Below are 56914 nucleotides of genomic sequence, written 5' to 3'. Positions count from 1 at the left end.
AAGTCATCCAGAAACCGGCTGTAGAGCTCGGAGAAGCGGGCAACGTCTTCCTCGGGCCAGTCCTCGGTGATCTTGGCAATCAGGTGAAGCTTGATCTCGACCTTGTCGCGCAGGATTTTCTTGCCTTTGTCGGTCAGAAGAACGACCGAGCGCCGGGCGTCTTCCTGAGAAACACCGCGCTGGAAATGCCCCTGATCGACAAGCTGAGCTACGGCCCGGCTGGCCCTTGAAGGGTCGATCCGCATCAGGTCCGCCACCGTACCCACGGTCACTTCCTGACCGTTTCGGATACAGCGGCCAACGCTCTCGATCAGGTCTAGATAACCGATGTCCAGGTCCGCGGCATTGCTGCCGAGGGTCAGGCGCGTGATCAGCCGGCTCTTGGCCAGCACCCGGTAGCGGGACATGGTCCGCGCGATCCGCTCGATCACTGTTTTCGGTCCTTGATCAGTCATCGCACCTTCATTCTCCCGGCATCGGGCTCATTGCCGGAACAGGCCGCTCATCTGCCTTGCAAGGACCACAGGGGCCGCAGGCTCACATGCTTGCATGCATATTACATTTTAATGACTTTGACAAATATATGCGTCAAGCATATATAAGTCTGCCTTAGCTTTCTGTCAGGTTCCCCGATGAGCTCCCAAACCACCACAGCAGATACCGCACCGGTCCCCGACCTGACCTCAGGCTCCACGGCCGGTCCCGCCTTCGGGACAGCCCAGGAAGGCCCCCTCATCACCGACAAGCGGCTGAGACTGTTCGTCTATCTGATCATGATGTGCGCCGTGTTCATGTCGATGATGGATGTGCAGATCGTCTCGACCGCCCTGCCGACAATCGTGGGAGATTTCGGCACCCTTGAAGGCTTCAGCTGGATCACATCCGCCTATCTTCTGACCTCAAGCGCCGTGATGCCGCTCTACGGCAAGCTGGGCGACCTCTTCGGCCGCAAATATGTGCTTCTGGCGGTGATTGCCCTGTTCGTCGGCGGCTCCATTGCCTGCGCGGCCGCAACCACAATGGAAACGCTGATTGCCGCCCGTGTCCTGCAGGCGCTTGGCGGTGGCGGCGTCATGGTCACGGTCTTCTCGGTCAACGCGGATATCTTCTCGCCCCGGGAGCGGGCTAAATATCAGAGCTATACCAGCCTCGTGCTGATGCTCGCAGGCACCACCGGCCCCACCGCTGGCGGCTTCATGACCGAACATTTCGGCTGGCGCTCGATCTTCCTGATCAACGTGCCGATTGGTGTTCTCGTGATCATCGGCCTGGCACTTCTGCTGCCTTACCGCCGCCCTTCCCGTGTTCCCAAGATCGACATTGCCGGATCCATCACCCTGGCAGCGACCATCGCCTGCCTGGTGCTCTGGGCCGACAGCCCAAGCCTCTTCGGCAGTATCACGGCGCCAGAAAGCCTGACGGTCATCGGCATCGGCATCCTCTGCCTGCTGCTCTGGATCCTGGCGGAAAAGCGTGCCGTCGAGCCGGTTATTCCGCTGTCCCTGTTTCAGAACCGCACCATCGTGCTGCTTCTGATCGTCTCCATGGCAGGCGGCTCCATGGGCATCGGCTTGGGAAATTACTATGCGCTCTACCTGCAATCCGGACTGGGCCTGTCCCCGTCCCTCGCCGGCCTGTTCTTCATTCCACTAACCGCCGGTATCGCGGCAGGCTCGTTAAGCGCAGGACGCCTGATCTTCCGCACCGGCCACTACAAGTACTTCGCTGTCGCAAGCACATCGGTATCGGCCCTAGCCCTGCTGGCACTTGCCTTCTTCAGCGAGGTCGTCAGCCTGCCGGTGATCGCCCTTTTCATGTTCCTGCAAGGCATGGGAACCGGCATTGGCCAGCAGGTGCCGATCCTGGGCATCCAGAACGCCGCCCCGCGCAAGGATGTGGGCGCGGCCACGGGTCTCACCACCCTCTCCCGCATCGGAGCCGCCTCTGTTGCCATCTCGCTCTATGGCACGCTGATCACCTATGTAGTGACCATGGCAGCCGGCTCCGTGCCGGGCATTTCCAATCTGGCAAGCCTGACGCCTGAACAGATTGCCGCGCTACCAGAAACAAGCCGGCACCTGGTGAACACGGTCTATGTCGACGCCCTTCACCCGGTGTTCCTGGTGGCGGCCGGCATCGGCATCTGCGGCTGCATCGCCGGCCTCTGTGTCCAGAACCGGCGGCTGGACTCCCTCTCCAATTGAACGTGAAAAGGCCGGGCAAATGCCCGGCCTTTTAATATGCAGGCTATCAGGATGCGTTGCCGGTCAGGATGAAGCGCTTTACCGCTTCGATCACCTGTTCATGGATCTTTGCCCGGTTCGCGCCCTTGGGATCGTCACAGACCGGATCGTCCTTTTCTTCCTTCAAAAGCGCAGCCCCTTCCGGCTTGCACTCAGCGAGGAATGTGAAGTGATCGGCAGGAGAGATCTGGACATATTGCGTATTGGCCATGCGCCCCACCAGGTTGGAGCCGGCAGGCCCGACGTTGATTTCATTCCAGAGCGTGTCATCAGAGCCGAGATTGATGAACAGCACCGGCTTCTTCTGGGCCGCAATGCTGTCCGGGGTCATGGCGAAATGCAGACCCGGATCAACAGCAATTGCCCCCGCCAGACGCGGCTCCTCGTAGGAAGCATCGATCTTCGCCGCATCCACGGTCTTCCAGTCCACTCCACCCTTGGCGAAGAAGACACAGCCTGGAGATTTCGGCTCCTTCTCGCAGAACTCATCAAAGAGACTGATGTCGGTTCGAAGGCCAATGTTCTGAAGCGTGTTGACCCCGCCAAGCGAGAAGCCGAGCAGATAGATCCGGCTCTGGTCGATATGCGGCGCATAGGCCGGATCTGCCAGGATCGCATCGAGCGCTGCACCCGTGTCCTGGGCCCGGTCCCAGAACTGGGCAGAACGGCGCGGAGAGCTGTCCCTTGAAGTGCTGCCCGGATGGTTCATCCCAAGCACCATGATGCCCGACTTGGCCAATGCTGACGAAAGCCAGGCAAGCCCGTCCATGTTGCCGCCAGAGCCGTGGGAGAGGACCAGCAGCGGATATTTGCCCTCCTTGACGGTCGCTCCAAGCATGACCGACGCGCCCTTAAAGACAATATTGTCGCCAACCAGGCTGCGATAGGTCTGCGAGCCGGCCGGGTACCAGACCGAACCTGGTACGAGAACGCTGCGGTGCTTGGCCTGAATATCGATACGGTCATAGCCGGGCATCTCGTCTGCCTTGGACGCAGTTTGGGAATGGGCAAGAGCCGCGACAGAAAGGCCAGCAACCAGTACGGCCGGCTTCAGTCTGCGCCAGGTCTTGATCATCTTGTCGAAAGTGAAAGTGGAATTGGTCATGTCAGTGCCTCAAGTGGTGGATCACGAGGCAGACACTGGTTGATCAATGAGGTTCGGGCGTCCTAAATCCGGTTCGAGGTCGTCCCAAATCCGGTTTCAGGACATTGATGATCCTCCAGGTTCAGTGAAGGTTCCATGTTTGCAATTCCCATCCCCCTCGTCACCGCAGCGATCCTTGCCTATCTGGGGCTGCGCGCCGCCATCGAAGGGGAAACGCCGAAGATGGTTCTTGGGCTGATTGCGGTTTGCGCCGGACAGTCGCTGATCACCAGCCTCAATCAATATTATGGCCTGCACGGTCTGGCACCTGTGCAGCCGGTCACGGCAATGGCGATCCCTATCCTCGCCTATCTGTCCTTCGTCAGCACCTCGATCCGCCCCCTACGCCTCGTGCCCGATATCTTTCACTTGCTGACGCCGCTGCTGGTGATTGCCGCGACCTTTGCCTTCAGGGATGCGGTCGACTGGATCCTGGTCCTGTCCTTCGTAGCCTATGGCGGGTTGATCCTGCTTGGTCTTGGGCGCAATGCAGAAGAACTGCCGCTAATCCGTCTGGAGCACGGCAACCGCGCTGCCGTGCTGTGGCGCTGGGTGGCGGCGGCCCTGATTGCCTCGGCCTTTAGTGACGGGGCAATTTTCATGGCCATGGCACTTGGCCATGACTGGCTGCGCCCCTGGATCATCTCGGTGTTCTCCAGCACGTTCCTTCTGGTGATCGGCGCCCTGAATCTTTCAGACACATTGAAACCCGTTCCGGGGGAGACAGGTGATCCGGAAGACAGTGATCCGGAAGACAGCGCTCCGGACCAGCCGGCGCAAACCGCTCGGCAAGCCTCAGACACCACCGGCGCCGAGGACGAAGCCGCCCGGCAGACCTCCCTGTTTGTGGAACTTGAAAAGCTGATGTCGGAAGGGCAGCTCTATCTTGACCCGGACCTGACCCTCGGCCGCATCGCGCGAAGGCTCAAGGCGCCCGAGAAACAGCTTTCGGCAATGATCAACCAGGCCACCGGCGCCAATGTTTCCCGCTATATCAACGGCTACCGGATCCGCCACGCCTGCGGGCTTCTGTCGGATGGCGCCAGCGTGACCACTGCGATGTATGCCAGCGGCTTCAACACCAAGTCGAACTTCAACCGCGAATTCCTGCGGGTCATGGGCTGTCCGCCCAGCCAGTGGCTGGATAGGACCATTCCTTCCCCCGGATACCCAGGCGGCGGCCATTCCTCTAGGGTCCCAGGATCCCACATCTGAACCGGTCCGCAGGCGTTCGGCAGCGGCTCTTTCCCAAAACAAACAAAACCCGGCCGCACAGGGGCACGGCCGGGCCAAATGACGCTGTTTGTTAGCCTGGGGCCAAAAGTTAGCCGACCTTGGTGGCGACCAGAAGGAAGTCGCGCATTTCTCCGCGCAAGGCCTTCAGGCTTTCTTCCTGACGGCTCAGCTCCCTGGAAGCAACGATGACGCGGCTGCTGGCTTCTGCCGTTTCGGCAGTGGCCCGGCGCACATCGACGATCGAACTGGTGACCTCAGAGGCCCCGGAGGCAGCGATCTCGATGCTGCGGGCAATCTCGCTGGTGGCAGCGGTCTGCTCTTCAACGGAGGCAGCGATGGAGGCCGAGATCTGATTGACCTGCAGGATCGCCTCACTGATTTCCTTGTTGGCGCTCACGGCCTTGGAAGTGACGTCCTGCAACTCGGTGATCTGGGAGTTGATCTCTTCGGTTGCCCGAGCCGTTTCTCCCGCCAGTTCCTTCACCTCCTGGGCGACGATGGCAAAGCCACGGCCCTGTTCCCCTGCCCGGGCCGCCTCGATGGTGGCATTGAGGGCCAGAAGATTGGTCTGGGAGGCAATGTCGTTGATGAGCTTCACCACCTGGCCGATCCTGGCGGACATTTCGGACAGGCTTTCGATTTCCTGGTCCATCGCCTGCGCCTTGCGCACGGCGGAAGCGGCAACTTCAGCCGCAGAGCTGACCTGGCGGTTGATTTCTCCGATCGAGCTGGTCAGCTCATCGGTGGAAGCAGCCACTTGCTGCATGTTGGAGGAAGCTTCCTCCGCGCCGCTGGCAACCACGACGGATTGCTCGCTGGCCTGGGTACAGGCGGCGGCAACATCGGTGGAGACGGAATTCAGCGTATCGACAGACTCGGTAACGGAATTGACCACCGTCAGCATCCGGTCCTCGAAATCATTGCCGAGACGGCACAGGCCCTCGTGGCGCTCCTTTATCACCTGAACGGCGTCATTGATCGTGCGGGAGGCATCCTTGAAGCTCCCGGACATGCCGGTTTCTTCAATCAGCCGGAAATGCTGGTTGCGGCTGACATATTCCATGCAGGCCTTGGATTCCCGCAGATATCCGTCCGCCCGGTCAATCAGCAGGTTGATGGAATGCATCAGCTCCCCGGCTTCACCTGTTTCCGTGATGTTGAGAATACGGGCTTCAAAGTCACCATTTGCGACGGCCTTGCAAACTGCGGCAGCCTTGCGCAGCGACGCTTTGCTTAGTCGTGAGAACATGTCTTAAATCATCCAGAAAGTTATCGGGCCGGGAACCAAGCGCAGCAGTCAGGCTGCGCCTGGGTCAGGCATGTTTCAGCGTCGCGATGAATTCGTCGTAGCGGCAACCCTTGCTGGCCAGCAGGTCGGCGACGGCCTTGCTGGAGACCACGAGACCGTCTTTCCGGTTGTCCGCCCCGTCCTCAAGCGCCTTCAGCGACTTGTAGAGCGGAAGGATCTTTTCCTCGACCACCCGCCGGTCGGGGACGCGCCGGTTCGAGTGATAGCCAACGAGTTCGCCCTTGGTGTTGCGGCTCGGCGTAACATGGGCGTTCACCCAATAGTGATCGCCATTCTTACAACGGTTGATCACATAGGCGAAGATTTCCTCACCTGCGCCCAGGGTATCCCACATCAGCTTGAAGACCGCGCGCGGCATGGCCGGGTGCCTCAGGATGCTATGGGGTTCGCCCATGACTTCCTTTTCCGTGTAGCCCGCAACCTCGAGAAAGGTACGGTTTGCGTAAGTGATGCGCCCCTTCAGATCTGTCTTGCTGACGATGATCTCGTTTTCCTGGAAGGTCCGCTCACGTCCGGTCAGATGCACCGGTTTTGCCATGGTCAATTCTCCGGAACGCAGAACGGCCGCCGTCTACGGCCGAATTCAAATGGGCTCCAATTGTTTCTCAAGAACCACAACCGGAGTTAAGTCCCACTTAATTCAATGGCTAAGAATGTTGCCGCGGCAGACTGCCCCTAAGGTATTTTTTCCCATTGAAATCAGCAACCGCGGCGGACGCCCGATCACCCCGGCAATTTCATCAACAGCAAATAAAACATAAATTTGAATTACTTATTCCACACCCATACGGAAACCTCTCCCTTGAACGCTGCGATTGAGTGCCGGCGCGCGCCCTGTCAATTGCGGCAAGGGCTGCGAATTGTGACCACAACCTGTCGGTGTCCCGGCAGAACTGCGGGCGGCTGTGAGCCATTTCAAGATTCCGATCACAAACCCTGTAACATTTTGAAATATGCATGGTCGCGCCACGTTTCCCGCCCCAACTCCTTCTCGTCGGAAGCCGCAACCCAGTCTGGTCCCATCCCGGTCTGAGTGCGGCGTCTGATGAAGACCAGATTGCCATGAGTTGATTGAAGGAGTTCCGATATGAACGCTCTGGACAAGACCACCGCAGTCCGTACCGGCCTGTTCCCGAAGGTCGCTGCGGGCCTGATGTGCGCAACCATGTTCGCCGCTACGCCGGTTCTGGCAGACAGCCTGGACCTTAACACAGGCTCTTCCACGAAAACCGGAGCATATACAGGAGCTGCGCCTGCGGCCGGCACGGCAATCGAAGCCGAAACGAGTACCCAGATACAGACCCAGATGGATGCCGCCTCCCCGAGCGTGCCGTCCGCCAAGACGGATGACCTGACCCAGGCACCGGCAAGCGGTGCCCAGGCCTCCGGCCAGATCCAGACCGATGGCCAGATAAGCGGCCAGGCAAGTGGTCAGACAGCTGCCGTCACCGCAACACCTGAAGAGCTTGTAGGCCTTCCGGTCGTGACCCTTGATGGCACCAGTGTCGGCGAAGTGACCGCGGTTCAGACCCAGTCCAATGGCCAGCTTTCCGCAGTCGAGACCAAGGTCGGCGGCATTCTGGGCTTTGGTGCCAAGAAGGTTGTCCTTCCTGCCAGCGAGATCAACATCGATGCGGATGCGGTGATCGTTGCCATGACGGATACCCAGCTCAAGACCATGACCGAGTAAGGCCAGCCCTCTCGTCTGGACTTAAAAGAAAAGGCCGCCCCCGCGCGATGCGGAGGCGGCCTTTCTCTTGTTCAGCCGTCACGCGAGCGTGACAAGTACCGGATCAGTCGACGATACGAACCGCGCCCTTGGCAGCGGAGCTCGTCAGAGCCGCATAGGCGCGCAGCGCCGTGCTGACCTTGCGCTTGCGCTTTTCGACCGGCTTCCAGGCGTCAGCGCCCTTGGCTTCCATCGCCTTGCGGCGTTCTGCCAGAACCTCGTCGGACAAATCGACCTTCATCACCCGGTTCGGGATATCGATGACGATCATGTCCCCTTCCTCGACCAGACCGATCGCGCCGCCTTCTGCCGCTTCCGGCGAGATGTGGCCGATGGAAAGCCCCGAGGAGCCGCCGGAGAAGCGGCCATCGGTGATCAGCGCGCAAGCCTTGCCCAGGCCCTTGGACTTCAGATAGCTCGTCGGATAGAGCATTTCCTGCATGCCCGGACCGCCGCGTGGACCTTCGTAGCGGATCAGCACCACGTCGCCTTCGGTGATCTTGCCGGTCAGGATCGCGGAAACCGCGCTGTCCTGACTTTCAAAGATCCGGGCCGGACCGTTGAACTTCAGGATGCTGTCGTCCACGCCTGCCGTCTTCACGATGCAGCCATCAAGCGCGATGTTGCCGAAGAGAACTGCCAGACCGCCATCCTTGGAATAGGCATTGTCCTTGGAGCGGATGACGCCCTTGGTGCGGTCGAGATCCAGATCGTCCCAGCGGCGGGACTGGGAGAAAGCCACCTGCGTCGGCACGCCGCCCGGTGCAGCCTTGAAGAAATTATGCACGCTTTCCGAATTGGTCTGGGTGATATCCCAGCGGGACAGCGCTTCCTTCATCGAGGCGGAGTGAACGGTCGGGCCATCGGTGTGCAGCAGGCCTGCGCGGTCCAGCTCACCCAGGATGCCGAAGATGCCGCCTGCGCGATGAACGTCTTCCATGTGGATGTTCTCGACAGCCGGAGCGACCTTGCACAGAACCGGAACCTTGCGGGAAAGACGGTCGATGTCGTCCATGGTGAAGCCGACTTCGCCTTCATAGGAGGCTGCCAGCAGGTGCAGGACCGTGTTGGTGGAGCCGCCCATGGAGATGTCGAGCGTCATGGCGTTCTCGAACGCCTGAAACGTTGCGATGTTGCGCGGCAGAACGCTCTCGTCATCCTGCTCGTAATAGCGCTTGGCCAGATCGACGATCAGGTGACCGGCTTCCACGAACAGGCGCTCACGGTCGGCATGGGTTGCCAGCGTGGAACCATTGCCCGGCAGCGCGAGGCCCAGGGCCTCGGTCAGGCAGTTCATGGAGTTGGCCGTGAACATGCCCGAGCAGGACCCGCAGGTCGGGCAGGCATTCTGTTCCATGGTCAGCACGTCCGCATCCGACACCTTGTCGTTTGCAGCAGCGATCATGGCATCGATCAGATCGATGGACTTGGATTCACCGTTCTCCAGGACCACCTTGCCTGCTTCCATCGGACCGCCGGACACGAAGACCACCGGGATATTCAGGCGCATGGCAGCGTTGAGCATGCCCGGGGTGATCTTGTCGCAGTTGGAAATGCAGACCAGCGCGTCGGCGCAGTGGCCGTTGACCATGTATTCCACCGCATCAGCGATGACTTCACGGCTCGGCAGGGAATAGAGCATCCCGTCGTGGCCCATGGCGATGCCATCATCCACGGCGATGGTGTTGAATTCCTTGGCGACGCCGCCGGCCTTTTCCACTTCCCGCGCCACAAGCTGGCCGAGGTCCTTGAGGTGCACGTGGCCCGGCACGAACTGGGTGAAGGAGTTGGCAATGGCGATGATCGGCTTGCCGAAATCTCCGTCCTTCATGCCCGTGGCGCGCCAAAGGCCGCGCGCACCGGCCATGTTGCGGCCGTGGGTGGATGTCCGTGAACGATAGGGGGGCATTTCTTACGTCCTCTTGGCGTCTGTCCACGCATGCAGCTTCGCATGCGCTCATCTCTTCCCGGCCGCACTCCCTCGGGGCATCCCCGTACGGCCTGTCGTATCCAAGTGTTGTGTCAGGTTTTACGCCCTGTGAAAAGACCGCTTCGGACCAAAACCGTACGCTCGGGTACGATTATCATCTGACATTTCGGCGGCAGGATCTCGAATTGCACACCCTTTAAGCAACCAAAACGCGAATTTCGGTATTATTGCGCTCGTCAAATTATACAATATCAAGGGGACGTTTACGAAAGGGCCTTACGATCCTTGGCAAGCAAGGTTATTATTTTTCTTGCAGGATGCTTTTCAAATGACATTAGACACCCCTACCCTTTTCACGAGCGTGACGATTGCGTGCTTCAGTGGCGCCTGTGTGCTCGGCCTTTTCACTGTCTCCATCTCCGGTCAGACCCGCGCTGTAAGGTACAGCAGCCTGTGCTGGTCCGCGGCTCTGCTTTTGCTCGGGATCGGCTGCACGCTTGTCGGGCTTCGCGGCCAGATCCCGGACAGCATCAGCATCGTGACCGCCAACGCCCTTCTCCTGATCGGTCACAACCTGCGCCCGGCAGCCTTGCGGATCTTCTTCGAGGAAAAGCACAAGCTGCTGTGGATCGGCTTTGCCGCATCGCTCGGCTGGATCGTCCTGTGCCAAGTCCCAGCGTTCCGGGATTCCTTTGCGGCCAGGACCCTCTATTGCCAGTTCCTGCTGATCGCCAATTCCCTGCATATCGTCTGGCTTTGCCTGAAGAAGGCTCCCGCCGGGATGACCACACCAAAGCTGCTGGCGGGCATTACAGCCCTGGAACTTGGCGCCTATGGTCTGCATTCGGCCAATCAGATACTCCATCCCTCGGCTGCCTTCATAGAGATCTTCTCTCTGCCGGTCACCACGATCTATCTGATTTCGCTGATCACCTGCACGGTTCTGTCCAGCGTCCTGATTGCCGCCATTTCTCTGGAACGGGCCCAGCTCATGTTCCAGGAACAGGCCACACGGGACCATCTGACGGGCTTGCGCAATCGCCGGTCCTTCTTTGATGAAGCGGAAAAATGGCGGGAAGCCCGCAGGAGGAGCAGTGCGACCTATGGATTGCTGGTCATCGACATCGACAAGCTATCCTCAGTCAACGAGCAGTTCGGGCATGCTCTGGGCGATGCCATGCTGCAGCTTCTCAGCAGAATTTGCCTGGACACAGTTGAAAAGCCTTGCCTTGTCGGCCGTATCGGCAACGAGAAATTCGCCCTGTTCCTGCCGGAAAAGGACAATGAGGCCGCCAGCGCCATTGCCACCCGGATCTCCCGGCTGATGACCACCAAGGCGGCAAAGGCCTCCGGAGACCGGCTCAAGATCACGATCAGCAGCGGATTGTTCATCGGCACATCTGAAACATCGCTGGAGCGCGCCTTCGAGATCGCCACCTGCTGCATGGGCAAAGCCAAGGCCAATGGCCGGAACAAGACCATCGCCAGCTCCGGCGAAATGACCACGAACGGCCTTCAGACCACGCAGATCCTGTCGCCTTTCTCGCTGACCCAGCGCTCCGTCGCCTGAGCCCGCGCCCATTGCCGGACTGGACATGAAAACAGCCAGTGCGGAGAGAGGGCCACACTGGCTGTCTTTTGTACCGGCCCCGTGAGACCGGTACAGGTTCGAATATCCTCAGCGCCGATCAGGCCGCCGGCGCATCCTCAAGGGACGGATAGTCGGTATAGCCCTTCTCGCCGCCGCCATAGAGCGTGTCCGGGTCCAGCTGGTTGAGCGGCGCATTCTTGCGCAGGCGTTCCACCAGATCCGGATTGGAGATGAACGGACGGCCAAAGGCCACCATGTCCACCGCTCCGCTTTCGACCGCCTTGATGGCAAGATCACGGTCATAGCCGTTGTTGCCGATCTTCACGCCGCTGAACCGGTCATAGAGCGCCTTGAGGCTGAGACCTTCGGCAAGCTCGCGCGGGCCGCCCGTCTGGCCTTCCACAAGATGCAGATAGGCAAGGCCATAGCCGTTCAGAAGATCAACCACATGGGTGAAAAGCCCCATCGGATCGCTGTCGGAAATGTCATTGGCCGCCGAGAACGGGCTGAGACGGATACCAACACGGTCCGCCCCGATTTCCGCGGTGACCGCGTCCATCACTTCCTTCAGCAGCCGGCTGCGGTTCTCAAAGGAACCGCCATAGGCATCCGTGCGCTTGTTGGAGCTGTCGCGCAGGAACTGGTCCAGCAGATAGCCATTGGCCGCATGAACCTCGATGCCATCAAAGCCTGCCTTGATCGCATTGGCGGCTGCCTTGCGGTAGTCCTCGACGATGCCTGGCAGTTCGGAAAGCTCCAGCGCCCGCGGGGTCGGGGTCGGAACAAATTTCTCGCCGTCGAAGGTCTTGGAGTTGGCAGCAATTGCTGACGGGGCGACCGGGTCGACGCCGCCCGGCTGCAGCACGTTGTGGGAAATCCGGCCCACATGCCAGAGCTGGATGACGATCTTGCCGCCCTTGGCGTGGACCGCATCGGTGACCTTCTTCCAGCCTTCGATCTGGGCATCGGAATAGATGCCTGGCGTCCAGGCATAGCCCTTGCCCTGCGGCGAGATCTGGGAGGCTTCGGTGATGATCAGCCCAGCGCCTGCCCGCTGCTCGTAATAGGTCACGTGGATGCCATAGGGGGCATCGTCTTCCGGACGGGCGCGGTTCCGCGTCAGCGGGGCCATGGCAATCCGGTTCCGGACATCGATGGCCCCGACCTTGAGGGGCGAAAACAGCTTGGCGTCAGTCATGGTCTAGTCCTCGGGTTCAACGTAATTTTGGAATGATCGTTCCAGAAATCGACACACCATGGGATCCTGCAGGTGCCTTGATGTCTGGAACGCATGAGACCGCTTAAGACGTCAATATGCCTTCAGCGGCCTCGAGAGCCTTTGAGATCTGCTCCGGCGGAAGGCCGGATTTGCGCAATGTCAGCGTGCCGATGGCAAGTGCCGACAGGGCGCGGGCCTTGTCGCGGGCCGCGTCCGGATCGTCCCGGTTGAGCGCGGCCGCGAAGAGGTCTTCCACCCCTTGAAGATGCTTGCGGCCAATTGCGGCCACCTCCTCTTCATGGGGGGCAAGTTCGGTGATGCAATTGACCAGCAGGCACCCTCTCGGGCCACCTTGCGGGTCCGCGAGCGCCGCCAGCATGGCGCGGACCGATGTGCCTTCTGGCCCATTGGCAGGTCCATCCGACAGGTCGCGCAGGGCCGACAGAGCCGCCTGCGAGTAACTCTTCAGCGCTGCGATCAGCACGCCCTGCTTGGAGCCGAAGGCCGCATAGAAGCTCGACCTGGAAAGCCCCATGGCCCCGGTCAGATCATCCAGCGACGTCGCTTCATAACCCTGGCGCCAGAACACCTGCAGCGCGGCAGAGAGCACTTCATGCTCATCATATCCACGCGGACGGCCCGGGCCGCATTGCGCCTTTGCATGGGCCTTGCCGCAACCGCTCCCGGCGGCAGGTTTCTGGGTGGGTCTCGTTGTCATGGAGCGGATATTGGACCGGGCGGACCAGATTTCAAGAGGCCCGGTTTCAGGAAGGGGTTTTATTTTGGACCAAGCGTTCCTATTTAGCCCTTACACAGTTCGAAGAACGCAAATCCAGGCGGCCAAGATAGTCATGATACCCTATTCCCTCCTCGACCTTTCTCCGGTTCCTGAAGGCTCCACCGTGCGGCAGGCCCTTGCCAACACTGGCGCTCTGGCCAAGGCCGCCGAGGCGGCAGGCTACAATCGTTACTGGCTGGCCGAGCACCACAACATGACGGGCATCGCGTCGGCGGCAACCTCCGTGCTGATCGGCCATGTGGCGGGACTGACGCACAAGATGCGCATCGGCTCCGGCGGCATCATGCTGCCGAACCATTCCCCGCTCGTGATAGCCGAACAGTTCGGCACCCTGGCCGAACTTTATCCGGACCGGATCGATCTGGGGCTGGGCCGTGCGCCGGGCACCGACATGATGACCATGCGCGCCCTGCGCCGGAAGGCCGATGCGTCCGACAGCTTCCCCGAAGACGTTGTGGAACTGATGGGCTATCTGGATGATCCGCAAGAGGGCGAAAGGATCCGCGCGGTTCCGGGCACCGGCACCAAGGTTCCGGTCTGGATCCTGGGCTCCAGCACCTATGGTGCACAGATGGCCGCCTATTATGGACTGCCCTATGCGTTTGCCTCTCATTTTGCGCCGGCGGAACTCGGCAATGCCCTGCGCATCTACCGGCACAGCTTCCGCCCCTCGAAATATCTCGACAAGCCGCATTTCATGATGGCGATCAACACGTTTGCCGGGGACACGGATGAGGAAGGCGCCTATCTGCGTTCTTCCATGCAGCAGGCCTTCATCAACCTGCGCACGGGACGCCCCGGCCCCCTGCCCCGCCCGGTCGAAGATCTGGAAGCCCTCGTCGGACCGGCCGCCCTCTCCATTGCCGAGGAGGCCTTGAGCGTCTCCGCCTATGGCTCACGTGACAGTGTCATGCGGAAACTGGCAGGGTTTGTCGCCAGGTATCAGCCCGATGAGGTGATCCTCACCGGCCATATCCACGACCCCGCCGCCCGCATCCGGTCCTTCCAGATCGCCGCCGACATCATGACCGAACTGAACGGCGGTCAGCTGGCTGCGGAATAGGTGTGAAGTGCTGCCTTGGGGCAGAGCTTGCCCCCTCTCCCTCAGGGAGAGGGCTGGGGTGAGGGTTTCCTCGCCTGCAACTTGCACCTGCCTTACGGCATAGCCCCCCTCACCCGGACCTCCGGTCCGACCTCTCCCACAGGGAGAGGTGCCTGTACGGCAACGCTCAAGTCTTCTCTGCAGCCCCTGACAGTCAGGATGGGCCAGCCCGCTCCTCAATTCATCCGGCACGACCCCGCATAGGAATCACCGACGTCGTCAAAGACCTTGGTCTTCATTTCCGTAACGTATTTGTCCGAGCCGCGGCGGATGGCTTCGACGAGATAGAAGTCGTGGACGGGGAACTGATTGGAATTGAACCGGAAGTCGCCACGCACGCTCTGGAAGGGGGCCGCACGGAGGGAGGAGAGCAGCACTTTCTTTTCCGCGACGCTGCCGGTCATGCCCACGGCCCCGTTGATCAGCATGGCCGCATCATAGCCTTGAGCGGCATAGGCGGACGGCTCGTAGCCGTATTCATCCTCAAAAGCGCGGACGAAACGGTTGTTTTCTTCCGTGTTCAGGTCCGGTGACCAATCGGAGACAGAAAGCAGCCCTTCCGCGGCATCCTTCATCACCGGCAAGGTGGTCTCGTCCAGCGTATAGGCGGAGAGGAAGGCGATATCCGCCTTCAGGCCCGCCTTGGCGAACTGCTCCACCAGGCTGACGCCCATCTGGCCCGGCATGAAGGTGAAGACGGCATCCGGCTCCATCTTGCCGATCATCGCAATGTCGGCGCTGAAATCGGTCTGACCAAGCTTGCTGTAGAACTCGCCGACAATCTCGCCGCTGTAATGGCGCTTGAAAGCGGCAATGGCCTCCTTTGCGCCCCGGTAATCGGGAGCCAGCAGCATCACCCGGCCATAGCCGCGCTCACGCGCGTAGCGGCCCATGGCCTCATTGTTCTGATCGGACTGGGAAGCGGTGGAGAAGAAGTAGCGGCTGCAGCCCTTGCCGGCGATATAGCCTGGACCTGCCCCTGCCCCAATGAAGATCGTCTCGGACTTCACCACCTCCGGATAGACCGCCAGCATGATGTTGTTGAAGGTGATGCCTGCGAGGAAATCCACCTTCTCCTCATTGATCAGATTGGCAACCGACTGGCGCGCGACCTCAATGTCGAGCTTGTCGTCGACGACGACCACCTTGGTCTGAAGGCCGCCCAGGCGGTCATTCTTCTGCTTGACCGCCAGCAGAAATCCGTCGCGCATGTGGCGTCCAGGCAGGCTCGCCGGACCGGACAGGGTTGCGACAAACCCGATTTTCATGCCTTCGGCCTGGGCAGTCCCCATCGCTCCGGCACTTCCCGCAAGGGCCGCGGTTCCCAGGCACACAGCAGCAGCCAGAGAAGAAAATAGCCGGTTCATGCGAGGTCTCCAGACGAAAGGGATGTCCGTGGGCGACAGGGCCACTGGACATTTTACAGAGGAATTATTTCACAGCCAAAGTGGACACCCGGTTAAGGGCGGCCAGCCGCAGGCAAGACAGGACGGGAAACAATGAGGCCCGAAATGTCACTCAAATTCCCGCAGTCCGCCCAATTCTGATCCGCGTGATGCCACAAATGCCCCTGCTAATGGCAGGAGTGGAGAGCCGGGCCTTGGTCCTGAAGCGCTCCTTAAGCGGAAAACCGGAGCAGTCCCATGCACCAGACCCTTGATGCCTCCAAGCCGATGACGCCCCGCCGCCCCTCGGGATCCGTCGCCTGGGGCCCTCAATCGCCCTCAAATTCCGGCTTTCCGCGCCGCGTATTCAATTCCACTGCGGCCGCAGGCAATGCCCCCAAGCGGCCCCGCATCTTGTGGACCGAAGATGGCAGCGATCTGGACCTGCCGGATCTGCTTGCCGCAGGCCCTGCATTTGGCGAACCCTTTTCCGGGGCGCCCGCTGGTGAAGTTTCCCCCCACTCCCCCGCTTTGGAAGAGGCTGCCAACCTTGACGCGATGGTTGACGTTCACACGAGCGCGGCAGCTGCTTCCAAGGCGAGCACCCCGGCAAAAGGATTTGGGCCGCTCCCCCGCCCGGCCTTTTCCCTGCCAGTCTGGCCTGTGTCCTTCACGCCAAAGCGCGTGGCAGGCATTGTTGCCGGGGTGAGCCTTGCCGCCCTGACCGGGCTTCTTCTCCTGCCCCCGTCAGAGCCCGGCACAGGCGACAAAATGGTCACCACGGCGGCCATTTCCGTTCAGCCGGACGAGATGACCGCCGCGCAATCGATCCAGAAGGACCGCGTCACCGGATCCCGGTTTGCCCAGAGCTTCTCCGAGGCTGAGCGCGAGCAGGACGGAGCCCTGGCGCAGAAAATCCAGGACCGTGTGCCGGCGGTCGTGGCCAATTCCGCCAAGGACCCCATGGCATCTCTGGTCAGCCAGACGGCAGAGGCAGGCGATACGGTCCGCATGGCCAGCGCAGCCGGTCTGCCCGGTGAGGAAGTTTCGTCTTCCCTCGCCCAAAGCCCTGAAGCTCATGGCGCAAGCACCGCCTTGCCGCAGGACGCCGTCTCAGTTGACCCGGCCTCAGACAGCGCCATTCCGGAAGCGGAAGCTGCGGTTGGCCTGACCCCGCAGGCAACCAGCCTGTCCCTTGGCGACAATCCGGCAGCAGGCACGGCCAATGCCAGCGTGAACATGCGCGAGGGCGCGGATATGGGAACAGACGTCATCGGCGTTGTGCCAGCCGGAGCAAAGCTTTCGGTGGGCGCTTGCAACAGCTGGTGGTGCGCGGTCTCCCACGACGGCAAGACCGGCTATATCGGCCGCAAATACATCGACACGACGGTCGCACAGGCTGGCTGAGGCCTTCTGCAGCAAGCCCCAGCTCCAGTCCTTGCTCCGGCGTCCGGACCTCAGGTCATCAGCTTACGGTTTGCGCCTGCGGAACCCTCGCAATCACCTTGATCTCGAAGTCGAACCCGGCAAGCCATGTCACCCCGACTGCAGTCCAGTTCGGATAGGGTTTCGAGGTGAAGATGCTGTCCTTGACCTTCAGAACCGCCGCCAGCTGGTTTTCCGGATCGGTGTGGAAGGTCGTGACATCGATGATGTCGTCCCAGCCGCAGCCTGCGGCCTTCAAGGTTGCCTGAAGATTGGCAAAAGCCTGACGCACCTGCGCCTCGAACCCGGCTGCCGGTGACCCGTCCTCCCGACTGCCGACCTGTCCAGACACGAACAGCAGGTCGCCCGAGCGGATCGCTGCGGTATAGCCATGGATGTCGTAAAGGGCATGACGCCCTTCGGGGAAGATTGCTTCACGCTGTGTCATTGCGAATACTCGCCTTTCCAAATCAATCCCGGTCCGCGTTCAAGCAGGACCAAACCGGCAAGCCCTCCGGCTGGAAGGCTTCCCAAACACGCCCCGAAACTGATATACGGGACGTATCTGAAATAGAAACATACGCACCGTATGTCAATTGACATGCGCGGCGTATTTTTATGATGGAGCCCCAATGGCCAGAAGCCGGGCAGAAATGATGCAGGAAACACGGGCCAAGCTGATCGCCGCGGCCCGGAAGGCCTTTGCGGAAAAAGGCTATGCGGACGCCTCGATGGATGAGCTGACGGCTGCAGCGGGGCTGACGCGCGGCGCGCTCTATCACAATTTCGGCGACAAGCGCGGGCTGCTCGCTGCCGTCGTCAATCAGATCGATGAAGAAATGGCGGCAAAGGCCACCGCCATCGCCTCCCATATCGAAGGCGAGTGGCAAGCCCTGCTGGTTCAGGGCAGCGCCTATATCGAAATGGCGCTCGATCCGGAGGTGCAACGCATCGTCCTGCGTGATGGTCCGGCAGTTCTGGGCGATCCCCAGCAATGGCCCAGCCAGAGCGGCTGCCTGCACACGACGCAGGAAACCGTCGAGAGGCTGATTGCCGAGGGTTTCCTGAAACCTGTCGATCCGGAAGCCGCTGCGCGGCTGCTGAACGGAGCCGCGCTGAATGCGGCCCTCTGGATCGCGGCCAGTGACGATCCCGGCGAGGCCTTGCCCAAAGCCCTCGACGCCTTCCAGCTGCTGGCATCGGGCCTCTTGAAATAGCGCCCTTTACCACGCTCCTGCCCTTTGCTGGCGACAGGCCCGCATTCCCGCTAGAATGGCAAGCATGATCAAGAGACCAGCTTTCTTGCCTTCAAAGTCTCAGGAGACCGACATGTCCCGCGGATCTGCCCGCCAGGCCTCTTTCCGGTTTGCCACTGTTCTTCTGGCGATCGCCGCTGGGGCGGCCCTGCAAACCAGCGCGGCGGCAGACGGCATTGCCGACCCGTGTGATGCCTATGCCCGCTCCTATGCGGATCAGCATCTGGGCAGCGGCAATGCAACCGGGGAAATTGTCTCCGGCGCCATGGGCGGAGCGGTTGCCGGTGGCGCGTGGGCGGGGCCAGGCGGCGCCCGCCGGGGAGCCGCTGTTGGCGGAGCCTCTGCCGTTCTCGATAATCTGGCGTCCTATCCGGGCGGATGGCAGGCGCTCTATGACATGGGCTACCAGATCTGCCAGACAGAGACCGCCAACGCCAACCGCGCAGCAAGCCAGAGCAACTGCCGCTCGAGGGCCAGTGTCGACAGCGGGATCTCCCGCCACACGCTTTCCTCCCGCTCCGGAGCGATTTCCGCCTCAAGCTGCCGTTGACCTTGCGGCAAAGGGCTCCATAACCTCACCACACTGTGTGGTTGACGCTGCCCTGCCGGTTGGGCACCCTCTGCGCCAGTGATTTGCGGTGACCGGAGGAAAAATGTCCGGCCCATCATTCCTTCAGACACGAGGCCTTTTATGACCTTCCGCCCTTCCCGTCTTGTTGCTCCCGCCCTTGCCCTGTTGGCGCTTTCGGCAACCGCCTCCTCAGCCCTGGCAGCCGGCCAGTGCGGCGGTGATCTGCGCCAGTTTCTCGCAGGCGTGAAGCAGGAAGCCGTGGCCTCCGGACTGTCAGCCCAGGCGGCCGACGCTGCTCTGGCGAATGCACAGATCGACCGCAAGGTGCTGTCCATGGACCGCGGCCAGGGCGTCTTCAAGCAGGACTTCCTGACCTTCTCCCAGCGGTCTATTTCCGGCTACCGGATGAAGAACGGCATCGCCAATATCCAGAAATACGCCTCGGTCTTTGACCGGGCAGAGAAAGAATACGGCGTGCCAGCTGCGGTCATCACCGCCTTCTGGGCGCTTGAAACCGACTTTGGCGCTGTTCAGGGCGACTTCAACACGATCAATGCCCTCGTGACCCTTGCCCATGACTGCCGCCGGCCGGAACTCTTCCGTCCGCAGCTGATCGCAGCCATCCACATGGTCCAGAATGGCGACCTTGACCCGGCCTCGACCACCGGTGCCTGGGCCGGGGAAATCGGCCAGGTGCAGATGCTGCCGGAAGACATCGTCAAATGGGGCCGGGATGGTGATGGCGATGGCCATGTGAAGCTGAAGACCAGCTCTCCGGACGCCATCCTGACGGCTGCCGCCTTCATCCAGCACCTCGGCTGGCAACCCGGTCAGCCCTGGCTGCAGGAAGTGAGCGTGCCCTCCAATATCGACTTCTCGCTCAGCGGCCTTGGACGGGAGCGGCCGGTATCCGACTGGGCAGCCATGGGCGTCACGCCCCGCAACGGCAGCCTGTCCCAGAACCTGAAGGCAGCGCTCGTCCTGCCGCAGGGCCGCAAAGGACCGGCCTTCCTCGCCTATCCGAATTTCAGCATCTATCTGGAATGGAACCAGTCCTTCGTCTACACGACCTCGGCCGCCTATTTCGCGACCCGCCTTGCCGGTGCACCGGTCTATGACAAGGGCAATCCGGATCCGGGCCTTAACGACCCGCAGATGAAGCAGCTCCAGACCAAGTTGCAGGCCCTCGGTCATGACGTCGGCAAGATTGACGGCATTCTCGGCGGCGGCACCCGCGTGGCCACCCAGGCGGTCCAGAAGCAGCTTGGCATGCCCGCCGACGGCTGGCCAACCCAGGAATTGCTTAACAAGCTTTGAGCCACGTAGACGACTGCCAGACATGAAAACGGCCCCTCAACTTGCTCCTGTCTCCCCCCTTGAGGGGGAGATGCCCCCGAATGGGGGCAGAGGGGGGTATTCCCTCTCGGAACATTGCAGTTCTGCTGAGTATGCCGAGGCCTTCCACCCCTCTGTCAGCTGTCGCTGACATCTCCCCCGCAAGTGGGGAGACGGGCGTAGGCCGCGCCGTTATCGTGCCTAATCCAGCTTTGCGACGGAAGTCCGCTCTGACCATTCATCTTGGATGAAAGGACAACATTTGAACCGGACGATAATTGACCTCTACCGGTCACGACGAATAAGACCGAAGCCTTCATGTTCATAGATTTAACGGCCCGCCTGTTTCCAGACGGGCCGGGGTTGATGGCAAAGGGGGCTCTTTCCCTGTTCGTCATGGTCGGGCTTGACCCGACCATCTGCAAGCCATTGACTTGTTTAGGTCCTCGGCTCAAGGCCGAGGATGACGGTGGAGAGGTAGCAGCTTTGTCAGCAGTCTGGGCCCGCCTGATTTCAGGCGGGCCGTTTCTGTTTCTGCCGATTTGATCAGTGATCGCCGCTCAGCACCAGGGTGCGGAGTGGCATCAAGAGGGACTGACTGCGCAGCAGGATGGCGTGGACGAGACCCACCGTGTCCACCACATGCAGGAACACATAGGTGCCAAGGCCGAGGTCCTTGTCATTCTCCAGGCGGTCATAGTTGTTGGTGTAGAGGTTCGCCGCGCAGCGGCTGCCCGGGGGCAGCCTGTCGAAGCCCCCCTCATAGACCGGCTCCAGCATGGTGGTGATGGACCCCTGGGTCATGGTCGGGTTGGCCGCATCGATCAAGCGTTCCGTTGCCGAGATCTGACCGGAGGCCAGATAGAACTGCACACCGGTCACCACCACCGGAATGATGGTGAAGGGCAGCGACGGACAGGTAATTTCCCCTGCCATGCCCGGCTGGATGACCTGAGCCTCGATCTGGTTGAAGCCGGCAAAGACCCGCTGGCGGCCTGCATCATCCGGGATCAGGATCCCGCCCGGGCGCATGACCGGACTGACCACATCCCCCTTGCGGATGGTGAACTGGGTGACGGTGCCATCGACGCCTGCGTAGATCGTCTTCTTCGCGAGACTGGCCTGGGCCTGCTCCAGCTTGGCAACAGCCGTCTGCCGGTTTGCCGGCAAGGCGACATTGATCTTGGTCTCCGCCAGCTTCTGCTGGGCGATGGCTGCATCCACAACGCTCTGGCGGGCATCAACCGCAGTCTGCAGCTTTTCCACCTCACGGCGGGTTACCACATCGGCATTGCGCTGCTGCAGCTCGACCTTGGTGTTCAGTTCATCGGTTGCCTGTTTCAACGAGGCTTCCGCCTGACCGACCTGGGCATTGGCAACCAGCAGTTCATTCGTCGCCAGGGCGATGTCCGCATCGATTTCGCTGACCTGGCGTTCTGCGGCAAGAACAGCGGCCTTTTCCACGCTGTCATCGAGGCGCACGATCGGATCGCCCGCCTTGACCCGGGCTTCCAGTCCCGGCGGAACCATGATCTCGACAACCCGGCCGGCCGTTTCCGGCAGGATCGGAACCGTGCGGAAATAAAGCGTGGCACTGGTGGTGGCCGGGTGGAAATAGAAGATCAGCGTGATCAGGGAAAGGGTCAGCATCACGCAGGTCACGATGCCGTAGCGCAGCTCGTACCAGACCGAATAGATGGTGATTTCACGGCCGATCCGCTTGCCCTGAACAAAACGGCGGAAGAGGTAGTCCGGGAAAATCGTGAACAGGGAACAGAAGAGGACTTCAAGCATTGCCGTCCCTCCCCGGTTCCTTTGCGCCCTGGGCGGCAGGCATTTCGGTTTTCACATGCGCCTCATGAGCCGCCTCGCGGCGCTCGGTTGCAGCGGTCGCGACCATGTCGACCGGCAGGTCACTTTCATGCGCGTCCTTATGCGCGGTGCTCTCGTCGCCATGGATGGGAGCAGAGGTGGCAGCTCCTGCAGCCTGCACAGCGCTTTCCTGCGCCGCCAGACGCCGCAGGGACCGGGACATGGAGACAAGCGGCGTCAGCAGATCCGGCATGGGCAGGAACACCAGGATCAAGGCCGCGAACCAGAAGAAATTATTATGCGTGAACAGAGCCAGAAGGCAGAGGACGGCCACCAGCTCCATGATCTTGCTGTTTCGGCCATGAGCCATACGCTCCGGCAGGGAATGCAGATGCAGGTAAAAGCTGCCAGCCGCAACGAGCAGCAGGATCAGGCCGACCAGAACCGACGTCATCATCGGATCACTGCCGTCCGGCCCTGGCAAGAAGGACGGTAAATGAGCCGGCGCCATCGGATTTATTCCGACGGCTGCAGCGGCCCCCTGAGTTAGCGTTTCAGCCATATGGCCCCCTGGAAGAATGGAAAACAAAAAAGAATATCAGTCACATCCCGGCTGGAATATTGCACAAGGGTGTGACTGGAAATTTAAACTCACGCTGCGGTCAAAGCCCGTTTTCTCCCGCTCTCCTTCCTTGCAAAACATTTGGCACCGGAGGGTCTGGTGCCCTGCCGGTCACGACGGCCACTCGGCAATCACCGCGTCGGCCTCGATCTCGACCAGCCACTCCGGATTGACGAAACGATTGACCGCCATGATCGTGTCCACCGGCCGCACGTCCCGGCAGAAGGCCTTTCTGGCCTCGATTGCCTGTTTCCAATTGTCGATATCGGTCAGGATCACGCGGGTGCGCACAAGGTCCTGCAGCCCTGACCCTGCCTGCTTCAGCGCGGCTTCGATGATCCTGAAACATTGGGTTGTCTGCTGAAAGACGTCGCCGATGCCGACGGTCTTGCCGTCAGGCCCGACCGGGGCAGTGCCGCCAATCGAAATATAGGGACCGACCCTGACAGCGCGGCTAAAACCGACAATGTCCTCCATCGGATTGCCATTGGATATCAACTGTCGTTCGTAGGTCATCTGCCGCCTCCCAAACAACTTTCCTGGAGGCGATGCTAGCACAGTTTTGTTCAGCTCAGAGTTGGAATGCTCTTGCGGCGAACATGCAGAGGTTCAGACCACCGGATCAGCCGGCGTTGCTTACCTCCCTCTCCGTCGAGGACAAAAGAAAAGCGCTCCGGTTTCCCGGAGCGCCCAGACTGCAGACAAAGCTGCTACCTCTCCACCGTCATCCTCGGCCTTGAGCCGAGGACCTCAACAAGTCAATGGCTTGCAGATGGTCGGGTCAAGCCCGACCATGACGAACAGGGAAAAAGCCCCCTTTGCCATCAACCTCGGCACTTCGAATTACCGGGGCGCCATGCGGATGGCGCCGTCGAGGCGGATGGTCTCGCCGTTGAGCATTTCGTTTTCGCAGATCGCCTTGACGAGCTGGGCGTATTCGGTGGCGCGGCCAAGGCGCGAGGGGAACGGCACCTGCTGACCAAGACTGTCCTGCACCTCCTGAGAAAGACCAAGCAGCATCGGCGTCTCGAAAATGCCTGGCGCGATGGTGCAGACGCGGATGCCCGACTTGGAGAGGTCACGGGCGACCGGCAGGGTCATGCCTGCAATCCCGGCCTTGGAAGCCGCATAGGCGACCTGCCCGATCTGGCCATCGAAGGCAGCAACGGACGCCGTGGAGATGATCACGCCGCGCGCGCCATCGCCGTTCAGCGCATCCGTCCCGGACATGCCGGTGGCTGCATGGGTGATGCAGCGGAAGGAACCGGCGAGATTGACCGCGATCACCTTCTCGAACATGTCCATCGGATGGGGTTCACCGCGCGACGTGGTCTTGGCCACGGGCGCAATGCCTGCGCAATTGACGAGAATGCGTTCCTGGCCATGGGCCGCGCGGGCGGTGGCAAAGCCGGCAAGAACACTGTCCTGGCTGGTCACATCGACCTCGACAAAAAGTCCGCCGATCTCGGCAGCGACAGCCTCGCCATTGGACCGGTCACGGTCAAACAGGGCCACCTTCACCCCTTCGGCTGCCAGCATGCGGGCCGTTGCCGCCCCCAGACCCGATGCTCCTCCGGTTACAACCGCTGCGCCAAAGTCCTTTACCTGCATTCCATCCTCCTCAGACAGAGCTCTATGCCATGAATATCTCTGGCATCTATTCCGTCTTTTGACTTGGACGTCAACGTCAATTGAAAAATTGTTTTTTTTCAATTGATTGAATGAAACGACAGATCTGAAAGGCGTTCGAGTCATGGAAAAGTCAGGCGCAAGGAAGCCTAGCCCCACGCATCTCATTGCGGGAGAGAACCACTGCAACCGGAATCAGGAAAGATCGGAAGAAAGATGGAAAGGCAGCCGGAGAAGCCGCCGCTCCCGGCAAGACCAGCGTCAGGGACGCAGGATCATGCCTTCGCTTGCGACAAGCGCGCCGGGATGGGCGTCATTGACGGCGATGGCGATTTCGTCGAGCGCATCATCGGACCGGCGCGGGTCGTGATGGAAGATCACCGGAACGCGTACATTGGCTTTGCGCGCTAGCTCCAGCGCCTTCTGCCAGGTGGAATGACCCCAGCCCTTGTAGGTCGGGTATTCATCGTCGGTGAACATGGCGTCATAGATCATGATATCCGCGCCTTCCACGAAGGTCTCGACGGTGTCGTCGATCTCTGGAATGCCGTGCTCATGATCCGTGATGATGCAAATCGATTTACCCTGATAGTCGAAGCGATAGCCGCAGGCACCGCCCGGATGGTTCAGGCGCACCGTGGAAATCTTCAGATCGTCTTCGCGCGGAAGAATGTCGCCCGCCTGGAAGGTGCGGAAATCGACCGCCTTTAGTGTCTTGGCCGCAACGGGGAAAATCGGCGGCGACATGATCCGGCTGACGATATCGACCAGGGATGTCTCGTCCTCGAAATGACCGGCCCAGGCCGTCACCTCGAACCGGTTGTCATAGGCCGGTTTGAAGAAGGGCAGCCCGCAGATGTGATCCAAATGGGTATGGGTGAAGAGCAGATCAAACTTGCGCGGCCCCTGCCCGCACAGGTCCATGCCCAGGCTGCGCGCACCGGACCCGCAATCCACCAGAATGAGAGCATCCCCTGCGCGCAGTTCGAAACAGGTCGTTTCGCCGCCGTAGCGAAGTGTCGAGGCCCCCGGTGTCGGGGTGGATCCTCTGGCGCCCCAGCAACGAAGCGAAAATTCGGAAGCCAAATCTATTTCTCCTTACGCCGCAGGTCCGGTCCGCGCAGCGGCCAGATCGCGGGTGGTACGCTCGAGACGGAGCGCCAGGGTCCGCATGACTTCAAGCGACATTTCAGGAAACTCTTTCAGAAGCTTCAGAAAATCATCCTTGGAAACGGTCAGGACATCCATGTCCGTGGTGGCGACGATGGAAGCGGTTCGAGGCACATCACAGAGAATGGCGATTTCACCGACGATGGCGTTTTCCTTGACCTGCGCCACCGGCCGTTCCCCGTCCGGCGTATTGACCAGAACCGATGCAGATCCGGCCAGGATGATGAAGGCGCTGTCCCCTTCCTCGCCCTGCGAGCACAGACGCTCCCCGGTCTTGAAGGCAATGCGGTCGCTGATAAACGCGAGCAGTCTCAATTTGGTGGCGTCAATCCCACGAAACAGCGGCACCTTCCGAAGGACTTCGACTTCAGTTTCCAGAGACACACCAACCTCCTAGACCGGACCGGCCAAAAACAGCCGACCGGCTTTCAATATTCCTGAGCCCAGAAAAGCACCTTGTGACGTCCGCCTCAAGCACCCTGATCTCCACTTTGAACGATACGCCCCTGATCCAGTGTAATTTTCATTGAAAACTCACTGGAAGGCCCATGGGACGGCGCCCCGAACAGAAGCGTCCTTCCCTTCACGATTTCGCGCAATGTGGCCCGCAGAGCCACATCCTCGTCACTCATTCCGGTACCGATATCGTCCAGAATGGTGACCTTGGCGTTTTTCAACAGGGCACGCACAAGCGCCAGACGCCGGCGCTGACCGGCGGACAGGCGGGAGCCCGAAACACCGACGTGATATTCGAAGCCTGCGTAGACGATGGGCTCGCGCAGGTGGTTTTCCTCCACCATCGCCCGGATCACCGCATCAATCCGCTGGCGGGCATCACGACGGTCAACGCGCGGACGGCCGAACAGCAAATTGTCCTCGACGGAGAGCGGCGGCAGATAGACATCCGGATCGATCGGCAGGAACAGGTCGCTTTCCGCCACCACCTTGTCGTGGAAATTGTGGCGCGCGGCGATGATCCGCTCCTGAACCTCATCGGTCATGATGCCCAGACGATGCCGGGCAGGAACCACCTTCAGAGCCAGGGAAATCAGCCGGTCCTTGTCGGCCTGCGTCAGCGTCGACTTCTGGGCGGCAGACTTGGAAATGCGCAGGATCCGGTCAAATTCCGGCAGTTCTTCGCGGGTCAGGAAGGAATAGGTATTGAGAAGCCCGCTGTCCTCGCTGACGTTGGCAAAGAGTTCGAGCATGGTCTCGGCGACCTTCAGCCCGGCTTCCTGCAACCGCTCGTCCAGCCCGGTTTCTGACAGGAACGCGCGCACTTCCGGCAGTTCCGGCACCTGATCCAGCGTGAAAGAGGCATCATTGGGAACAGCGAAGAACAGATTCTCGGCGATGCTGGCACTGCTGTTGAACTTGTTCTTGTCCCAGAGTTCGACAAGACCTTCGAGCCTCGGATCGCCCTTGATCCGCTCGCCCAGCGCCGCACGCACAGCCAGGATGCGCTCGGCAAACCTGTCGTTCAGGGCAGGATCCAGGCGGGACTGCAGGCCGAGCCGGTAGACGTCCGGCTCGAGGCCAACAGACTTCAAGAGGTCCAGGGCCCTTGTATCGAGCTCCTCGACATTTGCCACACCGGCAGCCTCGAAATCATCCCAGACCGCACTGATGTCATAGGTGGGATTGCGGGTTTCCTTGGCCTCGAGCAGACGGCGCTTGTAGTCGTGCAGGCTTTCGCCCTTGCGCTCGACGGTGACCAGCGGACGGTGCCGCAAACCATAAAAGAGGTTCTCGCGGATCGTGCCGGACCAGATATGGACCGCGCCGCCCACATAGGCAATCTCGCGGCCAAGGGTCGAGGCCGTCAGGTTTTCAAGGTTCTGGCCGCCGATATCCACCCGGCCGGAAGACGGACTGACGAGACCGGCCGCAAGCTGCAGCACTTCCGAGCGGCCTGATCCATCCGGACCGACGACAATGCAGTCGGTTCCTTCCGGCACGGTCATGGAGATGTCGTAGACTTCCTGCCCTGCGGCCCCGCCCGAGAAGGTCACGTTGCTCAGAACCAGATCGCCCTGCAGCTCGACCTTTTCATCGGAAATCAGGCGCTCGACCGGATAGATATCCGCCGGATCGAAATTCTCGACCACGGTCTGGTACTTCACATCCACATCTGCCACGAGCTGGTAATAGGCCAGCAGTTCCTTCCAGGGGCCAGCCAGATCCTTGTAGGCGGCAATCACCGCCAGCAGGGCACCGATGCTGAGATTCCCCTCGATCACCAGATAGCCCCCGATCAGGTAGAAGAAGAACGGGGTCAGCTGGTTCATGAAGTTATTCAGGAACTTGATGAAATACTTCCGATTGAAGATCTCGTAGCGGATCTTGAAATTCTGGTAGAGCCGGTCGGAAATGTCGGCGGAATGCCAGGCGGAGGCATCATTGGCATGGATTTCCGGCACCCCGGAAATGCTCTCGCCGACCTTGTCGGCGATCAGGCGAACGTTCTTCACCCGCTGGCGGGACAGAAGGATCACCTTCTTCTGCAGCTTGGGAATCACATAGCCCTGGATCGGATAGGACGAGATTGCGGCCAGCCCCAGCAGCGGATCCTGCATGAAGATGAAGCCGAGCTGCACGATCAGCATGCCGCCCTGATAGGCCGGAAGGGCGAAGGCCTCGCCGATGAAGCCGCCGACGTCTTCGACTTCGGACGTGATCATCGGAATGATTTCGCCGGAGCTCACCTTGCGGAAATGCGGCAGCCGGAACCGGAGAACCCGTTGAAAAAGCTCGAAGCGCAGGCGGCGCAGCATGCGCTCGCCAAGACGGCCCTTATAGACGTTGATGTAGAGTTTCAGGCCGTTCGACAGCACCACAAGACCCAGAAAGGTCATGCAGAGCAGGAACAGATAGGAGACCTGATCGAACTCGAAACCGCCGATTTCCCGCGGAAAACCGTCACCTTGCACGGCGTCATTGACGATAAGCTTGGGCAGTTCCAGCAGCACATAGCTGACGGGATAGGACAAGACAGTTATGAGGAGGATATACACCTGCTGGCGGGCACTGAACTTCCAAATGAAGCGAAACAGGCTCTTTTCCATAACCGGATCCAAATTGATTGAACGCAACGTCGTGCAATAAACGATGTGATGGTATATTACTCAGGCTCTGGACAAGAACCAGAAATGTTTGCATTCCCGTTACATAACGGGTTGCGCTTCTTTTGGGAACCGACGAAAACCCCGCAAACAGCGGGCGCAGCAATGGCCGGCCAGGCGCATAAAATGGGGTAGCATGCGGTCCAATTCACCGAAGATCCTGATCTACAGCCACGATTCCTTCGGGCTGGGACATCTCAGGCGCTGCCGGGCAATTGCCCATTCCCTGGTCGGAACCTTTGACGACCTGTCCGTCCTGATTCTGTCGGGCTCCCCGATCATCGGCAGTTTCGAGTTCCGCTCCCGCGTGGATTTCGTCCGTATTCCCGGTGTCATCAAGCTGCGCGACGGCGAATATACGCCCCTGTCGCTGCATCTGAACATCGATCACACGCTGGCGATCCGCTCGTCGATCATCGAGCACACCGCCAAAGTCTTCAATCCGGACATCTTCATCGTCGACAAGGAGCCTCTGGGCCTTCGCGGCGAAGTCCTGCCGACGCTGGAAGCGCTGAAGGACACGGACACGCGCCTTGTCCTCGGGCTGCGCGACGTGATGGACGATCCGGAAATTCTGCGCCAGGAGTGGGAACGCAAGAACGTCTATCCGGCGCTGGAAAATCTCTATGATGAGATCTGGGTCTATGGCCCGGACGGCATCTGCAATCCGGTCGAGGGGATCAACCTTCCGTCCGGCGTCGAAGACAAGATGCTCTACACCGGCTATCTGCGCCGGTCCCTGCCGGAAGGCATGGAGAGCCTGCCCAAGCCTGCCCCCTTTGGCGAGGAGCCCTATATCCTCGTGACGCCGGGCGGCGGCGGCGATGGTGTCGAGATGGTTGACTGGGTGATGCGCGCCTATGAGGCCCGCAAGAACCCGCTCTACCCGGCCCTGATCATCCTCGGCCCCTTCATGCCGGCCGCCGCGGTGGCCCAGTTCGTTCAGCGCGCAGAGCATCTGCGGGACGTGGAGATCATCCGCTTCACGCCGCAGATCGAGCCCTATCTCGCCAATGCCACGGCCATCGTCGGCATGGGCGGCTACAACACCTTCTGCGAGATCCTGTCGTTCAACAAGCCGACGCTGATGGTGCCGCGGATCATTCCCCGGCGCGAACAGGCGATCCGTGCCAACCGGGCGGAAGCCAGCGGCCTCCTCAAGGTTCTGCCGATCGACGCCTATCCGGATCCGGACCTGATGGCCGATGCGCTCGCCAGCCTGCCGAAGGTGCCGCGCCCGTCCAACGCCGGGGTGGACAACCTGCTCGGCGGACTGGAAGTCATCGGCACGCGCGTTGGAGAGATCTTCGAGGAAGTGCGCGCCGCGCGCCGGACACCTCAACTCGTCAATTATTGAGGCTGCCTGCCCCCAGGCGGCCCGAAGCCCATTTTAAAAGAGACCGTCATGTCCCGCATCGCCGTCGTGGTGAAAGGCTATCCGCGCCTTTCGGAAACCTTCATTGCCCAGGAAATCCTCGGCCTTGAGCGGCGCGGCATCCCGATCCTGATCGTTGCCCTGCGCAAGCCGTATGATCCCTTCATCCATGAGTTGCACCGGCAGATTTCGGCCGAGGTCCTGTACCTGCCGGAATATGTGAAGGACGATCCGGCCCGTGTCGCCAGGGCCAAGCGCTGGGCAGAGCAGCAGCCGACCTATGCCACCTCCAAGGCCTTGTTCGATGCCGACTATGCCCAGGAGCACAACGCCGGGCGCCAGCGGCGCTGGGCGCAGGGCTGCGTCTTTGCCCATGAGTTGCCGGAAGACGTGACTTGGATCCACACCCACTATCTGCACACTCCCTGCTCGGTTGCCCGCTATGCGGCGCATCTGTCCGGCAAGGGCTGGTCTTTCTCCGCCCACGCCAAGGACATCTGGACCAGCGCGGAATGGGATCTTCGCACCAAGCTGGATGACGCTGCCTGGGGCGTGACCTGCACCGGCGTCAATGTGGATCACCTCAAGGGACTGTCAGCGAACCCGGAGAAGGTCGAGCTGGTCTATCACGGTCTGGATTTCACCGGTTTCCCGGAACCCAAGGCTGAGGCTGCGGAACGGGACGGAACAGGTGAGCCCGTGCGCATCGTCTCCGTTGGCCGTGCTGTCGAGAAGAAGGGCTATGACGACCTTCTGAAGGCCCTGACCCTGCTGCCGTCTTCGCTCAACTGGCACTTCACCCACATCGGTGGCGGCGAGCTGTCTGATGAGCTGAAGGCTCTCGCGGATCGCCACGGACTGTCGAACCGGATCACCTGGCGCGGCGCCCAGCCGCGCGAGGAAGTCATCAAGTCCTGCTCGGAATCCGACCTCTTCGTCCTGCCTTCAAAGCTTGCCAAGTCCGGCGACCGGGACGGACTGCCGAACGTGCTGATGGAAGCCCAGTCCATGGGGCTGTGCTGCCTTTCCACCAGCGTGTCCGCGATCCCCGAGCTGATCCGCAACGGGGAAACCGGCGTCCTTGTGCCCCCGGCGGATGCCGAAGCCCTGTCAAAGGCGCTGGCCGACCTGATTGCACAGCCGCAAACCCGTGATAGGCTGGGCCGTGCCGCCTCCGCTCATGTGCGCTCCACCTTTGCCAGCGCGCCTGGGCTCGACCGGCTCGCGGACAAGTTCCGCAAGGTTCTCTAGGCAGAAAGCGGGACACCGCCTTGAAGATCGCATTCACCGCGCCGATGAAGCCGCTGGACGATCCGGTTCCCTCCGGAGACCGGACCATGGGCCGCTTGATCGTTCATGCGCTTGAACTCGGCGGACATGAAGTGCGCGTGGCCAGCACGTTCCGCGCCTGGATGAAGGACGGCGGCGACAAGGCCATCCTGACCCGGGAAATGGAAGCCCTGGCCGAGGCGGACAGGATCACCCGGGTGTGGGAGGCCGAAGGCTACCGGCCGGACCTGTTCCTGACCTATCACCTCTACCACAAGGCTCCCGACTGGATCGGCCCGGCCCTGGCCGACCGGTTCGCCATTCCCTATGCGGTCATCGAGGCAAGCCGGGCCCCGAAACGAAAGACGGGCCCCTGGGCCGCCGGTTTCGCCGCTGCCGACGAGGCGCTTGCGCGGGCCGATGTGGTGGGCGCCCTGCATCGCGCGGATGCGGAATGTCTCGGCGCGGTTCTCCAGCGCGAGCGGCTGCAGATCGTGCCGCCGTTCCTCGACACCCTGCCTTTTGAAACCGCTGCAGATCTCGCGATCAGGCATGGCAAGTCCCCTCGCCTGCTGGCCGTCGGCATGATGCGTGACGGCGACAAGACCCGTTCCTATGAAGTTCTGGCGGATGCTCTGTCCCGCTGCATGGATCTGGACTGGTCCCTGACCGTGATCGGCGACGGCCCGAACCGGGCCTATGTGGAAAGCCTTTTCCCGCCCGAGCGCACCAGCTTCCTTGGCGCAATGGCGCCGGAACATATGCCCCAGCATTATGCCGCCCATGACCTTTTCGTCTGGCCCGCCATCCGGGAGGCCTTCGGCTTTGTGTTTCTGGAAGCGCAAGCCTCCGGCCTCGGCGTTGTTGCAGGCAGCACCTTCGGCGTGCCGGACATCGTGCTCGACGGCAAGACCGGCCTGCTGGCACCGGAAGGCGATGCGGAGGCCTTCGCGGTCCATCTGCGCACCCTGATCCCCGATCCGGACCGCATCAAACTGCTGGGCGAGGAAGCAACCCGCCATATCCACTTCCGGCACACGCTGGAGATGGGCGCGGCACGGCTGAATGCCTTTCTTGAAACGGCGCTCGACAACCGCTGGCAGCGCAGCACCGCCCTGCGCCGTCCGCACCAATCTTCCGGCCAGTCTCTATGATCCCTGCCCTATGACCCTTTCCGCCTTTCTTCACGTCCAGCACCTTCTGGGGACGGGACATGCCGTGCGCACGGCGGCCATCGGCAAGGCTCTGGCGGCCAGAGGCGTGCATGTGACCCTGGCGACCGGCAACCTGCTGCCGCCGACCCTCGATACATCCGGTCTTGAAGTTGTCCAGCTGCCGCCGGTCAAAAGCCCGGATGCTGTCTTCAACCGGCTGGTAACACCGGATGGAACCCCGATTGACGACGCCTGGCAGAAGGCCCGCGTGACGGAAACGCTCAAGGCCTTTTCCGCCCGCCCCTATGACCTGCTTTTGACCGAAACCTATCCCTTCGGCCGCCGTCAGTTCGAGTTCGAGTTGTCCGAGCTTTTGAAGCTTACCCGTTCTTCCTCCAGAAAGCCGATGATTGCGACCTCCATCCGGGACATTCTGGTGCGCAAGCAGGAGCTCTGGAAAGAGGAATGGATGGCCGATCAGGCCCTTGCCCATTACGATCGGATCCTCGTTCATTCCGATCCCGAATTCGTCCGTCTCTCCGACAGCTTCCCCTTTGCCGAAAGGGTCGAGCATCTGGTGCGCTACACCGGTTTTGTCGGCGGCGGGCCGCGCCCGGTGCCGCCGGAAGGCGACGGCGAGGATGAGGTGATCGTGTCCTGCGGCGGCGGCGCCGTTGCGAAAAACCTGCTGGAGGCAGCCCTGGACGCCCGACCTCTGTCCCGAAGAGCTGGCGACACCACCTGGCGCCTGCTTGTTGGGCACGACATTCCGGAGGCGGATTTTGCCGCCTATTGCGCCCGCGCATCGAAGGGCGTCATCGTGGAGCGGGCACGGCGGGATTTCCCGGGTCTTCTCCAGCGCGCGCGTCTCTCGGTCTCCCAGGCAGGGTACAACACGGTGCTCGACATCCTGATCGCAGGGGTGGCCGCCGTCTTCGTTCCCTTCGCGCAGGTGAAGGAAACCGAGCAGACCCAGCGGGCAGAAGCGCTCGCAACTCATGGCCGGGCCGTCATGACCCCGGAACAGAACCTGACGCCGGAGCGTCTGGCTGCCGCCGTGGACGATGCCCTTGCCCTGCCGCGCAAGGAGACCCATGTCCGACTGGGCGGGGCTGAGGAAAGCGCCCGCATCCTGCTGGAAGACCTGAAAGCCAGAGCTGTATGACTGCCGAATTCGACCGTTTCCAAGAGGAACTGACCGCACATCTCGACTGGTTTGCCGAGCGGGGCCGCAAGGTCCGCTTCTGGTGGCGCGATGATGATGCGATCGAGCCGACCGCCGATCTGGACCGGCTGCTGGCAATAGCCAATGCTCATGACGTCGACGTGGCGCTGGCGGTGATCCCGAAAGACGCGACGGAGGCCTTGGCCGACCGTCTTCAGGGTGAGCCGCATGCGGTCGTCCTGCAGCACGGCTGGCAGCACAAGAACTTTCAGCGCAAGGATCTGGGCGAGAAGGCAGCAGAGCTCGGCACCCGCCGGGATGTGGAAGAGCTGATCGGCCAGCTGGCGGAGGGCAAGGCGAGGCTGGAGCAACTGTTCGGCCCGCGCTTCGTGACTGCCGTGGTACCGCCCTGGAACCGGATCGCCCCGGAAGTCTCCCGCGCTCTGCCCAAGATCGGCCTGCCGGGCCTCTCCACCTTCACCTTCCTGAATTTTCCGCGGGTCCATCAGGTGCAGTCCCACGTGGACATCATCAAGTGGAAGAAGGACCGGCGCTTCATCGGCTGGAACTCTGCCCGTCTGCGCCTCGATCTGCAGCTCTGCCGCCGCCGGACCAATCCGTCCGAACCGCTCGGCATTCTCTCCCATCATCTCGCCCATGATGAAGGCTGCTATCAGTTCCTTGAGGAATTCCTGAAGATCGCAGCCCACCACCCCGGCGCCGACTGGCCCAGGGTGGCGGATCTGTTCAGCGCGGACTGATCGGCCGGCTTCTGATACCCGTCATGAGCCGGACGCGCGGAAAAGCGCTGGCCACTGCACGGCGATCGCACCAAGGGTGACGAGCAGGACGCCGACGAGACGGACACTCTCCATCGGACGTGCGGGAAGCCCGACACCGCCAAACGTGTCGATGGCCACCGAAGCCAGGATCTGACCGGCGATAACAGCGGTCATGAACCCGGCAGCCCCCAGCCGCGGAACCAGCAGAATGGCTGCGGTGATGTAGATTACCCCGGCAACGCCCCCGATCCAGATCCACTTGGGCTGAGCGGACAGGGTGCTGAAGACCGGCATCGGCACTTTCAAAAGCACAAGCGCGGGAATGAGGCAGAGCGCACTGACGCCAAGCGACATCATCGTCGCCCAGAGCGGATGGCCAAGCGCACGTCCAAGCGCCGCATTGGCGCCGCCCTGAAAGGGCACGACAGCCCCGGCAAGAACGGCGGCGATTGGCAGAAGCAGAGAATAATACATGGTGTTTCCTTTCTGGCTGCGCCCCTGCTACCCTTGAATTTCATGCATTTGAAATTCATTCCAAAGCCAGAAACATGCACCAGACGAATAATCTGAGAGCCATCGACCTGAACCTGCTTGTCGTTCTGGATGCCCTGATTGCCGAGCAACACCTCTCCCGCGCGGCAGAGCGGCTGAACATGAGCCAGCCGGCCGTCAGCCATGCGCTCGCCCGGTTGCGGCGGCTTCTGGATGATCCGCTCTTCACCCGGGAAGGCGGCCGCCTGATGCCGACGCTTCGCACGCTGGAGCTGACACTCCCCTTGAGCGAAGCCCTCAGTCAGATCCGGACGGTCCTCACCCCTGCGGCCTTCGACCCGGCCTCCCGGCACCTGTTCCGGATTGCGGCCTCCGACTTCGGCACCTCTCTCCTTCTGCCCGGAATGATGCAGCGGCTGCGGCAGAAAGCCCCCGGTATCGACCTTGTGGTGACCCAGGCCAGCCGGGAGGCCATGGTGGCCGCCGTGACCGATGGTGACATCGATCTGGCCCTGGGGGTCTTCCCCAGCCTGCCTGCCCAGGTGGAAGCCGAAACCCTGTTCGAGGACAGCTACGCCTGTCTTCTGGATCCGGCCTGCCAGCCGCAGCCCTTTGACGGCTTGACCGAGGCGCTCTATTTCGACGCGCCCCATATTCTGGTCGCCGTCCATGGGGAAGCGGCCACAGAGATCGACATGCATCTCCGTGCAAGCCGGAAGACCAGACGGATCGCTCTGGTCCTGCCCCACTGGAGCGTTGCGCCCAGCCTGGTCGAAGGCACAGACCTCATCCTCACCGCAGCCCGGCGCAGTCTGAAACCTGCAGGCGGCCGATTGCTGACCGTCCTCCCACCCCTGCCTTTGCCGGTCATATCCTTTTCCGCCATCCTCCACCGGCGCCGGCGTGCAGACCCCGCCCTCCGATGGCTGCTAAGCGAAATCAGAGAGATCGCAGCCGGTTGAGCGTGAGGTGGAAATTCCGAAGCCACCTGCCTTTTCAGCGCGGAAAGGCGGGGCCAACGGGGCTATGCAGCGGTCAGATGCTCGAAGAGGATCCAGGCTCCCAGACCGCACAGGGCGCAGCCTCCGAAGGTTTCAGCGATGCGGCCGAAGCGTTGGCCAAGGAAGCGTCCGGCAAGCATGCCGGTGGAACTCATCACCATGGTGGCAGCCCCAATCGCAAACGCGATAAGGAAAATATTCACGTGCAGGAAGGCAAGGGAGACCCCCACAGCCATGGCGTCGAGAGAGGTTCCGACTGCCGTGACCACAGTGGTCCAGAGGGAAAGCGGCGCAGCGTCTTGTTCCTCCTCGCGCGTCCAAGCCTCCAGCACCATCCGTACGCCGACTGCGGCAAGAAGGCAGAAGGCAATCCAGTGATCAACAGCCGCCACATAACGGCTGGCAGCAACGCCTGCGGCCCAGCCGACCAATGGAGTGATAGCCTCGACCACGCCGAAAATGGCACCGGTTCTGAGCGCATGGCTCAGGCTGGGCCGGCGCATGGCAGCGCCCTTGCCGACAGACGCGATGAAGGCATCGATGGACATGGAAATAGCGAGAACGCCGATTGAAATCGGAGACATGGGAAGTCCTGTGGGCTGAGCCGGGCGATGGACGGATTCCGCCCGCAGAATCCCACCGCCACGGTCTTGCAAAGCCCAAGAGCCAGACACGCCACGCGGACATCCCCGCGAGTATGTTGACGTGCCTCCGCCATCGCTGGCGCCTGCTACTCCCCGATGACCGGGAAGTAGGTTCGGCGGAGAAGAAAGTCAATTAAAATAATAACTTAGTATTGCATGTCATTTGCAGCAGGGGTTTAGGGGTTCAAAATCCCGATCGTTTTAAACCCCGCCTCACAGACCCACACTACCTGCCCACATGGTAGGGTTTTCTTTCTGCCCATGTTTTTCTAATCTCGGCAGGCGCGCTAGACCGGACCATAGCCTTCACGCTTGGCATCTGTGTCTGGCCAGCTCTGACCGCCTCTCCTGCCCCAACCTCTTTGCTCAGCCCGCGCCATGTCCAAGACCACTCCCGCCACGCAGGTTCTCACCAAGGCCGGCATCGCCTTCACGCTCGTGACCTATGATTATGACCCGGGCGCTGAACGGGTTGGCCTGCAGGCCGCCGAAGCCATTGGCGTGCCCCCGGCTGAGGTGTTCAAGACGTTGATGGCAGAGCTGGATGGCAAGCCGGTCTGCGCGATCGTTCCCTCCGACGAAGAGGTGAACATGAAGAAGCTGGCGGCAGCCCTCGGTGGCAAGTCGGCGCAGATGATGAAGCCGGTGAATGCGGAGCGGCTGACCGGCTACAAGGTCGGCGGCATCAGCCCGCTCGGCCAGCGCAAGGGCGTGCCCACTGCCCTCGACGAACTGGCAACGCTCTACGACGAAATCTACCTCAACGGCGGCCAGCGCGGCCTCCAGATCCGCCTTGATCCGGAAGACCTGATCAAGGTCCTGAACTGTCAGGTTGCCGACCTGGTGCGGTGAGGGAGATACCCGCAGACTGATCCTGGACGAAGCTGGCCCGGGATCCACGAGTGTTTCACGTCGAGAATATCTTCCACCAAGGTTCAGCACCGGCCGTCTCGATCTGCTTCGGAGAGACCTGGGCCGATTTCTGTTCCTGTTGCTGGCTGCCGCAAATAATTTTCCACAAAACCTCAGCCTTGAGCATAAGACAACCTATGTTCTCTTTCTCGCCTTCAAGAAAGCTATTGTAGAAAACATAGTACGCTCCGGCCTTTTCCTCAGAGAAATAACCGGTAGAGCAGGAGGTGATGGCCAACCTCAACTGATCGATGTCGATCTTGTAGGAGTAGAAATCCTGCCCCTTGATGGCATCCAGTTTCTTCGCCTGGACCAACATCGTGTATCCAGCGTAATTCCAGATCCAGTCGCCGCCGAATTCAGATTCCAGCTTGGCGCCCTGCAAACTGGTGGTGCCAAGTCCGAAACCGTTGTCATTAGACTGTTGCTGTATGAAAGCCAGATTGACGCTGGTAATGGCATCCTCGCGGATCATCTCCCCCATGTTTGACGATGCAGCCATGACGTCATAAGTCCACACCGAGCGTTCTTTCAACACATTCACCAAAGTCATAGCAGGCTGCCTCTCTCAGAACCGGCCCCAGTCACCGGGCTTGTTCGAAGGACGCTGCAAGCAGTTCCCTTGTGACGCCATCCCTGATCAATTTGGCAACGGGCAGGCTGCACCATCCATTCCCGCCAACAGTCGCTGTCTCACACGAGTTCTTTCCCAGCAGGAACTGGCGAGGTAGGATCTGGCAGTCCGTTTCCTACTCCTGACCTCGAGTTTCCCCAGTGACCGACACGCTTTACCTACTCCAGCCGGGCTTTACCGATCCGGCCTTCCCCGGTGAGACCTTCTATTGCTGGCACTGTGCCTTGATGGAGGGAGTGCTGGCCTCGTTTCCGGAGCTGGCGGCGCGGATCGATGTCCGGCGGATCGCCTGGCCGCGGCCGCGGCTGGAAATCGTGGAGCTGCTGGGAGAGGAGAACCAGTCACTTCCGGTACTGGTTCTGGAGGAAGGCGGGTTCATCAATGACAAGGACGCGATCCTCAGCGCCCTGAGTGAGCGGCACGGCTTTCCCCTGCCGCACCCGTGAGCCGAAGAGGAGAGCAGCATGAAGATCCCGCCGCCTCTCATTGCCCTCGCAGGGGCCGGTGCGATTTATGCCGGAGGTCTCTGGCTGCCCTTTGCAACTCTTCAGTTACCCGGTCAACGGATTGCAGCGCTGGTGTGCCTGATCGCAGGCCTCGTTCTGGAGCTTCACTCGGTTGCAGCCTTCGTCCTGCGAAAGACGACAATCACACCCCTGAAGCCGGAACGCGCCTCCGTGCTGGTGACGAGAGGCTTTTACCGCCTCACCCGAAACCCGATGTATCTGGGAATGGCCTTGCTGCTTGCAGCCGTCACACTCTGGACCGGGAGCCTGACCGGTCTCCTGATCGTGCCGCTGTTTATTGCGGTTCTCACCGAATTGCAGATCAAACCGGAAGAAGCGGCCCTTGAGCAGATCTTCGGCGACACCTACACGCTCTACAAGGCGAGCGTTCGCCGCTGGATTTGAGGTGCGGGGCAACTCTAGAAAGCTGCCCCGGCTCTCTCAGCTCAAGCCGTAACCGGCTTGAGCCTGCCTGATTTAGTCAAGCCGTGACCGGCTTGGGCCTGCCTGTTTGGGTCAAGCCGTGACCGGCTTGACCAGGCGCATGCGCCAGGTGACGCCCTTCTTGTCGGAGCCAAGGCGGTAGTCGTCGAGAACTTCCCACTTCGCTGCGTCGTCGGTGGCTTCCCACAGCTTGGCGATCAGCTTGTTGGCACCGCTTTCCGGACGCTTGGGAGAATACATGGACAGGGCAATGACGCCGTCCTTCTTCAGGAACGGCACATAGCGGGCGACGAGGGCAGCCGGGTCTTCAGCGAAATGCAGTACTTCGTTGAAGACGATGGCGGAGAAGCTTTCGCCGTCCTTCGGCTCGAACGTGTGCATGTCGCCAGCCCGCAGCGAGGCGATGGACGGGTCGACATTGGCGATTTCCAGCGCGGACGGTGCCAGGTCCATGCCGACATAGCGCTTGATGCCCATCGGCTGCAGGCGCTCGTAAAGCAGGCCTTCACCACAGCCGATATCCAGAACCTCTTCCATGCAACCGGTGAGGTTCAACCACATGCCGATGATGCCATAGCGGCCGCTTTCGGGCAGCGAACGCAGAAAGGCCCAGCGGCCGGCTTCGTATTCCTCGTTCCAGCCTTCTGCGGTGGTGGCGTTCTTGGACATGAATTCTCCAGACAATGCGCCCGCATCGCGCCTTGCGGCGGCGGGTCTCTTCTTTTCAGGTGTTGAGGATCACTTATAGGGATCTGCCGCGTCGCGCAAACCATCGCCCAGGAAATTGAAGGCCAGAACCACAATGATGATCGGGATAACCGGGGCCATGAGCCAGGGATAGACCGTCACCACGGAAATGTTCTGCGCTTCATTCAAAAGCACGCCCCAGGACACGGAGGGACGGCGCAGGCCGAGATTCAGGAACGACAGGGCCGTCTCCCCCAGGATCATCGAGGGGATGGACAGGGTCGCAGAGGCGATGATGTGACTGGTGAAGCCCGGCAGCAGATGCCGGGTGATCACCCGCTTGGGCTTTGCCCCCATCAGCAGCGCCGCCTTGGCATATTCTTCTTCACGCAGGGACAGGAGCTTGGAGCGGACGGCGCGGGCGAGACCCGGCCAGTCGAGCAGGCCCAGAATGACCGTCAGGCCAAAATAGATCCACACCGGGCTCCAGGTGACCGGAAGGGCTGCGGACAGCGCCATCCAGAGCGGCAGTTCCGGCAGGGAGCGCATGATCTCGATCAGGCGCTGGATCAGGTTGTCGGCCAATCCGCCGAAATACCCGGCAATGCCACCGAAAAACAGGCCGAGAACAATGGCGATCGTCACGCCGACCAGACCGACGGTGAGCGACAGGCGCGCGCCATAGACAAGACCGGAGAACTGGTCACGGCCCAGACGGTCCGTGCCGAGCAGGAACAGGGTGCCGTCCTCCGCCGGACAGACAAGGTGGAAATTGGCCTTGAACAGGCCCCAGAACTCGTAGGTATCGCCGGAACAGAAGAACCGCAGCTTCTGCACCTTGGTCGTGTCGTCGCTGAAGACCCACTTCAGATTGACCATGTCGAGGTCGGACTTCATGCCATAGACGAAGGGGCCGACGAGCTTGCCGTCATGGAACAGGTGAACGGCCTGCGGCGGGGCATAGAGATGCTGGCTGTCGCGGGTGTTGGGCGTATAGGGCGCGATCTGCTCTGCAAAGGGAACGCAGAGATAGAACAGCAGCAGAATGACGCCAGACCAGACGGCCAGCTTGTGGCGGCGGAACTTCCACCACATGATCTGCCATTGCGAGGCCTGATAGAAGCGCTCCTGCTCCGGTGTCAGATCCTCCGCAACAGTCGGATTGAACGGTTCTGGATGAACGTAATGGGTGCTCACGGCCGTGGTTTCCTTTGTCCCGGTCATGACGCAGCCCTCCCGCCAAGCCGGATTCGCGGATCAAGCACCGCCAGCAGCAGGTCGGACACCAGCATTCCGATCAGGGTCAAAACAGCAACGAAAAGAAGAATGAAGCCTGCCAGATACTGGTCCTGGCTCTGCAGCGCGGACAAAAGCACCGGCCCGACCGTCGGCAGGTTCAGAACCACCGACACGATGACGGAACCGGAGACCAGCGACGGGATCAGGTTGCCGATGTCGGCAATGAAGGGGTTGAGCGCCATGCGCAAGGGATACTTGGCCAGCAGCTTCTTTTCCGAAAGGCCCTTGGCGCGGGCCGTGGTGACATATTGCTTGTGCAATTCGTCCAGAAGATTGGCGCGCAGACGACGGATCATGGCAGCCGTACCGGCGGTGCCGATCACGATGGTCGGCACGATCAGATGCGCCAGCACCGACAAGACCTTGCCCATGCTCCAGCCCTGATCGATGTATTCGGGCGCCATCAACCCGCCAACCGACAGGCCGAACCAGCGGTTAAAGAGATAGAGCAGGATCAGGCCGAGCAGGAAGTTCGGCACGGCAAGGCCCAGATAGCCCAGGAAGGTGAAGCCATAATCCCCCCAGGAATACTGCCTGGTTGCCGAATAGATGCCGATCGGGAACGAGACGATGTAGACGAAGAGAATGGTGGTGAAGTTCAGGATCACCGTCAGGGGCAGCGTCGGCCCGATCACCGTTTCCACCGGCTTGTCGAACTCGAACGACCAGCCCCAGTTACCCTGCAGCAAACCATCGAACCCATGCGGGCCGGACCAGAGCCCCACCCAGATCAGGTAACGTTCGAAAAACGGCCGGTCCAGAGCGAATTCCTTGCGCAGGAACTCCAGCTTTGCGATGGACGCGGATTCACCGGTCGATTTCAGGGCCGAGATCTGGTTGGAAATATAATCGCCAGCCGGCAGTTCAATGATGAAGAACGTCAGGAAGCTGATGATGAGCAGCGTCGGGACCATCGCAAGGATCCGGCGCAAAATGTAGTAGATCATCAAATTTCCCCTCTCCCTCTTTGTTTGTTCTGAGGGACTGTTTTTATAATCTATCAAAATGAGGCGCGCCCGGGCAGGCCCGGACGCGCAAGAACTTTCCCGGGCTTAACGGCGGTGCTTCTCGTCAAGGAAGAACTCGTCCATGCGGTGAATACCGAACTGAGCTCCCGGATCCCAGCCGTAGATCGCCGTCAGCGGCACATTCTGCACGCCGTTTATGACAACCGGTTGCGGCACTTCCGACACCAGGCCGATGTGGATGGTTTCATCCGCATGGATCTGCAGCATCTCCTCCCAGATCTTGCCGCGTTCTTCTGCCGTCGCCGATCCCAGCCAGGACTGGTAGAGGTCCATCAGACGAACCGCCGGGGCCCAGTCGGGCTTTTCACCGCCGGCACCTTGCGTTTCGTAATAGTCACCCCAGGAATGCCAGGACAGGAAGTCACCGCTGGTCGGCGCAAAGTCGCTCGGCGGCATTTCCGACGTCGGGATGCCGTTTTCGAAACCGGACCAGACCGACATGACCAGATCGCCAGTCACTGCCCGGTCGCGCACGATGTCGCGCTGGCTCGGCTTGATGAACAGCTTGACGCCGATTTCCTTCCAGGTCTCGGCCACGAGCTCCAGGGCATCGTCATGGGACTGGTGCTCACCGAAGGTTTCCACGATGATTTCCAGCGGACGGCCGTCCTTCATCATGCGCACACCATCGCCGCGGCGTTCGGTCAGTCCGATCTCGTCCAGCAGCGCGTTGGCCTGCTCCGGATCATACTGGGCCCATTCGGTCCGGTAGCCGGCCTTGTAGAGCGGGCTGATGTCCAGCACCGTGTCATTGCCGGACTTGCCCAACCCGAAGAACAGGGTGCGGTTGATCATGTCCCGGTCGATGCCGAGGGAAAGCGCATGGCGGAAACGCTTGTCCCGGAGCAATTCACGCCAGACCGGATCCTTCACCGTCAGGTTCGGAAGAATGGAAATCTCCGAGCCCTTGGTGTTGGTCCACAGAGCCGTGGTGTAGCCGCTCTGGGCCTCGCCCTGCTTCAGGACAGTGATGTCGGAGAAGGACAGGTTACGGGCCTGTAGGTCGCTCTCGCCGGCCTGGGTCTTGGCGGCAATCAGCTTGCCATCGGCAACGGTCATGATGACCTTGTCGATATAGGGCAGCTGCTGTCCGGTGCTGTCGACCCGGTGATAATAGGGATTGCGGTTGAGCACAAAGCGGCGGTCACTTTCCCCCTCCATGCGCACCCAGGGCTGAAGCGATGGCAGATCCGGGTTCTGCGCGTTGTACATGTCGTCCAGCTTGTTGTGCAGCGGCGCCCAGCCGCGCGCCTTCATTGCCCCGGCCTTTTCCTCGATGAACTCGGGCTTGCCGAATTTGGCGTGGAACTGCTTGAGATAATGGGCAGGCCGGTAGATGAACGGCGGGCTGGACTTGGCCAGCTCCGGCAGGAACAGCGGGTTCGGCTTGTCCCAGGTGTAGCGGACGGTGGTCTCATCCAGCATCTCGAACTTGGGACCCTTGCCGTCAACCATCAGGAACGGCGGCAGTCCGGCCGGGTTCAGCTCCTCGTTCATCGCCACATCTTCGAAATAATAGCGAAGATCCTCAGCGCCGAAGGGCTGGCCATCGGACCACTTGTGGCCCTTGCGGGTGTGCAGTGTGAAGATGCGGCCTTCCTCGACCTCGAAGGCCTCGAGGATATCGGGAACCAGTTCCAGCTTCTCGTTGTAGCCGACGAGACGGGCATAGCCCCAGACATTGATCAGGCGGACATCCTTGGCCCGGCCGATCAGGGTGTCGAGTGTGCCGCCTGGCGTGCCCGTGGTCCGGCCACGCGCCGCCATGTCCACGATCAGGGGTTCTGCCGGCACGCGCTCGCTAACAGGCGGCAGACTGCTGTCAATTCCCGGCGTTTCCTTCAGGTCCAGCGCAAGCGCCGGCCAAGACGACAAGGCAGTGAAAACCAGCGCGGATGCGCCAATTCCCTTCCAAAACTTCATGCTGCAGTCCCCCTCGCGGCACCGGAAGAAGCAAGCCCCGGCGCACAGACAAAATGATCTTTTTCTTGTTCAACAAGCACCGGCTCCATCTGATCAGTCAGACGGTAGGGCTCCGGCCAGCTGGCCGGATCAGAAGCCCGCTGGGCTCCAAGAGCGGAAAAATCGAGCGGCGCATTGAGGTCCGGTTCGGGAACCGCGGCCAGCAGCGCCTTGGTGTAGGGGTGCAGCGGGTTGCTGACCACTTCGCGGGTCTCCCCAACCTCGACCACCCGTCCACGGCACATCACGGCGATCCGGTCGGCGATATAATCGACCACCGCCAGGTTATGGCTGACGAACAGGTAGGTGAGATTGAGATCCCGCTTGAGATCCTGCAGCAGATTGAGGATCTGCGCCTGAACCGACACGTCGAGTGCGGAGGTCGGCTCATCGCAGAGGATGAATTCCGGATTGAGAGCCAGCGCCCGGGCGATGCCGATACGCTGACGCTGACCGCCGGAGAAGGAATGGGGATAACGGCGCAGATAGCGCGCATCGAGCCCCACGAGGCTCATCAGCGACCGGGCGCGTTCGGCCTGTTCCGCCGGCGTGCCGATCCCGTGGATCTGCAGCGGCTCGGTCAGGATGTCGTTCACGGTCATGCGCGGGTTCAGCGAGGAGAACGGGTCCTGGAAGATCAGCTGCACGCGGCGGCGATAGTCCATGAGGTCATCGCCAGACAGTTTGGAAATGTCCTGAAGCCCCTTGCCGCGGTTATAAAGAACCTGACCACCATTGAGATCCAGCGCCCGCAGGACCGCGTTGGCAACCGTGGTCTTGCCCGACCCGGATTCTCCCACCAGACCCAGGCATTCGCCCCGTCGGATGGTGAGATTGACGCCATCCAGCGCCTTCAGAACCGTCGGCTTTGGCGACAGAAGACCGCTCTTGCGCAGGGAGAAGCACTTGCGCGCGTTGCGCACTTCCACCAGCGGTTCGCCCGGCGGGACGGTGCATTCCACCCGGTTGCTCTTTAGATCGGCTGCATTGACCACAATCGGCCGGATCGGGACCAGCCGGTCTGCCTTGTCCATGTTGAAGCTCGGCACCGCATTGAGCAGGGCCTTGAGATAGGCGTGCTGCGGATTGGAGAAGAGCTGCTGAGCCGTGCCCTTTTCCATGATCTTGCCGTGATAGATCACCACGACTTCATCGGCCATGTTGGCGACCACGCCGAAGTCATGGGTGATCATCAGGACCGACATCTTCAGCTCGGCCTGAACATCCTTGATGAGTTTCAGGATTTCCGCCTGAATTGTCACGTCCAGAGCCGTCGTCGGCTCATCCGCGATCAACAGGGCCGGGTTGCAGATCATCGCCATGGCGATCATCGCACGCTGGCGCAGACCGCCGGACAATTCGAAGGGATAGGCATCCAGAGCCCGGTCCGGATCCGGAAAATGCACAAGCTGCAGCATGCTGCGGGTCAGTTCCCGCGCTTCCGGCCGGGTGACGTTCCGGTGCAGCATGGCGGCTTCGCCAATCTGGTCACCAATGGTGTGGAGCGGCGACAGCGACGTCATCGGTTCCTGGAAAATGATTGCCACCCGGTTGCCGCGCAGGCTGCGCATGACCGGCCCCTTGCGCTCAAGGGCCGCAATATCGACCGGCTCGGAGCTGCCACTCGGGTCGGCGAGCAGCACGCGGCCACTGGCAATTTTGGCAGCAGGCGGCAGAAGTCCCATGATGGTCTGGGAAATGACGGTCTTGCCGGAACCGGACTCTCCCACGAGTGCCACGGTCCGGTTCTGGGGAACCGTGAAGGACACATTGTCCACTGCACGGGTACGCCCCTCAGCCGTATGAAAATCGACAGTCAGGCCATCGATCGTCAAAACATCCACTGCCACTTCCTCCCGCCCGGTAAAGCGTGTTCCTGCTGACACTAAAGGACAGCGCCGGGTCGAAAGACAACCACAATTACCAGCAACTTAGCAATGGGTAGGGAGGAAATGAATCAAGTGTGATCCAGATCACAAACAGTGATCTGTCATAAAGCTGCAGTTATTCCGCAGCGGTGATGGCGGGAACACTGTAATCGGCAGATTCGGGCTTTGCGAAAGGATCAAGTTTCCAGACCTGAAGGGCCCCTGCCCGGCCGCGCAGGGCGAAATCGCCCGCCGCCTGCTCGCAGGTTTCCCCATGGAGCTGGGAGACCGTATCCGCGCTGGCAAGGATCACAACTTCCTCGCCGATCCCCAGATCCCGGCCGAGGGACTGAAGACGCTCCGTCACGTTCACCGTGTCGCCGACAACCGTGTAGTTCCACCGGTCGAGCGCTCCGACATTGCCCACCACAGCCGGGCCGGTGTGGATGCCGATCCGCAGGTGAATGACGGGCGAGCCACGGGTTGCGGCCACAAGATTGGCGGCATGCAGGGCTCTTGCGATGCGTCTTGCACTGCGCACGGCGGCGGCGGCATGGTCCGGCCGGGCATCCGGTGCTCCCCAGAAGGCCAGCATGCCATCGCCGATAAACTTGTCGACGGTGCCGCCTTCCGCTTCCACCGCAGCCACCAGGATCGAGAAGTGCTCGTTGAGGTGACGGGAGGTTTCGCTGGCGGTCATGCCTTCGGACAGGGCGGTGAAGCCGACAATATCCGTGAAGACCACCGTCAGCTCGGCTTCCTTGGCGTAGGCTGCCTTTTCGCCACCCAGCCGCATGAGCTTTGAAAACAGCGAGCGCGGCACATAGGTGTTCATGGCCTTGAGGCCTTCCACCATCGAATTGAAGGCGAGCGCCACCTGATCCAGCTCAGCCACGCGGCTGCGCGGCAGCGGCTCGACATTATCAAGCGCCAGACTTCCCACCTTGCGTGACTGGATTGCGAGGTTCTTCAGCGGCATGGCGACGCGCCGCCCCATCCAGATCGCGATCAGCACCGCGATGATCAGGGCGCCGACACCCACGATCGCCGAGCCGGTCAGGCGGCGGACTTCGCGGGAAATGGTAATGCCCCTGAAATATTGACCGATGACCCAGGGCTGATCGCTGTAGCCGGGCACGACCACGCGCATCATGATGAAATCATCTTCTCCCACCTCGATGCGCGAGACATCGATGCCGGCAGAGGCCGCCTTTTCAAAGCCTGAAAGCTGCTCGCCCTTGTTGAGGGCTGCCAGAACCGGATCGCCAAGCTCGGTACGGGGCGCCGGCAGGGTCCGGCTCGGGGTCCCGCCGGTCTGGAGCTGCTCCATGTCCGAATGGAGAACCACATCATCCCCGTTGGCGATGATGAAGATCGTTGCATCATCGCCCTCCTCGATGCTGCGGATGGCAACACCCAGTTCGTTCAGGGAGCTGGCTGCCGTCAGCGTGCCGACCTTCTGGCCGCCGCGCACCAGCGGAACGGACACATTGGCGAACTGGCCAATGTCATTCAGCATCAACGGCCCCCAGGTGGGCGGGCTTTCTGCCGTCAGCTTGGGCAGGACATAGGTTTTCTCACCGCCGGACGGAATCTGTCGGCGGAACGGCCACAGACGGCCGTTGGGAGCGCGATAGACGCCGAAATTGTCGCCGTTGAGATCGGTCACCACCAGAACGGTGATCTGCTCATTGGAGGCAAGCGCGACCTGAAGCTGGCCAAGCGCTGCCGACGTATCGGTCAGGCTGATGATGCCATTGTCGAAGAAGGGCTTCAGATCGGTCACGGCCTGCTCGACAGAACTGAAGTGGCCACGAAGCTCCCGCTCCATGCTCTGGGTAATCAGGATCGCCTTGTCATTCAGCAGGGAGAAGGTGTTCCGGAAGTTCGCCTTGACCGACAGATAAAGGACAAGCGCCAGCGCGACCGCGACAAAGCCACCGAAGCCGAAGGAAATGATTCGGGTTAGCGGCATGTTCAGACGGCGCCGCTTGCGCTTTGGAACCACGACCTTGTTCAAGCCTGCGTCCTTCCCCAGGGGATGGCCATTTTCATGTCCGAATGCATGTCCGGACATTTCGCCGGACGTCTTCATATGCCTTGGCAGGCGCCTGCATCCTAGCCAAAACTATGGCACTGCACAGGCGCATGCTGGGTTTCTTTGCGTCACGCCCCCAAAAAAGGGTAACGAATTGTCTCGCCAGATCAATCCTTTGCTTTGGTGAGCCCGAGTTCCGCGAGGATTTCATCGGTATGTTCACCAAGCCCGGGCGAGGCCTTCTCCAGAACCAGCGTGCTGTCTGAAAACCTGATCGGCGTGCGCACGGACGGAATTGTCCCGCCGGCCGCCGCAGGCAGCGGCAAATCCACCTTCATCTGGCGATGAATCAGCTGCGGATCGGAAAACACATCCGCGACCGTGTTGATCGGCCCTGCCGGAACGCCCTTTTTCTCCAGCTCTGCCAGAAGCCCGTCGCGGGTGAACCGGACAGTTTCTCCAAGAAGGACCGGTACCAGCTCTTCCCGGTGGGCGACACGTCCGGCGTTGGTGGCATAGTCCGGATTGGCCAGAAGATCCTGGCGGGAGAGAATCTCGCACAGCTTCACGAACTGGCTGTCATTACCGACCGCGATGATCAAATGGCCATCGCTTGCCGGGAACACCTGATAGGGCACGATATTGGGATGGGCATTGCCGAGGCGGCGCGGAGCCGTGCCGGACACCAGATAGTTCATCGCCTGATTGGCGAGGATCGCAGCGACCGAATCCAGAAGAGCCAGATCAACCCGCTCGCCCTTGCCGGTCTGGTCACGGCGGCGGAGCGCTGCCAGAACGCCAACCACGCCGTAAAGACCGGTGAAAATATCGGCAACGGCAACACCGACCTTTTGCGGCTCCCCATCAGGCGCGCCGGTCAGGTCCATCAGACCGCCCATGCCCTGGATCATGAAGTCATAGCCTGCCCGGTGCGCATAAGGACCGTCCTGACCAAAGCCCGTGACGGAGCAATAGATCAACCGCGGGTTCAATGCCTTCAGGCTGTCGTAGTCGAGGCCGTATTTCTCGAGCCCGCCAACCTTGAAATTCTCGATCAGGACGTCCGCATCCGCGACCAGACGGCGGACGATCTCCTGTCCCTCCTGCGTGCGGAAGTCCGCCGCGATGGACCGCTTGCCCCGGTTGCAGGCATGGAAATAGGCCGCGTCCAGGCGGTTGCCTTCTCCGTCCTCGACAAAGGGAGGCCCCCAGCCGCGCGTGTCATCACCGGCCGGAGACTCAACCTTGATCACGTCGGCTCCGAGATCTGACAGGGTCTGGCCAATCCAGGGGCCTGCCAGAATCCGTGCGAGTTCCACGACCTTCACGCCCTCGAGGGGAGCAGCCATGCGTTCCTCCTTGGCAGACCGTCCGTGCGGTCAGCCCTGCTTCCGGTAGAGATGATAACGGCCCGGGCGGATGCCCTCGGGCTTGGGAAGGGTTTCGAAATTCGGCAGCTCCAGCGGCAGGCCGGACAGAACATAGCCGCCCGCAGCCGTATGCTTGTCGATCAGCGGTGACAGCCAGGAAGAGGTAGCCAGATCCATGGTCGGATCACCGGATCCGAGATCGCAATGGATGAAGGCGGCGGGTGCCTTGATGCGCGGACCGCAATAGGCCAGCGTGTCGCGGATCTCGCCGAAGATCATGTGCTCGGCATCAGGAATGCAGCTCGGGTGGCAGGCAAGGTCCCGGTCGAACACATAGATCTCCCGGTCCGGAAGGATTTCCCGGATGTGATCATAGGTGCGGCCATTGCCGAGTCCCAGTTCGAGAACAGGGCCTTCGACACCCTTGAGGCGGGCGGTCACATCTTCCAGAAGAATCTTCTGGGCGGTGAGACGGCGAATAAAACTGTCGAGGCGACTCATGTGAAAATCCCGTGATTAAATGTGGCTTCTCCTTAGCCCGCCGCACCGGCAAGGTCAAAGGAAGCAAGCCGCAGGACACCTGCTTGTGATCCCGCGCGATCTGGCAGCCCGCTCCATCTTCGCTTGCGGAACCGGCTTGCGGCATGGTTCAAAAGGTCACTGGTGCAGCCACGGCTTGCACCCTTTAGGAGACCGACATGGCAGAGATCGACCTGGAAGCGGAATACAACAACCGGGAACGGGTGCCGGACCATCCTGAACTCATCGCAGGATGGGCCAAGGATGCGGATGACTACCGCAAGGCCCGTCCGGACGCCAAGCTCGACCAGGTCTATGGCCCCTCTCCCCGCAATCTCTTTGACTTCTTCCCCGCCCAGGACGGCAGCCCGGCACAACGGCTGACGGCACTCTTCATCCACGGCGGCTACTGGCAGGCCCTGGACAAGAGCTTCTTTTCCCACATGGCCCGGGGCATGAATACCCGCGGTTTTGACGTGGTGATCGCCAATTACTCGCTCTGCCCCACCATTTCCGTGGATGGCATCACGTCCGAAATGCGCCAGCTCGCAGCCCATGTCCACCGTCTGACCGGCCGCAAGCTCTCTGTTTTCGGCCACTCTGCGGGCGGCCACCTGACCGCAGCCCTGATGGCGACGGACTGGAGCGCGCACGAGATGCCCTCCGACCTGGTGACCGCAGCAATGCCTGTCTCCGGCCTTTTCGATCTCGCGCCCCTCGTTCCGACCAGCGTCAACAAGGCCCTGGGCCTGGATGAGGCCAGCGCCCGGGCCGCGTCGCCGATTTCGGCACCCAAGCCCTCAAGCGGACGCTACATCGCCGTCGTCGGCGGGGCGGAAAGCTCCGAATACCTGCGCCAGAGCCGCCTTCTGACCAGCCTGTGGCAAGGACCTGCCCTGAGCGGTGAACTGGACATTCTGGAAGGCGCGAACCATTTTACCGTCATCCTTCCCTTTGCGGATCCGTCCAGCACGCTGGTTGCCAGCCTGGCCGGAATTTCCAGCACTCTCTGACAAACACCAAAGACCGACATCCAACCGGACCTATCCATGCGCACCGACACTGCCGCCGCCATTCATCTGGAAGACTATCAGCCAGCGCCCTATCACATCGACACGGTCGATCTGGACATTCACCTCGCCCCGACCGCGACACAGGTGAAGGCAACCCTTGCCATCCGCCGCCGGGATGGCGTGGCGCCCGGAACTCCGCTCTGGCTGAATGGCGATGAAACGGCCTTCACTGGCCTTGCCGTGAATGGTCAGGGGCTTGAGGAAAGCGCGTACACCGCCAATGAGCGGGAGCTGGTGATCCACACTCCGCCGGCAGAGCCCTTCACTCTGGAGGTGCGCACCTGGGTCAATCCGGAAGCCAACACCCAGCTCTCCGGGCTGTACCGCTCCTCGGGCAACTATTGCACCCAATGCGAGGCCGAAGGGTTCCGCCGGATCACCTATTTCCTCGACCGTCCGGATGTTCTCTCGGTCTATACCACCCGCATCGAAGGCCCCAAGGCGGATACGCAGGTGCTGCTCGGCAACGGCAATCCGGTGGAGAGCGGCGACATTCCGGGGACCGACCGTCACTATGCCATCTGGCACGACCCGCACCCCAAGCCGTCCTACCTGTTCGCCATGGTTGCCGGTAACCTCGCCCATGTTTCGGACAGCTTCGTCACCTCTTCCGGACGCAAGGTCGACCTGAAGATTTATGTCGAGCCGGGCAAGGAAGACCGCTGCGACTGGGCCATGGACAGCCTGAAACGATCCATGAAATGGGACGAGGATGTCTTCGGCTGCGAATATGACCTGGATGTCTTCAACATCGTTGCCGTGTCGGATTTCAACATGGGCGCGATGGAGAACAAGGGCCTCAACATCTTCAATGACAAGTATGTTCTGGCCGATCCGGAAACCGCGACCGATCAGGACTACGCCAATATCGAGGCGGTGATTGCCCACGAATATTTCCACAACTGGACGGGCAACCGCATCACTTGCCGCGACTGGTTCCAGCTGTGCCTAAAGGAAGGCCTGACCGTGTTCCGCGATCAGGAATTTTCGTCCGACATGCGCTCGCGGGCCGTGAAGCGCATTTCCGACGTCCGCCTTCTGCGCTCGCACCAGTTCCCGGAGGATGCTGGCCCGCTGGCCCATCCGGTGCGCCCGCGCCAATACACCGAGATCAACAACTTCTACACCGCCACCGTCTATGAAAAGGGCGCGGAAGTCGTCCGCATGCTGAAGACCCTGCTCGGCGATGACGGCTTCCGGAAAGGCATGGATCTCTATTTCCAGCGCCACGACGGCGACGCCACGACCATCGAGGCGTTTCTCGCCTGTTTTTCCGAGGCAACCTCCACGGACCTTGGCCAGTTCGCCCGCTGGTACGAGCAGGCAGGAACACCGCTGGTCACGGTCAAGAGCCAGTTTGATGCGACCGCCCAGGAGCTGACCCTCGACATCACCCAGTCGATTGCTCCCCTGCCCGGCCAGGCGACCAGCCAGCCGGCGGTGATCCCGATCCGCTTCGGGCTGATCGGACAGGACGGCGCTGACGTCACGGCCAGCCGCATTACGGGCGCAGAAGTCCGGGGCGATGTGCTGCTTCTGACCAAGGCAAGCCAGAAGGTAACGTTCCACGGACTCGAACACCGTCCCGTCCTGTCGCTTCTGCGTGGCTTTTCAGCGCCCGTGCGGCTGGAAGCCCACCAGAACCTTGCGGACCTCACCTTTCTTGCCCGCCACGACAGCGATCCCTTCAACCGCTGGCAGGCGGTACAGACCCTGGCAACGCAGGAACTCATCCGGCTCACCCATGAGGCACACAAGAAGGGATCTCTGGAGGTCGACGACCGGCTGGTGGAAATCTTCGGCACGATCCTCTCCGACCAAGGCCTAGATCCGGCCTTCAAGGCTCTGGCACTCGATCTTCCGGGAGAAGCGGACATTGCCCGCGAGATCGGCAAGAACGTGGATCCGGACGCCATCCACGCCGCCCGGATGGCCTTCCGCAGCGCCATTGGAGCCGCTCATCTTGCCGCTTTCCATGCCCTGCTTGCCGACGCACCGCAGGAAGGCACCTTCAGCCCGGACGCCGCTTCCGCCGGAAAGCGTGCCCTGGCAGCCCAAGCCCTCGGCTATTTCGCGGACGCTGGAACGCCGGCGGCACCGGACAAGGTCTGGCATGCCTTCCAGCAGGCCAACAACATGACCGACCGGATCGGAGCGCTCACGCTTCTGGTCCATCGCAATCTGCCCAGGGCAGAGCAGGCGCTGGCCGACTTCCGCAGCCGCCATTCGGACAATTCGCTGGCCATGGACAAGTGGTTCACGGTTCAGGCCACAACACCGGCGAAGGATGGTCTGGAGCGGGTGAAAGCCCTCACCGCCCATCCCCTGTTCGACATGACGAACCCCAACCGGATGCGTTCCCTGATCCAGGCCTTTGCGACCGGCAACCATGTTCAGTTTGCCCGCAAGGATGGCGAGGGATTCGCCTTCATTGCCGACTGCGTGATGACGCTCGACCCAAGAAACCCGCAAGTCGCAGCAAGGCTTCTGACTTGCTTCAGATCTTGGCGCTCTCTTGAGGGCGAAAGAAGCAAGCATGCAGAAAAGGCACTTTTACGTATTTCTGCCATGGAAAAACTGTCTCGGGACTGCCGGGACATTGTCGATCGCTGCTTGCAATAAAGCACGCAACTGAACCTGTTAACGCCGGAAGTGGATTCACCTTCCGGCGTTAACCATTTTGTTCTTTTGAGGCCTTTACAAATACCCGACCTTGGATTCAAATGAAGGTGATTCGGCGGGCAGAACGCCCACCTTCAAGTACACCAAAAAGTCGGGAAAGTTACCGATGGCGCGGGCATCTGCTGGCAGCGCGTCCTTGCGACGCTTTGCCCGAATTCCAGGATCGAACTCAGGCAAATCCCTCTCAGGCCACCTCCGTCTGCTGGCACAGCCGACCTATTCGCGCCTGTTGAGATCCGAGCCGCTGATGCGCCGGATCATCCCTGCCCTGAGCCTCTTTTTCATCGCAGCGCTCGCCGCCTACCGCGTGCTTGAGCTCAGCTACGACCATCAGGACATCGAGCAGCAGGCCCGCAACGAAATCACGCTGACCGCCACGGTTCTGGCTTCCCGTCTCAGCGGTGAAGAGGCCAACCTGCCGGAAGAAGGCTACCGCACCGCCCTGCAGCGCGTGCTTGCCGACAACCTTCCTGCCGGTGCCACCAGCAACGGCCGGGTCATCCTTCTGGCCGACAAGGACGGCATGGTCGTCGCCAGCGCACCGCTGCGGCCGAACATGGAAGGCATGCCGATCAACCTGATCCTCGGCCCGTCCCAACCGCTGACCATCTTTGGCGCCCGCGCCGGTGTTCTGCCTCTGCCGGTCGAGCTCGACAACATGGGCAGCAAGGAAGACGTCTACGCCACCGTCCATCACCTTGATGGCCCGCTGGGCATGGTTGCCGTCCTGCAGCCGGAAGCCGATATCTTCGGCAACTGGCGCACGGATGTTTCGGCCAACGTGACCCTCTTCGTCGGCACAGCCTCGGTGATGCTGGTGCTGATCTACGCCTTCTTCGCCCAGGCCACCCGCGCCGAGCAGGCAGACGAGATGTATGCGGCCACCCGCGGCCGGATCGACGCCGCCCTCACCCATGGGCGCTGCGGACTGTTCGACTGGGATCTGGCCCGGGGCCGGATGTTCTGGTCTTCCTCGCTTTATGAGCTACTGGGCCGCACGCCTCAGGATGACATCCTCTCCTTCTCCGAAGTGACCGAGATCACCCATCCGGAAGACGTGGACCTGTTTCAGCTGGCGGAAAACCTTCTGACCACTGGCGAGAAGACGGTCGACAAGACATTCCGCATGCGCCACGCCGATGGCAACTGGGTCTGGCTGCGCGCCCGCGGCGAAATCCAGCTGGAGCCGGGCCGCTCGGAGCCGCACTTGATCGGCATCTGCATCGACGTGACCGAACAGCACGAGCTGGCCGAGCAAAGCCGCACGGCAGACCTGCGCCTTCGCGACGCGATCGAGACCATTTCGGAAGCCTTCGTTCTGTGGAATGCCCGTAACGAGCTGGTCATCTGCAATTCCAACTATCAGGCTCTACACAACCTGCCGGGCCGGGTCATCAAGCCGGGCACGCCCTATCAGGACGTCATGACCGCAGCCTCCAACTCGCAGATCACGTCCCGTCCGGTGAAGATCAGCGGCGGTGGCGCGAATGATGCCTATGAAGCCCAGCTGGAAGACGGACGCTGGCTACAGATCTCCGAACGGCGCACCAAGGACGGCGGTTTCGTGTCTGTCGGCACCGACATTACCGCGCTGAAGCAGCATGAAGAAAAGCTGATGGACAGCGAGAAGCGGCTGCGCCAGACCATTTCCGACCTGCGCAAGTCCCGCCAGACACTGGAAATGCAGGCTCAGCAGCTGGTGGAACTGGCCGAGAAATACAGCCAGGAAAAGACCAAGGCGGAAGAAGCCAACACCGCCAAGTCCGAATTTCTCGCCAACATTTCTCATGAGCTGCGCACGCCGCTGAACGCGATCATCGGCTTCTCCGACATCATGACCCAGGAAATGTTCGGCCCTGTCGGCAGCGATCGCTACGCCGAATATTGCAAGGACATCCATTCCTCCGGCACTTACCTGCTCAACGTCATCAACGACATCCTCGACATGTCGAAGATCGAGGCTGGCCGCCTGACCATCGAAACCGAGTCCGTCGATGCAGGAGATGCCGCCCGCGACGCAACCCGGATCATCTCGGCAGCAGCCGCGGAAAAGCGCATCTCTGTGCTGTGCGACGTGGAACCGGAAGATCTGCCCGCCATGGCCGACCGCCGCGCCCTGAAGCAGGTTCTCCTCAACCTCCTCGCCAACGCCGTGAAGTTCACGCCGGACGGCGGCGAGGTCCGGCTCAAGGCCCGCCCGGAACAGGACATGGTCCGCTTCGACATCACCGACACCGGCATCGGCATCGCCGCAGCCGACATCGAGCGGCTGGCCAAGCCCTTCATTCAGGTGGAAAACCAGTTCACCAAGAGCCACAAGGGCTCCGGCCTCGGCCTCGCCATCGCCCGCTCCCTGGTGGAACTGCATGGCAGCAAGCTGATCATCAGCTCGGAAGTCGGTCAGGGTACCACGGTCAGCTTCCTGCTGCCGAAGGGCAAGGATGACAAGGAGATGGCTCAGAACGCCTGAGCCATCTTCAGTTTCGTTTCCGTAGAAACGGCTTAGGCCTGCTCGGCCACTTCCACCTTGCCGACGATCGCCTCGAACTGCTCCCTAACACCCGCCTGAATTTCAGCCAGTTCCGCTTCCAGCCTTGAGAATTCCGGGCTGCCGGCGGCATGCAACAGCAGATCGATCACGCCGCGCGGCGCATCAGCAGCCTTGAACTTGCCCGGCACCGCCATGCGCAGAACTTGCGTCAGCCTGTGATAGAGCCGCAGCGCATGGAGCAGCTGATCCGCAATGCCCGGATCCAGAACGCCCGCATCGCGCAGATTGATCAGCGCCCCTTCCGTTCCCTGCGCCAGAACATCCGTCGTCTGGCTGGCATGAACAAGCTGCAGGAACTGGGCGAGGAACTCGATGTCCACCAGGCCGCCAGCCACCTGCTTCAGGTCCCAGACGTCCTTTGTGCCCTTTTCCTTCTCGATCCGGGCCCGCATGCTGCGCACGTCATCGGCCAGCTTCGGCCGCTCGCGCAGCGCGGAAAGTGTCTCGCACAGGTGGGATTGAATGGTCTGCGAAAAGCCTTCCGAAGAGGAGGCGATCACACGGGCCCGGGTGAGTGCCATATGCTCCCAGGTCCAGGCTTCCTTTTTCTGATAGTCGATGAACCCAGCAAGGTTCGTCGCCAGAGGTCCGGCATTGCCGGAAGGACGCAGACGGAAGTCGACCTCGTATAGAGCCCCCTCTGCAGTCGGCGCAGACAGCGCCGTCACCAGCCGCTGGGTCAGGCGGGCGTAATACTGGGCAACGGACAAGGGCCGCTTGCCATCCGACTGCTGGGCGTCTTCCGGCGCATCGTAAAGCAGGATCAGATCCAGATCCGAGGCCGCTGTCATTTCCCGGCCACCAAGCTTGCCCATGGCGAGCAGCGCATA

49 protein-coding genes and 1 riboswitch (2 of these 50 cut by a window edge) are annotated in these 56914 nt (G+C 61.2%); of the genes, 21 read left to right on the top strand and 28 right to left on the bottom strand.

Going from position 1 to position 56914, the window contains the following annotated elements; translation table 11 throughout:
- On the bottom strand, window positions 1-455 hold the 5' portion of the coding sequence (locus tag BUA94_RS05965) for a MarR family winged helix-turn-helix transcriptional regulator (RefSeq protein WP_073010033.1). Its footprint begins 58 nt before the window's first position; 455 of the gene's 513 nt are visible here — the first part of the coding sequence; the start codon lies at window positions 453-455; its stop codon lies beyond the left edge, outside the window.
- Window positions 456-632: 177 nt separating this feature from the next.
- Between BUA94_RS05965 and BUA94_RS05960 the strand changes: the two genes are divergently transcribed.
- On the top strand, window positions 633-2204 hold the full coding sequence (locus BUA94_RS05960; RefSeq protein WP_084081720.1) for an MDR family MFS transporter: 1572 nt from the start codon (window positions 633-635) through the stop codon (window positions 2202-2204).
- A 46-nt stretch (window positions 2205-2250) separates the two neighbouring features.
- Here the strand turns inward: BUA94_RS05960 and BUA94_RS05955 are convergent, their stop codons facing one another.
- Entirely contained in the window at window positions 2251-3348 is a 1098-nt protein-coding gene (locus BUA94_RS05955) for an alpha/beta hydrolase family protein (protein ID WP_235860448.1), read from the bottom strand.
- A gap of 135 nt (window positions 3349-3483) precedes the next feature.
- Here BUA94_RS05955 and BUA94_RS05950 point away from each other — a divergent pair, with 135 nt between their 5' ends.
- Window positions 3484-4602: an AraC family transcriptional regulator gene (locus BUA94_RS05950; RefSeq protein WP_073010030.1), complete on the top strand. Its 1119-nt coding sequence runs from the start codon at window positions 3484-3486 to the stop codon at window positions 4600-4602.
- A 109-nt stretch (window positions 4603-4711) separates the two neighbouring features.
- Here BUA94_RS05950 and BUA94_RS05945 read toward each other — a convergent pair whose 3' ends face one another.
- Complete coding sequence (locus BUA94_RS05945) at window positions 4712-5872, bottom strand: methyl-accepting chemotaxis protein (RefSeq protein ID WP_073010026.1); 1161 nt, start codon at window positions 5870-5872, stop codon at window positions 4712-4714.
- A gap of 64 nt (window positions 5873-5936) precedes the next feature.
- Window positions 5937-6470: a PAS domain-containing protein gene (locus BUA94_RS05940; RefSeq protein WP_073010023.1), complete on the bottom strand. Its 534-nt coding sequence runs from the start codon at window positions 6468-6470 to the stop codon at window positions 5937-5939.
- 549 nt (window positions 6471-7019) lie between these two features.
- Here BUA94_RS05940 and BUA94_RS05935 point away from each other — a divergent pair.
- Window positions 7020-7622: a PRC-barrel domain-containing protein gene (locus BUA94_RS05935; protein WP_073010020.1), complete on the top strand. Its 603-nt coding sequence runs from the start codon at window positions 7020-7022 to the stop codon at window positions 7620-7622.
- 103 nt (window positions 7623-7725) lie between these two features.
- Here the strand turns inward: BUA94_RS05935 and ilvD are convergent, their stop codons facing one another.
- Window positions 7726-9570 carry a dihydroxy-acid dehydratase gene (ilvD, locus tag BUA94_RS05930; protein WP_073010017.1) on the bottom strand — a complete coding sequence of 615 codons (1845 nt, stop codon included), beginning with the start codon at window positions 9568-9570 and terminating at the stop codon, window positions 7726-7728.
- Between the two features lie 349 nt (window positions 9571-9919).
- Between ilvD and BUA94_RS05925 the strand changes: the two genes are divergently transcribed.
- Window positions 9920-11161 (top strand): GGDEF domain-containing protein, encoded by a 1242-nt coding sequence (locus BUA94_RS05925; RefSeq protein WP_084081719.1) that lies wholly within the window; start codon window positions 9920-9922, stop codon window positions 11159-11161.
- 118 nt (window positions 11162-11279) lie between these two features.
- Here the strand turns inward: BUA94_RS05925 and BUA94_RS05920 are convergent, their stop codons facing one another.
- Together BUA94_RS05920 and BUA94_RS05915 are read right to left on the bottom strand one after the other, a co-directional pair.
- The gene (locus BUA94_RS05920) at window positions 11280-12380 is read right to left on the bottom strand and encodes an alkene reductase (protein WP_073010012.1); all 1101 of its coding nucleotides are present in this window, start codon (window positions 12378-12380) and stop codon (window positions 11280-11282) included.
- 103 nt (window positions 12381-12483) lie between these two features.
- Window positions 12484-13119 (bottom strand): TetR/AcrR family transcriptional regulator, encoded by a 636-nt coding sequence (locus BUA94_RS05915; RefSeq protein ID WP_073010009.1) that lies wholly within the window; start codon window positions 13117-13119, stop codon window positions 12484-12486.
- A gap of 133 nt (window positions 13120-13252) precedes the next feature.
- Between BUA94_RS05915 and BUA94_RS05910 the strand changes: the two genes are divergently transcribed.
- Entirely contained in the window at window positions 13253-14263 is a 1011-nt protein-coding gene (locus BUA94_RS05910; protein ID WP_139251019.1) for an LLM class flavin-dependent oxidoreductase, read from the top strand.
- A gap of 215 nt (window positions 14264-14478) precedes the next feature.
- On the opposite strand, the gene BUA94_RS05905 is transcribed toward BUA94_RS05910, so the two are convergent.
- Complete coding sequence (locus BUA94_RS05905; protein WP_073010006.1) at window positions 14479-15669, bottom strand: ABC transporter substrate-binding protein; 1191 nt, start codon at window positions 15667-15669, stop codon at window positions 14479-14481.
- Between the two features lie 276 nt (window positions 15670-15945).
- Between BUA94_RS05905 and BUA94_RS05900 the strand changes: the two genes are divergently transcribed.
- Entirely contained in the window at window positions 15946-17094 is a 1149-nt protein-coding gene (locus BUA94_RS05900) for an SH3 domain-containing protein (protein WP_073010003.1), read from the top strand.
- Window positions 17095-17152: 58 nt separating this feature from the next.
- Here the strand turns inward: BUA94_RS05900 and BUA94_RS05895 are convergent, their stop codons facing one another.
- Window positions 17153-17560 (bottom strand): RidA family protein, encoded by a 408-nt coding sequence (locus BUA94_RS05895; protein ID WP_073010000.1) that lies wholly within the window; start codon window positions 17558-17560, stop codon window positions 17153-17155.
- 184 nt (window positions 17561-17744) lie between these two features.
- Between BUA94_RS05895 and BUA94_RS05890 the strand changes: the two genes are divergently transcribed.
- The 3 genes from BUA94_RS05890 (at window position 17745) to BUA94_RS05880 (ending at window position 20256) form a co-directional block, all read left to right on the top strand.
- Window positions 17745-18329 carry a TetR/AcrR family transcriptional regulator gene (locus tag BUA94_RS05890; protein ID WP_073009997.1) on the top strand — a complete coding sequence of 195 codons (585 nt, stop codon included), beginning with the start codon at window positions 17745-17747 and terminating at the stop codon, window positions 18327-18329.
- Window positions 18330-18441: 112 nt separating this feature from the next.
- Window positions 18442-18918: a hypothetical protein gene (locus BUA94_RS05885; protein WP_073009994.1), complete on the top strand. Its 477-nt coding sequence runs from the start codon at window positions 18442-18444 to the stop codon at window positions 18916-18918.
- A 141-nt stretch (window positions 18919-19059) separates the two neighbouring features.
- Window positions 19060-20256, top strand: a complete 1197-nt coding sequence (locus BUA94_RS05880; protein ID WP_073009991.1) for a lytic murein transglycosylase — start codon at window positions 19060-19062, stop codon at window positions 20254-20256.
- A 564-nt stretch (window positions 20257-20820) separates the two neighbouring features.
- Here the strand turns inward: BUA94_RS05880 and BUA94_RS05870 are convergent.
- The 7 genes from BUA94_RS05870 to BUA94_RS05840 all read right to left on the bottom strand — a co-directional run bounded on the left by BUA94_RS05870 (window position 20821) and on the right by BUA94_RS05840 (window position 28572).
- Window positions 20821-22068, bottom strand: a complete 1248-nt coding sequence (locus BUA94_RS05870) for an HlyD family secretion protein (RefSeq protein ID WP_073009985.1) — start codon at window positions 22066-22068, stop codon at window positions 20821-20823.
- Complete coding sequence (locus tag BUA94_RS23545; RefSeq protein ID WP_073009982.1) at window positions 22061-22543, bottom strand: hypothetical protein; 483 nt, start codon at window positions 22541-22543, stop codon at window positions 22061-22063. The genes BUA94_RS05870 and BUA94_RS23545 overlap by 8 nt, the downstream gene beginning before the upstream one ends.
- Before the next feature lie 276 nt (window positions 22544-22819).
- Entirely contained in the window at window positions 22820-23224 is a 405-nt protein-coding gene (locus BUA94_RS05860) for a RidA family protein (protein WP_073009979.1), read from the bottom strand.
- Window positions 23225-23551: 327 nt separating this feature from the next.
- Complete coding sequence (locus BUA94_RS05855; protein ID WP_073009976.1) at window positions 23552-24319, bottom strand: SDR family NAD(P)-dependent oxidoreductase; 768 nt, start codon at window positions 24317-24319, stop codon at window positions 23552-23554.
- 279 nt (window positions 24320-24598) lie between these two features.
- A complete protein-coding gene (locus tag BUA94_RS05850; protein WP_073009973.1) occupies window positions 24599-25423 on the bottom strand; it encodes an MBL fold metallo-hydrolase in 825 nt (274 codons plus the stop codon).
- 12 nt (window positions 25424-25435) lie between these two features.
- Window positions 25436-25891 carry a Crp/Fnr family transcriptional regulator gene (locus BUA94_RS05845; protein WP_073009970.1) on the bottom strand — a complete coding sequence of 152 codons (456 nt, stop codon included), beginning with the start codon at window positions 25889-25891 and terminating at the stop codon, window positions 25436-25438.
- A gap of 86 nt (window positions 25892-25977) precedes the next feature.
- A complete protein-coding gene (locus tag BUA94_RS05840) occupies window positions 25978-28572 on the bottom strand; it encodes an ABC transporter ATP-binding protein/permease (protein ID WP_073009967.1) in 2595 nt (864 codons plus the stop codon).
- A gap of 193 nt (window positions 28573-28765) precedes the next feature.
- On the opposite strand from BUA94_RS05840, the gene BUA94_RS05835 reads away from it, so the two are divergent.
- The 5 genes from BUA94_RS05835 to BUA94_RS05815 are packed head-to-tail and all read left to right on the top strand — an operon-like array spanning window position 28766 to window position 34353.
- Window positions 28766-29986, top strand: coding sequence for a glycosyltransferase family protein (locus tag BUA94_RS05835; protein WP_073009964.1), 1221 nt, complete (start codon window positions 28766-28768; stop codon window positions 29984-29986).
- Window positions 29987-30034: 48 nt separating this feature from the next.
- Entirely contained in the window at window positions 30035-31255 is a 1221-nt protein-coding gene (locus BUA94_RS05830) for a glycosyltransferase family 4 protein (protein ID WP_073009961.1), read from the top strand.
- Between the two features lie 20 nt (window positions 31256-31275).
- Entirely contained in the window at window positions 31276-32427 is a 1152-nt protein-coding gene (locus BUA94_RS05825) for a glycosyltransferase family 4 protein (protein WP_073009958.1), read from the top strand.
- Between the two features lie 10 nt (window positions 32428-32437).
- Window positions 32438-33592, top strand: a complete 1155-nt coding sequence (locus BUA94_RS05820) for a glycosyltransferase family protein (protein ID WP_073009955.1) — start codon at window positions 32438-32440, stop codon at window positions 33590-33592.
- The gene (locus tag BUA94_RS05815; protein ID WP_073009953.1) at window positions 33589-34353 is read left to right on the top strand and encodes a polysaccharide deacetylase family protein; all 765 of its coding nucleotides are present in this window, start codon (window positions 33589-33591) and stop codon (window positions 34351-34353) included. Before BUA94_RS05820 ends, BUA94_RS05815 begins: the two co-directional genes overlap by 4 nt.
- Window positions 34354-34374: 21 nt before the next feature.
- On the opposite strand, the gene BUA94_RS05810 is transcribed toward BUA94_RS05815, so the two are convergent.
- Window positions 34375-34848 (bottom strand): DMT family transporter, encoded by a 474-nt coding sequence (locus BUA94_RS05810; RefSeq protein ID WP_073009951.1) that lies wholly within the window; start codon window positions 34846-34848, stop codon window positions 34375-34377.
- 74 nt (window positions 34849-34922) lie between these two features.
- On the opposite strand from BUA94_RS05810, the gene BUA94_RS05805 reads away from it, so the two are divergent.
- Window positions 34923-35828 carry a LysR substrate-binding domain-containing protein gene (locus BUA94_RS05805; protein ID WP_073009949.1) on the top strand — a complete coding sequence of 302 codons (906 nt, stop codon included), beginning with the start codon at window positions 34923-34925 and terminating at the stop codon, window positions 35826-35828.
- 62 nt (window positions 35829-35890) lie between these two features.
- Here the strand turns inward: BUA94_RS05805 and BUA94_RS05800 are convergent, their stop codons facing one another.
- Window positions 35891-36451: a manganese efflux pump MntP gene (locus BUA94_RS05800; RefSeq protein WP_073009947.1), complete on the bottom strand. Its 561-nt coding sequence runs from the start codon at window positions 36449-36451 to the stop codon at window positions 35891-35893.
- A gap of 2 nt (window positions 36452-36453) precedes the next feature.
- Window positions 36454-36618, bottom strand: a riboswitch (yybP-ykoY riboswitch).
- A gap of 271 nt (window positions 36619-36889) precedes the next feature.
- Here BUA94_RS05800 and ybaK point away from each other — a divergent pair.
- Complete coding sequence (gene ybaK / locus BUA94_RS05795) at window positions 36890-37363, top strand: Cys-tRNA(Pro) deacylase (RefSeq protein WP_073009945.1); 474 nt, start codon at window positions 36890-36892, stop codon at window positions 37361-37363.
- Window positions 37364-37418: 55 nt separating this feature from the next.
- Here the strand turns inward: ybaK and BUA94_RS05790 are convergent, their stop codons facing one another.
- Window positions 37419-37976, bottom strand: a complete 558-nt coding sequence (locus tag BUA94_RS05790; RefSeq protein ID WP_073009943.1) for a hypothetical protein — start codon at window positions 37974-37976, stop codon at window positions 37419-37421.
- Window positions 37977-38197: 221 nt separating this feature from the next.
- Between BUA94_RS05790 and BUA94_RS05785 the strand changes: the two genes are divergently transcribed.
- A complete protein-coding gene (locus BUA94_RS05785) occupies window positions 38198-38503 on the top strand; it encodes a DUF3088 domain-containing protein (protein ID WP_073009941.1) in 306 nt (101 codons plus the stop codon).
- Between the two features lie 18 nt (window positions 38504-38521).
- Entirely contained in the window at window positions 38522-38968 is a 447-nt protein-coding gene (locus tag BUA94_RS05780; RefSeq protein WP_073009939.1) for a methyltransferase family protein, read from the top strand.
- Between the two features lie 111 nt (window positions 38969-39079).
- Here the strand turns inward: BUA94_RS05780 and BUA94_RS05775 are convergent, their stop codons facing one another.
- The 8 genes from BUA94_RS05775 to BUA94_RS05740 form a co-directional block, all read right to left on the bottom strand.
- Window positions 39080-39676, bottom strand: coding sequence for a class I SAM-dependent methyltransferase (locus BUA94_RS05775; RefSeq protein ID WP_073009938.1), 597 nt, complete (start codon window positions 39674-39676; stop codon window positions 39080-39082).
- 69 nt (window positions 39677-39745) lie between these two features.
- Window positions 39746-40918: an ABC transporter permease gene (locus tag BUA94_RS05770; RefSeq protein WP_073009937.1), complete on the bottom strand. Its 1173-nt coding sequence runs from the start codon at window positions 40916-40918 to the stop codon at window positions 39746-39748.
- Window positions 40915-41940, bottom strand: a complete 1026-nt coding sequence (locus tag BUA94_RS05765) for an ABC transporter permease (RefSeq protein WP_073009934.1) — start codon at window positions 41938-41940, stop codon at window positions 40915-40917. Before BUA94_RS05765 ends, BUA94_RS05770 begins: the two co-directional genes overlap by 4 nt.
- A gap of 105 nt (window positions 41941-42045) precedes the next feature.
- Entirely contained in the window at window positions 42046-43944 is a 1899-nt protein-coding gene (locus tag BUA94_RS05760) for an ABC transporter substrate-binding protein (protein ID WP_073009932.1), read from the bottom strand.
- On the bottom strand, window positions 43941-45827 hold the full coding sequence (locus BUA94_RS05755) for an ABC transporter ATP-binding protein (RefSeq protein ID WP_073011036.1): 1887 nt from the start codon (window positions 45825-45827) through the stop codon (window positions 43941-43943). Before BUA94_RS05755 ends, BUA94_RS05760 begins: the two co-directional genes overlap by 4 nt.
- Before the next feature lie 160 nt (window positions 45828-45987).
- Complete coding sequence (locus BUA94_RS05750; RefSeq protein ID WP_208979976.1) at window positions 45988-47871, bottom strand: adenylate/guanylate cyclase domain-containing protein; 1884 nt, start codon at window positions 47869-47871, stop codon at window positions 45988-45990.
- Between the two features lie 185 nt (window positions 47872-48056).
- On the bottom strand, window positions 48057-49238 hold the full coding sequence (locus tag BUA94_RS05745) for a CaiB/BaiF CoA transferase family protein (protein ID WP_073009930.1): 1182 nt from the start codon (window positions 49236-49238) through the stop codon (window positions 48057-48059).
- A gap of 30 nt (window positions 49239-49268) precedes the next feature.
- Window positions 49269-49760 (bottom strand): class I SAM-dependent methyltransferase, encoded by a 492-nt coding sequence (locus BUA94_RS05740; RefSeq protein WP_073009928.1) that lies wholly within the window; start codon window positions 49758-49760, stop codon window positions 49269-49271.
- 197 nt (window positions 49761-49957) lie between these two features.
- Between BUA94_RS05740 and BUA94_RS05735 the strand changes: the two genes are divergently transcribed.
- The 3 genes from BUA94_RS05735 to BUA94_RS05725 all read left to right on the top strand — a co-directional run bounded on the left by BUA94_RS05735 (window position 49958) and on the right by BUA94_RS05725 (window position 56003).
- Entirely contained in the window at window positions 49958-50791 is an 834-nt protein-coding gene (locus BUA94_RS05735) for an alpha/beta hydrolase (protein WP_073009926.1), read from the top strand.
- Window positions 50792-50827: 36 nt separating this feature from the next.
- Entirely contained in the window at window positions 50828-53473 is a 2646-nt protein-coding gene (gene pepN / locus BUA94_RS05730; protein WP_073009924.1) for an aminopeptidase N, read from the top strand.
- Between the two features lie 166 nt (window positions 53474-53639).
- Window positions 53640-56003, top strand: a complete 2364-nt coding sequence (locus BUA94_RS05725) for an ATP-binding protein (protein WP_073009922.1) — start codon at window positions 53640-53642, stop codon at window positions 56001-56003.
- Window positions 56004-56035: 32 nt separating this feature from the next.
- On the opposite strand, the gene BUA94_RS05720 is transcribed toward BUA94_RS05725, so the two are convergent.
- On the bottom strand, window positions 56036-56914 hold the end of the coding sequence (locus BUA94_RS05720; RefSeq protein ID WP_073009920.1) for a bifunctional [glutamine synthetase] adenylyltransferase/[glutamine synthetase]-adenylyl-L-tyrosine phosphorylase. Its footprint extends 2103 nt past the window's final position; 879 of the gene's 2982 nt are visible here — the last part of the coding sequence; the start codon falls outside the window, past its right edge — the gene reads right to left on this strand; the stop codon is at window positions 56036-56038.

It is taken from the genome of Roseibium suaedae, assembly GCF_900142725.1.
In the GTDB taxonomy this organism is placed as follows: Bacteria; Pseudomonadota; Alphaproteobacteria; order Rhizobiales; family Stappiaceae; genus Roseibium; species Roseibium suaedae.
The sequence above is the reverse complement of the archived record's forward strand: the minus strand, read 5'-3'. Positions and strand labels throughout refer to the sequence as shown.

What these genes read in the sequence shown, in the direction of transcription:
- BUA94_RS05960 (WP_084081720.1), top strand. Translation starts at nt 633, where the DNA reads ATGAGCTCCCAAACCACCACAGCAGATACCGCACCGGTCCCCGACCTG.
- BUA94_RS05955 (WP_235860448.1), bottom strand. Translation starts at nt 3,348, where the DNA reads ATGACCAATTCCACTTTCACTTTCGACAAGATGATCAAGACCTGGCGC.
- BUA94_RS05950 (WP_073010030.1), top strand. Translation starts at nt 3,484, where the DNA reads ATGTTTGCAATTCCCATCCCCCTCGTCACCGCAGCGATCCTTGCCTAT.
- BUA94_RS05945 (WP_073010026.1), bottom strand. Translation starts at nt 5,872, where the DNA reads ATGTTCTCACGACTAAGCAAAGCGTCGCTGCGCAAGGCTGCCGCAGTT.
- BUA94_RS05940 (WP_073010023.1), bottom strand. Translation starts at nt 6,470, where the DNA reads ATGGCAAAACCGGTGCATCTGACCGGACGTGAGCGGACCTTCCAGGAA.
- BUA94_RS05935 (WP_073010020.1), top strand. Translation starts at nt 7,020, where the DNA reads ATGAACGCTCTGGACAAGACCACCGCAGTCCGTACCGGCCTGTTCCCG.
- ilvD (WP_073010017.1), bottom strand. Translation starts at nt 9,570, where the DNA reads ATGCCCCCCTATCGTTCACGGACATCCACCCACGGCCGCAACATGGCC.
- BUA94_RS05925 (WP_084081719.1), top strand. Translation starts at nt 9,920, where the DNA reads ATGACATTAGACACCCCTACCCTTTTCACGAGCGTGACGATTGCGTGC.
- BUA94_RS05920 (WP_073010012.1), bottom strand. Translation starts at nt 12,380, where the DNA reads ATGACTGACGCCAAGCTGTTTTCGCCCCTCAAGGTCGGGGCCATCGAT.
- BUA94_RS05915 (WP_073010009.1), bottom strand. Translation starts at nt 13,119, where the DNA reads ATGACAACGAGACCCACCCAGAAACCTGCCGCCGGGAGCGGTTGCGGC.
- BUA94_RS05910 (WP_139251019.1), top strand. Translation starts at nt 13,253, where the DNA reads ATGATACCCTATTCCCTCCTCGACCTTTCTCCGGTTCCTGAAGGCTCC.
- BUA94_RS05905 (WP_073010006.1), bottom strand. Translation starts at nt 15,669, where the DNA reads ATGAACCGGCTATTTTCTTCTCTGGCTGCTGCTGTGTGCCTGGGAACC.
- BUA94_RS05900 (WP_073010003.1), top strand. Translation starts at nt 15,946, where the DNA reads ATGCACCAGACCCTTGATGCCTCCAAGCCGATGACGCCCCGCCGCCCC.
- BUA94_RS05895 (WP_073010000.1), bottom strand. Translation starts at nt 17,560, where the DNA reads ATGACACAGCGTGAAGCAATCTTCCCCGAAGGGCGTCATGCCCTTTAC.
- BUA94_RS05890 (WP_073009997.1), top strand. Translation starts at nt 17,745, where the DNA reads ATGGCCAGAAGCCGGGCAGAAATGATGCAGGAAACACGGGCCAAGCTG.
- BUA94_RS05885 (WP_073009994.1), top strand. Translation starts at nt 18,442, where the DNA reads ATGTCCCGCGGATCTGCCCGCCAGGCCTCTTTCCGGTTTGCCACTGTT.
- BUA94_RS05880 (WP_073009991.1), top strand. Translation starts at nt 19,060, where the DNA reads ATGACCTTCCGCCCTTCCCGTCTTGTTGCTCCCGCCCTTGCCCTGTTG.
- BUA94_RS05870 (WP_073009985.1), bottom strand. Translation starts at nt 22,068, where the DNA reads ATGCTTGAAGTCCTCTTCTGTTCCCTGTTCACGATTTTCCCGGACTAC.
- BUA94_RS23545 (WP_073009982.1), bottom strand. Translation starts at nt 22,543, where the DNA reads ATGATGACGTCGGTTCTGGTCGGCCTGATCCTGCTGCTCGTTGCGGCT.
- BUA94_RS05860 (WP_073009979.1), bottom strand. Translation starts at nt 23,224, where the DNA reads ATGACCTACGAACGACAGTTGATATCCAATGGCAATCCGATGGAGGAC.
- BUA94_RS05855 (WP_073009976.1), bottom strand. Translation starts at nt 24,319, where the DNA reads ATGCAGGTAAAGGACTTTGGCGCAGCGGTTGTAACCGGAGGAGCATCG.
- BUA94_RS05840 (WP_073009967.1), bottom strand. Translation starts at nt 28,572, where the DNA reads ATGGAAAAGAGCCTGTTTCGCTTCATTTGGAAGTTCAGTGCCCGCCAG.
- BUA94_RS05835 (WP_073009964.1), top strand. Translation starts at nt 28,766, where the DNA reads ATGCGGTCCAATTCACCGAAGATCCTGATCTACAGCCACGATTCCTTC.
- BUA94_RS05830 (WP_073009961.1), top strand. Translation starts at nt 30,035, where the DNA reads ATGTCCCGCATCGCCGTCGTGGTGAAAGGCTATCCGCGCCTTTCGGAA.
- BUA94_RS05820 (WP_073009955.1), top strand. Translation starts at nt 32,438, where the DNA reads ATGACCCTTTCCGCCTTTCTTCACGTCCAGCACCTTCTGGGGACGGGA.
- BUA94_RS05815 (WP_073009953.1), top strand. Translation starts at nt 33,589, where the DNA reads ATGACTGCCGAATTCGACCGTTTCCAAGAGGAACTGACCGCACATCTC.
- BUA94_RS05810 (WP_073009951.1), bottom strand. Translation starts at nt 34,848, where the DNA reads ATGTATTATTCTCTGCTTCTGCCAATCGCCGCCGTTCTTGCCGGGGCT.
- BUA94_RS05805 (WP_073009949.1), top strand. Translation starts at nt 34,923, where the DNA reads ATGCACCAGACGAATAATCTGAGAGCCATCGACCTGAACCTGCTTGTC.
- BUA94_RS05800 (WP_073009947.1), bottom strand. Translation starts at nt 36,451, where the DNA reads ATGTCTCCGATTTCAATCGGCGTTCTCGCTATTTCCATGTCCATCGAT.
- ybaK (WP_073009945.1), top strand. Translation starts at nt 36,890, where the DNA reads ATGTCCAAGACCACTCCCGCCACGCAGGTTCTCACCAAGGCCGGCATC.
- BUA94_RS05790 (WP_073009943.1), bottom strand. Translation starts at nt 37,976, where the DNA reads ATGACTTTGGTGAATGTGTTGAAAGAACGCTCGGTGTGGACTTATGAC.
- BUA94_RS05780 (WP_073009939.1), top strand. Translation starts at nt 38,522, where the DNA reads ATGAAGATCCCGCCGCCTCTCATTGCCCTCGCAGGGGCCGGTGCGATT.
- BUA94_RS05775 (WP_073009938.1), bottom strand. Translation starts at nt 39,676, where the DNA reads ATGTCCAAGAACGCCACCACCGCAGAAGGCTGGAACGAGGAATACGAA.
- BUA94_RS05770 (WP_073009937.1), bottom strand. Translation starts at nt 40,918, where the DNA reads ATGACCGGGACAAAGGAAACCACGGCCGTGAGCACCCATTACGTTCAT.
- BUA94_RS05765 (WP_073009934.1), bottom strand. Translation starts at nt 41,940, where the DNA reads ATGATCTACTACATTTTGCGCCGGATCCTTGCGATGGTCCCGACGCTG.
- BUA94_RS05760 (WP_073009932.1), bottom strand. Translation starts at nt 43,944, where the DNA reads ATGAAGTTTTGGAAGGGAATTGGCGCATCCGCGCTGGTTTTCACTGCC.
- BUA94_RS05745 (WP_073009930.1), bottom strand. Translation starts at nt 49,238, where the DNA reads ATGGCTGCTCCCCTCGAGGGCGTGAAGGTCGTGGAACTCGCACGGATT.
- BUA94_RS05740 (WP_073009928.1), bottom strand. Translation starts at nt 49,760, where the DNA reads ATGAGTCGCCTCGACAGTTTTATTCGCCGTCTCACCGCCCAGAAGATT.
- BUA94_RS05735 (WP_073009926.1), top strand. Translation starts at nt 49,958, where the DNA reads ATGGCAGAGATCGACCTGGAAGCGGAATACAACAACCGGGAACGGGTG.
- pepN (WP_073009924.1), top strand. Translation starts at nt 50,828, where the DNA reads ATGCGCACCGACACTGCCGCCGCCATTCATCTGGAAGACTATCAGCCA.
- BUA94_RS05725 (WP_073009922.1), top strand. Translation starts at nt 53,640, where the DNA reads ATGGCGCGGGCATCTGCTGGCAGCGCGTCCTTGCGACGCTTTGCCCGA.